Below are 55,134 nucleotides of genomic sequence, written 5' to 3' on the forward strand. Positions count from 1 at the left end.
TCTCGCCCTGGGCGTCCACGGTGATCTTCTGGCTCAGGTCGCCCTTGGCGACGGCGGTGGAGACCTGGGAGATGTTGCGGACCTGGCTGGTCAGGTTGCCCGCGAGCTGGTTGACGTTCTCGGTGAGGTCGCGCCAGGTGCCGGAGACCCCGCGCACCTGGGCCTGGCCGCCGAGCTTGCCCTCGATGCCCACCTCGCGGGCCACCCGGGTCACCTCGTCGGCGAACGACGAGAGCTGGTCCACCATCGTGTTGACGGTGTCCTTCAGCTCCAGAATCTCGCCCTGGGCGGCGACGGTGATCTTCTGCGACAGGTCGCCCCGGGCGACGGCCGTGGACACCTGGGCGATGTTGCGCACCTGGGCCGTCAGGTTCGAGGCCATCGAGTTGACGCTGTCGGTGAGGTCCTTCCAGGTGCCCGCGACGTTCGGCACCTCCGCCTGGCCGCCGAGCTTGCCCTCGGTGCCCACCTCCCGGGCGACCCGGGTCACCTGCTCGGCGAAGAGGCGCAGCGTGTCGGTGAGCGAGTTCATGGTGTCGGCCAGCTCGGCGACCTCGCCGCGCGCCCCGACCGTGATCTTCTGCGACAGGTCGCCCTTGGCCACCGCCGTCGCCACCTGGGAGATCGACCGCACCTGGCCGGTCAGGTTCGACGCCATGGTGTTCACCGAGTCGGTGAGGTCCTTCCAGGTGCCGGCGACCCCGCGCACGTCGGCCTGGCCGCCGAGCTTGCCCTCCGTGCCCACCTCGCGGGCCACCCGGGTCACCTCGTTGGAGAAGGACGAGAGCTGGTCGACCATCGTGTTGACCGTGCGGCCGATCCGCAGGTACTCGCCGCGCAGCGGCCGGCCGTCGATCTCCAGCGCCATGTGCTGGGAGAGGTCGCCGTCGGCCACGGCCACGATCACCCGGGCGATCTCGGTCGTCGGGCGGCCGAGGTCGTCGATCAGCGAGTTGACCGCCCGCTGCCCCTCCGCCCAGGAGCCCTCCAGCCCCTCCTCGTCGAGGCGCTCGGTGAGCCGGCCGTCCCGGCCGACGATCCGGCTGATCCGGCGCAGGTCCAGGTGCTGCCGCTCCTGGAGGGCCACCACGTCGTTGAACGCGTCCGCCACCTCGCCGGCCGGGCCCGCCCGCCGGGGCAGCCGGACCTTCAGGTCACCGCCGCGCACCCGGCGCAGCGCCTCCGCCAACTCGCTGAGCAGGGCGGCCTGGTCCGGCGCGGACGGGTCCGCGGCTACCGAGTGTTTCGCCGTGGTCATCATTCCTCGCTCAGTTCGGGGCCGCCGGGGCCTGCCGGCACACCGGCCATCCCATCATTGTGCCCGGCCGAGCGTCGATGCCGCGCCGCGCCGCCCGCCGGGTCGCCGCGCGTCCAAGCAGCTCACGGCCCGGCCCCCGGGCCGGCTTGGCTTACCGGCGGGCGGCGGTGGAGGATACGAAGGTGTCAGCGGAGGCGGGGCCGGCGACCTTCGACGCGCCGGACGAGCGCGTCCGGCGCGTACGGCTGCCCGCCGACCGGCGGACGCCGGCCGCCGCGCGCGCCCTGGTCCGGTCCGTGCTGTCCGTAGCGCGCCTCGACGACCTGCTCAGCGAGGCCCTGCTGCTGACCACCGAGCTGACCACGAACGCCGTCGAGCACGCCCGCACCGAACTGGACATCGAGGTCGTCGCCGACGACGTCGGGCTGACCGTCACCGTCTCCGACTTCGCCGCCGGCTCGGTCGACGAGCTGACCGTGGGCGTCCGCAACGACAGCTCCGAGATCAACGAGGTCTCCGAGCGGGGCCGGGGGCTGCTGCTGGTCGACCACTTCGCCAGCCGGTGGGGCACCACGTACCTGCCCACCGGCAAGGGGGTGTGGTTCCGGCTGGACCGGCGCGACGCCGGCGGGCAACCGGTCGCCGCCGGCCCGCCGCCCGCCGGCGGGTGGGGCCCGGCGACCACCCGCTCCGGCGGCGGCCCGGCCACCGAGCACCCGGGACCGAGCGCCGGGGCGATGAGCGAGCTGATGCAGACGGCTCCCGACCAGTACGCCGAGGACCCGCTGCCCGAGTTCGCCACCGACCTGCTCACCCGGCTGGCCGAGATGGTCGGCGCGGCCGGCGGCGTGGTCCGGCTGGACCGGGGCGACGGGCAGGGCACGCAGGTGCTGGCCCGCTACGGCCGCACCCCGCGCGCCGGCAACGAGCTGCTCCGGGTGCCGCTGGCGGTGCACCGGCCGTACGCCGGGGAACTGGAGCTGGACGCCGCCCCCTCGACGTACGCCCGGCCGCTGGCGGTGCTGACCGCCGAGCGGCTCTCGCTGCACCTGGAGAACGACCGGCTACGCCGGGCCGATGTCCGCCGGCAGGCGTGGCTGACCTTCCTGGCCGAGGCGAGCGAGCTGCTGGCCCAGTCCCTGGACGTCGAGCTGACCATGGCGCTGATCCCGCAACTGGTGGTCCCCCGCCTCGGCCAGTGGTGCGCGGTGCACACCGCCGACGAGTGGGGGCGGCTGCGGCTCGCGGCGGCCACCCACGCCGACGAGTCGGTGCTGCCGCAGTTGCACAAGGTGCTCCGGGAGACGGGGACGGACTCGGTGCAGGCCCGGCTGCGCGAGGCGTCCCGGACCGGGTCGCAGGTGCCGCTCGGCGGGCCGATGGAGGGCTTCGCCGTCCCCCTCGTGGCGCGCGGCCAGCGGCTGGGCACCCTGGCGGTCGGCCGCCACCAGCGCCACCGGCACGACCCGGACGAGGTCGCCGTGCTGGAGGACGTGGCCCGGCGGGCCGCGCTGGCCATCGAGAACGCCCGCATCCACGCCGAGCGGCGCCGGGTGGCGCAGACCCTCCAGCAGTCGCTGCTGCCGCCGGTCCTGCCGGTGGTCGAGGGCATCGGCTTCGCCGCCGAGTACGTGCCGACCGGGGACGAGGCGGAGGTCGGCGGCGACTTCTACGACGTGCTCCCGCTGCCAGACGGGCGCTGGCTGGTGGTGGTCGGCGACGTGTCCGGCAAGGGGGTCGAGGCGGCGGCCGTCACCGGGCTGGTCCGGGACGTCATCCGGGTGCTGGTCGGCGACGGCAAGCCGCTGCCGGAGGTCCTGGGCCGGCTCAACGAGACGCTGGTCGAGCGGGGCGGCGGGCGCTACTGCACGCTGGCGCTGGCGGCGGTCGGGCCGGGCGAGGGCGACCGGCTGGACGTGGCCCTGCACCTGGCCGGGCACGACCGGCCGGTGCTGTTGCGGGCGGGCGACGGGGCCGAGTTCGTCGGTGCCAGCGGTACCGCGCTCGGCCTGCTCGACGCGATCAGCTCGCCGACGGCACGCGTCGCGCTCGACCCCGGCGACTCGCTGATCTTCTACACCGACGGGGTGACCGAGCGCCGCCGGGGCCGGGAGCTGTTCGGCACCGATCGGCTGCGGGAGTCCGCCGCGCCGCTGGCCGGGTACTCGGCCGACGTGGTGGCCGCCCGGCTGCGCTCGGCCGCGATCGGGTTCTCGGTCGAGGCGCCCCGCGACGACATCGCCATCCTGGTACTGCGCAACGACCGGCTCTGAGCCCGCTCTGGTCAGGGAGTCTGGGGGTCCTGGCGTGGGCGCCGCTCCACAGCAGGTATGCCTCCCGGCGCCTATGGAGCTGAGTCGAATACGACATCACCCACGCCCACCGCGACCGGCGACCGGCGACCCGCGACCGGCGACCGGCGACCGGCGACCGGCGACCGGCGACCGGCGACCGGCGACCGGCGACCGGCGACCGGCGACCGCAAGCGAACGACCGGACGGGGCGGTGGGTAACGCGACGGCGGTGGCCCCCGCCCAGCGGTGATGACGTGGACGACTCAGCTCCATAGGCGGCGTCCCACGGCATCGAGCCGCCGCGCCCACAGCTCCGCCCGGGCCACGGTCCCCGGCCGACCGGGGACCACCGAGCGCCCCTCCTGACAGGCGGGCCGACGCGCAGGATGGGCACACCTGCTCCGCCGGTGCTAGGTTCCCCGCATGTCGACGACGGCGGCCACCGGCGCGCGGGCCCCGTCATCGGTCCGGCTGCTGACCACGATTCACCTGGCCTTCGCGGGTGCCTTCCTGCTGGTGACCGCCCTCTACCTCGGACGGATGGCCGCAACTGGGGCCGGTCCCGCTGACATGCTCACCGGCCACTACGACCCGAAGGATCTGGTCCCCTTCGGACCGTCTGGGATGAACCCGTTCACCTGGTTCTACGCCTTGGTCGCGCTGCTCTACCTGGTCGGCTTCCTGGTCAGCCCAGCGCTGGCCATGGTCTCGTTGCCGCTGCTCGCCCGGACCTGGCACGAGCTGTCCCGCCCGGCCCGGGCCCTGCTGCTGGCGGGGATCGTCAGCGCGGTTGCCCTACCCCTGCTTCGCCTCATCCCCGCCGTCGGCGACATGCACCGGTGGTGGCTGGACTGATCGCCTCCGCATGACCGGAACGGCTGCCACGTCCCCGGCGCGGAGGATGCGGCAGTCACAGGCCGCCCGGGAGGCGGCCGGGGGCCAGGCGCTGGTGGGGGTCGAGGTATTGCTTCGCCGCCCGCAGTCGGGGCAGCGAGGTCAGCTCGCCCCAGAGGTCGACCGCCTGTCGTACCGGCGGCGGCGCCGCGACCACGACGCACCGGCCGCGCCGGGCGAGCAGCACCCGGCGCACGCCGGTGACGATCGTCGCCACCCGCTCGGCGGGCAGGGAGCCGGGCAGGGCCGCGTGCACCACGCCCTGCCCGGCGGAGCCCCGGATCGGGACCGGGCCGCCGGCCGCGTCGCGCAGCGCGTAGACGGCCGCGTGGAGGTCGGTGGTCGGCACCTCGATGCGCAGCGCGGTCTCGCCCGGGCCGAACGGATAGCTCCGCCACCACGTCGGCGCCGAGTGGTCGACGGTCGCCTCGTCGCCGAGCAGGGCGAGCAGCCTCTCCACCCGTTCGGGGACGTCGGTGGGGCCGCCCTCCAGCAGCACCGCCAGGGTGCCCGCCCCGGCCGGCGGCGCCGCACGGCGGAACATCGAGGGGTGCCGGGCGCGGGCAGCCGCCGCCGGGTCGTCGGGATGCGGCACCGGGCGCGCCCGGTTCGCCCGGGCCGGCAGGTCCAGCTCGACGGCCGCCGGGTCGAGCCGGGCCGCGAGCACCGCCCGGACCAGGTCGGGCAGCTCCAGCGGGCTTCCCACGGGGCGGCTGACCCAGGCCCGGCTGGCCGGCACCGGCTGCACCCGCAGGGTGGCCGAGACCAGCACCCCGAGGCCGCCCTGCGAGCCGCAGAGCAGCCGGGCCAGCTCCAGGCCGGGCGCGCCGCCGCCCGCGCTGGTCAGCTCGCCGTCGGCGGCCAGGTACCGCACCCCGACCAGTTGGTCGCAGGGGCCGCCGTGGCGGTGCCGCAGCGGGCCGGACTCGTCGGCGGCCAGCACCCCGCCGACCGTCGCCCCGGGCGAGGGCGCGTCGAGGGCGAGGCGCCGCCCGGTGCGCTCCAGGACCGCCTGGGCCGCGCGCAGCGGGGTGCCCGCGCCGATCTCAGCCACCGGGGCGTCCGCCGGCTGGTGACCGATGCCGGCCAGCCGGCCGGTGTCGAGCATGATGTCGACCTGCTCCGGGGCGACCCCCCAGTCGATCTTCGTGCCGGCACCCCGGGGCACCACCGTCAGGTCGTGAGCGGCGGCCAGCCGGAGCACCTCGGCCGCGGCGGACGGGTCGCCGGGCACCGCCACCCACCGGGCCGGCCGCCCGGCGACCTCGTCGGCCGCTCCGCCGAAGCGGGCGAAGGGCGGACCGCAGATCTCGGTGAGTAGACGGGTGATGCTCATTGCCCCGGACCGGTCGGTCGACCGCGCTGCTGCCGCCATGGCGGCTATCGTACAGGTGTTCGAACAAAGCGGCGGGGCGCCACGTCCGGAGTCGGGGGACGCGGATGCCGGCCCCCCACAGCGCCCCGGCGACGACCCGGCCGGCCGGTAACCTGACCGGCGTGACCACCGAGATCCCGCCCGTCGCCAAGCAGGTACCCACCGAGCGCGCCCACCACGGCGACAAGGTCGTCGACGAGTACGCCTGGCTGGCCGCCAAGGACGACCCGGAGACGATCGCCCACCTGAGGGCGGAGAACGCGTACACCGAGGCGCGCACCGCCCACCTGGAGGAGCTGCGCGGCACCCTGTTCGAGGAGACCCGGCGCCGCACCCAGGAGACCGACCTGTCGGTGCCGACCCGCAAGGGCGGCCACTGGTACTACACCCGCACGGTCGAGGGCCAGCAGTACGGCGTGCACTGCCGCCGGGCCGTCCGCGACGGTGAGACCGAGCCGCCGGTGAGCGCCGACGGCGCCCCGCTCGACGGCGAGGAGGTGCTGCTCGACGGCAACCTGCTGGCGGAGGGGCACGACTTCTTCTCGCTCGGCGCGTTCGACGTCAGCCCGGACGGCCGGTGGCTGGCGTACTCGACGGACTTCTCGGGCGACGAGCGGTTCACCCTGCGGGTCAAGGACCTCAGTACCGGCGAGGTGCTGCCCGACGAGGTGCCCGACACCTCCTACGGCGCAGCCTGGTCGGCGGACGCCTCGGTGCTGTTCTACGTCACGGTGGACGACGCCTGGCGGCCCAACCGGGTCTGGCGGCACCTGATCGGCACCCGGGCCGCCGAGGACGTCGTCGTCCACCAGGAGGACGACGAGCGGTTCTGGGTCGGCGTCGAGCTGACCCGGTCGGAGAAGTTCATCCTGATCGACAGCCACAGCAAGATCACCAGCGAGGTGCGGGTGATCCCGGCCGGCAACCCCACCGGCGAGCCGGCCCTCGTCGCCCCCCGCCGGCAGGGCGTCGAATACAGCGTCGAGCACCACGGGCACCGCTTCCTGATCCTGCACAACCACGACGCCGAGGACTTCGCGCTGGCGTTCACCTCGGCGGACGCGCCGGGCGACTGGGTGCCGCTGATCCCGCACACCCCCGGCACCCGGCTGGAGGCGGTGGACGCCTTCGCCGACCACCTGGTCGTCTCGCTGCGCAGCAACGGGCTGACCGGGCTGCGGGTGCTGCCGATCGGCAGCGGCGACGGCCACGACATCGACTTCCCGGAGCCGATCTACAGCGTCGGGCTGGACAGCAACCCGGAGTACCACACCCGGCAGGTCCGGCTGCGCTACTCCTCGCTGGTCACCCCGGACTCGGTGTACGACTACGACCTGGTCACCCGAAAGCTGGTGCTGCGCCGGCGCAAGCCGGTCCGGCCCGGCCCGGACGGCCGGGAGTACGACCCCGCCGACTACGAGCAGCACCGGGACTGGGCGCTCGCCGACGACGGCACCCGCGTCCCGATCTCGCTGGTCCACCGGGCCGGCACCCCGCGCGACGGCTCCGCCCCCTGCGTGATCTACGGGTACGGCTCGTACGAGGCGAGCATGGACCCGTGGTTCTCGGTGGCCCGGCTGTCCCTGCTGGACCGGGGGGTGATCTTCGCGGTGGCGCACATCCGGGGCGGCGGCGAGCTGGGCCGCCGCTGGTACGACGAGGGCAAGCTGCTGGCCAAGAAGAACACCTTCACCGACTTCGTCGCCTGCGCCCGGCACCTGACCGGCTCGGGCTGGACGTCGACGGACCGGCTGGTGGCCCGGGGCGCCTCGGCCGGCGGCCTGCTGATGGGCGCGGTGGCCAACCTGGCCCCGGAGGCGTTCACCGGCATCGTCGCGCAGGTGCCCTTCGTGGACGCGCTCACCTCGATCCTCGACCCGTCGCTGCCGCTGACCGTGACCGAGTGGGAGGAGTGGGGCAACCCCCTCGACGACCCGGAGGTCTACGCGTACATGAAGTCGTACACCCCCTACGAGAACGTGACGGCGGTGGACTACCCGGCCATCCTCGCGGTGACCAGCCTCAACGACACGCGGGTGCTCTACCACGAGCCGGCGAAGTGGATCGCCCGGCTGCGGGCGGTCGCCCCCCGGGGCGACTACCTGCTCAAGACCGAGATGGGCGCCGGTCACGGCGGCCCCAGCGGCCGGTACGACTCCTGGCGCGAGGAGGCGTTCATCAACGCCTGGATCCTCGACCGTCTGAAGGCGGCGTAGGGGGAAGCCCTCTCCACCCGGCCTCCGCCACCCGGCGGAGGCCGGCCGCGGGCGCGGCGGTGGCCGGCGGCGGGGCGCGCCGTCAGGAGGCGGTGACCAGGTCGGCGAGCAGGGCCGGATCGACGTTTCCGCCGGTCACCACGGCGACGGTACGGCCCGCCGGCAGCTCGCCGGAGCGGAACAGCCGGGCGGCCGTCGCCACCGCGCCGCTCGGCTCGACCACCAGCCGGGCGTCCCTGATCAGGAGGCCGGCCGCCGCCCGGATCTCCTCCTCGGTCACCGTGACGATGCCGTCGAGGCGGTCCCGCAGGTGGGCCAGGGTCAGCTCGGACAGGTTGGTGCGCAGCCCGTCCGCGCAGGTGCGGTAGGTCAGCTCGACGTCCCAGGGCACCACCCGCCCGGCGGCGAGCGACTCCCGGGCGTCGGCGGCAAGCTCCGGCTCGACGCCGATCACGGCGGTCGACGGGCGCAGCGCCCGCAGCGCCGTGGCGACCCCGGACGCGAGGCCGCCCCCGCCGACCGGCACCAGCACCACGTCCACGTCGGGCAGGTCGTCGACGATCTCCGTGCCGACCGTGCCCTGGCCGGCGATGATCCGCCGGTCGTCGAAGGGCGGCACCAGCACCGCCCCGGCCTCGGCGACGATCCGCTGCGCCTCGGCCAGCCGCTGCACCGGCGGGACGAGCAGCACCGTCGCACCGAACGCCCGCATCCGCGCGATCTTCACCTCCGGGGCGCCCTCCGGCACCACCACCGTGCACGGCACCCCGGCCGCCCGGGCCGCGTACGCGAGGGCCTGCCCGTGGTTGCCGGACGAATGGGTGACCACGCCCCGGCCCCGCCCGGCCCCGTCGAGGCGGGCAACCGCGTGGGTGGCGCCGCGCAGCTTGAACGAGCCGACCGGTTGCAGGCTCTCCGGCTTCAGCCACAGCCCGCCGTCCCACGGGGCGCGCAACAGCGGCGTACGAAGCACGGTCGGGGCGATGTCGGCGGCGGCGACCCGGATGTCGTCGAGCGTCACGAGGTCCATCCCGCCATCCTCCCGCCGACGACGAGGCCACGCTCGACCCGGGCGCCGACCGCCCCGGCACCGGCACACCCGTCAGGTCGCCCGCAACTCCTCCACCCTCGTGCTGGCGCGCAGAAAGAGCAACCCGACCAGGACCGTGAGGGACACCGCAGCCAGCGCGCCGGCCCCGAACAAGGCCAGGTGCTCCAGCGGTACGTCGGGCATGAAGTACCGCTTCGGCGGGGCGATCGTACGCAGGTACCGCTCCCGGGTGGCCGGGTCGGCGCAGAGTTCGGCGGTCGCCTCGCAGACCTTGCCGCTGACGACGCCGGTGCGCACCGGGCCCGCGAAGCGCCGGCCGAGCAGCAGCCCCACGGTCAGGGCGAGCAGCACCGCCGGCACCGCCGGGGCGAGCGCCTGCCAGGTGATCGACCGGCCCAGCACACCCCGGGGGACGCCCTGGGCGACCAGCGCCGCGTACGCCCGACGGCGGGCCACGATCCCCTCGACCAGCGCGACCAGCAACCCGCCGGCCGCGATGGTCACGGCAATCGCGACGGCGAGGTCGACCAGGCTGATGGTCTGAAGGTAGAACGGGTTCGGGGCGTGTAGGTCCCCGATCAGTCGGTACTCGGCCCGCTCGATGTCGTACCTGGCCTGCGCGTTGGCCCGCATGCCAGCCGCGCCGCCGCCGAGCAGTACGGCGGCCAGCAGCGCGGCGAAGGTACGGCTGCCGGCCCACGGGTCGGCGGTGAGCCGGCGGGCGGCCAACAGCGCTGCCGGCCCCCGGGCGAGGTGGTGCAACAGCCGGCCGGCGGTGTGCGAGAACCAGGCGGAGGCGAGCACCGACCCGACCGTGGCGGCGATCCCGCCAGCGACGAGCAGCATCGGCAGGAGCAGCAGCGGCGGTTCCATGTCCCGGTGGCGGTACCAGGAGTTCACCGGATGGTAGGCGGCGAACACGGCCAGGCCGACCAGGATGAGCAACGCGAACCAGGGGCGTGGCGCACGGTCCCGGCCGGCTCGGCGGACCACTCCGAACGGCGTGGTGGCGACCCGGCGCAGCAGCAGCGCGGTGCCCGCCGCCGCGACGGCGGGCAGGCCGAGCACCACCGCCGCCAGCGCGACCGGCGACGGGAGCACGTCGGTGGGGAGGGCGAGCTGGCCGTGCGCGTCGGGCCGGTCGAGCAGCCCACGGGCGGACAGGAAGGCCACCAGGCCGGTGACGGTGCCGAACAGGCTGGCCACCCCGGTCTCCAGCACGGCGAGCCGGGTGACCTGGCCGGGGGTGGCCCCGGCCAGTCGCAGGGCGGCCAGCCGGCGGTCCCTGGCTGGTGCGCCGAGCCGGGCGCACTGCCCGGCCAACGCCAGCACCGGGACGGCGAGCAGCAGCAGCGCGAAGGCCGTCCCGCCGCGCAGCCCCGGCTCCCGCAGCAGCGTGTTGGCGTACTGGAGGGACCAGCGGGCCGGGTTGTCGTCGGTGCGCAGCGGCGTCGGGATGGCCAGCACGGTCAGCGCCGCCAGCCCGGCGAGGGTGGCCAGCGCGGCGCTGAGCGCGGTCAGCGCCACCCGCACCTTGTCGGTCCGGGTGCCGGCGAGGGCGAGCCGGACCAGGGTGCCGGGCCTCACCGCAGCCCGTCCTGCACCGAGCCGGCCCCTGCATCGCCGACCAGCAGGCCGAGCCCGCCCGTCGACCGGCCCGGGCCGCCCGACGACGGAACTTCGATCCCCAGACCCGTGCCGTCGACCACCCCGTCGCGGAGCATCACCTCGCGGTCGGCGTACCCGGCGACGCGTGGCTCGTGGGTGACCAGCACGACCGTGGTGCGCTGCTCCCGGGACAGCCGGACGAGGTGGCCGAGCACCTGCTCGCCGGCCAGCGTGTCCAGCGCGCCGGTCGGCTCGTCGGCGAAGAGCACCCGGGGCTCGGTGACCAACGCCCGGGCCAGCGCGCAGCGCTGCTGCTGCCCGCCGGACATCTCGCCGGGCCGGGTGTCGGCCAGGTCCGCCACGCCCAGCCGGTCCAGCCAGGCCAGCGCCGCCGTCCGCCCCGCTCGCCGCCCCGTGCCGGCGAGGAGGAGCGGGAGTGCGACGTTCTCCGCCGCGGTCAGCTCGGGCACGAGCTGGCCGAACTGGAAGAGCACCCCGAACTCGGTACGCCGCAGCCTTGACCGGGCCGCCTCGGACCAGGTGTCGATCCGCTCGCCCCGCCAGGTGACCTGGCCTGCGTCCGGACGGAGGATGCCGGCCAGGCAGTACAGCAGGGTGGACTTGCCGCAGCCGCTCGGGCCGGTGACCGCGACGATCTCCCCCTCGGCGACGTCGAGGGTGATCCCGCGCAGCGCTGGTGTCGGCCCGTACGCCTTCACCACGCCGCGAGCTTGGAGTTCCGTCACGAGTGCACCTCCCGGTGCCAGTCGGCGACCCGCTCCAGGGTGGTGTGCAACCACCTCAGGTCGGCGTCGAGGTGGGCGATGGCGAAGTCGGCCGCGACGACGTCGTCGAGGGTGGCCGAGGGGTCCGTCTTGACCGCGGTCAGCTCGCGGAGCCGGTCGGTGTGCGCCCGGCGCTGGGCGACCAGGTATTCCCTCGCCCGCTCGGCGTCGGCGACCAGCAACGCCACCAGCACCTTGGCGAAGAGCGTGCTGGTGACGTACGGCAGGGGCGGCTCGACCTCCGCGAGCCACAGGTCCAGCGCGTCGCGCCCGGCGCCGGTGAGCGCGTACGTCGTGCGGTCCGGCCCGCCGTCGCGGTCCTGGCCGGCGGGCGCCACCAGCCCGTCCCGCTGCAACCGGCCGAGCGTCGCGTAGACCTGCCCGAACGCCAGCGGCCGGGCCCGGGGCAGCCGTTGGTCATGGGCCCGTTTCAGCTCATAGCCGTGCCTGCTCCCCTGCGCCAGCAGGCCGAGCAACACGTGTGGGGTCGACACCCCAATCACTATTCACTGGGAGAATAGTCGAGTCAACTCGCCACGTCCGGCCACCCTGGCGGTTCGGCCCTCCGGACGGGGCAGCCCGGTGGGCCGCCGGCGCTGCCGGGTCAGCTCGCCGACCAGCCGGGGTGCCGGCCCATCCGGGCCAGGACGAGGTCGAGCGGGGAGGCGTCCGGCGGGGCGGCGACCGGGGCGGCGAAGGCACCCATCTGCTGGCCCGTCTCTCCCATCCGGTCCATGAAAGCGTGCAGGACGGCAATCGCGTCCGGCGCGGCGTCGAACGGCTGGCCGGTGGCCCGGGCCAGGTCCCAGGCGTGCACGGTGAGGTCGATCAGCCCCATCTCCCCGACCGTCTCCTGGGGCAGCCCCATCCCGGGCGAAACGCCCTCCAGCGCGGCCGGGTCCGCCCACGCCTCAATCAGCCGCTCGGTCTCGGCGGCGAACCGGTCCCGCCAGCCGTCGGTCAGGTAGTCGGTCTTGTCCCAGTTCGCCGGCCGCTTGGCGGCCAACTCCTGGAAGTTGACCACCACCTGGTACAGGTGGTTCACGAGGTCCCGAGCGGAGTAGTCCGCGCACGGGGTGGGTAGGTCGAGCTGGTCGTCACGGATCGCCCGGACCACCGCGACGGCGCGCGGCGCGGCTTCCGCCAGGAGTTCACTAGTCTTCGTGGCCATAAGGGCAGCGTACGAGGGTGGTCTTGAAGAAATGCGACACCAGCCGCGCGGGGACAGCAGGGGCATCCTCGACCCCCGTCGGCTGCTGCGCGAGGTCCGCTTCCGCCGTCGGCTGCCCGCCGCCGCGCTGCGCCCGTACGTCGAGCTCTACTGGCTGATCGACTGGGAGCTGGACGAGCCGTTCGAGCAGCGGGTGCTCCCGCACCCGGCGGTCAACGCGGTGTTCCAGCGCGACGGCGACGGTCGGGAGACCGCCGAGGTGGCCGGCGTCGGGCGGGAGCTGTTCCGGATCACCCTGACCGGCACCGGCGGGGTCAGCGGGGTGCAGTTCCGCCCGGGCGGCTTCCGGCCGTTCTGGCGGCGGCCGGTCGCCGAGCTGACCGGCGAGCGCCGCCCGCTCGCCGCCGGCCTCGTCGCGGGCCGACGGCTCTGCGCCGGTACGGACGACGAGCGGTGCGCCGCCCTGGACGACCTGCTGGCCGCCTGGGACCCGCGCCCCGACCCGTCGACGGCGGAGGCGATGGCGCTGGCCGAGGAGATCCGCGCCGACCGGGGCGTGCTGCGGGTCGACGACCTGGCCCGGCGGCACGGGACGACCACCCGGCGGCTGCAACGCCTCTTCCTCGACCAGGTGGGCGTCGGCCCGAAGTGGGTGATCCGGCGGTACCGGGTCCAGGAGGCGATCGAGCAGGCCGCCGGTGGGCCGGTGGACTGGGCGGCCCTCGCCGCCGACCTCGGCTACGCCGACCAGGCCCACCTGGTCCGCGAGTTCACCGCCGCCACCGGGATCTCCCCGACCGCGTACGCCCGGTCGCTCAGCCGGCCGGCCGCAGGCCGGTGAGGAAGGCCCGCCAGGCGGCCGGGGAACAGGCCAGCACCGGCCCGGAGCGGTCCTTCGAGTCGCGTACGGCCACCACGCCGGGCAGGTTGACGGCCACCTCGACGCAGTTGCCGCCGGTGCCGTTGCTGCGGCTGCTGGTGCGCCACCGGGCAGTGCTCAGGTCCATGGTTCCGCCTCCGTCGTCTCCGCGATCAGCTCGACCGACCGCTGGTGGGGCAGGGCCTCGCCCCGGATCGACTCCCAGACGTCGACCATCCGGCGCACGTCCTCCGGGCGGTCTGTGACCTGGCTGCCGAGCTGAGTCTCCACATAGACCATATCCTCGCCCACCGGCGGCGTGGCGATGACGAACGGGCCCTCCAGCCCGGCGTAGGCCCCCACGGCGAGCGGCACCACGTGGATCCGCACCCGGGGCAGCCCCTCGCCGACCTTGACCAGGTGGCGCAACTGCTCCCGCAGCACCTCCGGGCCGCCGACCGGGCGGCGCAGCACCGACTCGTCGACCACCACGGTCAGCGTCGGCGGCCGGTCCCGGGTCAGGATCTCCTGCCGGTCCAGCCGGGTGGCGACCTGCCGCTCGACCTCCTGCGCCGAGAGCAGTCCGCTTCCTGAGAGGACCGCGCGGGCGTACCGCTCGGTCTGGAGCAGGCCGGGGACGTAGAGCGGCTCGTACCCGCGCAGCGCCGTCGCCTCCTGCTCGATCCCCGCCCACTCGCGGAAGTACGGCACCACCGTCTCCCGGCTGATCCGGCGCTGGATGCGGGCGAACCGGCCGCCCGCGCCGAACACCGCGTCGCAGCGTCGGGCCAGGTCCCCGCTCGGCCGCCGGTCGCCGGTCTCGATTTTGGCGATCAGGGCGGCCGAGTAGCTGACCGCCTCGGCCAGGGCCGCCTGGGACAGCCCGGCGGCCGACCGGGCCAGCCGCAACTCCTCGGCGAAGTGGTCGAGCATCGGCGATCTCTCCACGGACAGCCTCCGTACACCCTCGGGACCTGCGGGACCACGGCCGCGACGCCCGGCTGGTCCGGGCGGCGAGCCTTCTCACGGTAACCGTCCGATCACCAGACTGTGAACCCAGCGGGACCGCCCGGCCGTCTCCCCCCGAGATCCCCGACCCGGGCGGAACCGCGCGGGGGCGGGCCGGGCACGGCGGCCCGCCCCCGCACCACCCGAGGCGCAACGGAGAGGCAGGCCCCATGCCGGAGAACCACCCGCCGGATCCGCCCCGGGCCGCGGCGCTGCCGGCCCGGCGGCCGGTGGTCCGGGAACACCTCCCGGTCAGGCCGATCTGGCTCTGCCGGGTCTGCGCGGGCCCGTGGCCCTGCTCGCCGGCCCGGCTTCGGCTGCGTCACGAGTACGCCGACTCCCCCGTCACGCTCGCCGTGTACCTCGCCGGCCTGATGCTGGAGGCGGGCGACCAGCTCACCCGGCTGCATCCGTACACCGCGCCGCCGGCCGGGGTTCTGTACCGCCGCTTCCTCGGCTGGCTGCGCGAGAGCGGGAGTTGAAGGGGGCCTGCTATGCCGGAGGCGCCGACGGTGCCGGGGGCGTCAACAAGATGCCTCTCCGTTCACCTTCGGCGGCGGAGGGCCACCACCGCGACGTCGTCGTTGATCTCGGTGGGGGCCAGCTCCACCAGCAGCCGCTGGCAGAACGCGTCCAGGTCGGCGTCCACCACGTCGGCGCAGCGGGCCAGGGCGGCCAGCCCCTCGTCGATCGTGGTGTCCCGCCGCTCGATCAGCCCGTCGGTGTAGAGCACCAGCGTCGCCCCGGCCGGCAGCACGAACTCCAGGTCGGCGGGGCGATCCGCGCGGACGCCGAGCAGCGGGGCCGAGTGCTGGACGTACTCCACCGTGCCGTCCAGGCTGATCAGCGCCGGCAGGTGGCCGGCGCTGGCCAGCCGGACGTGACCGGAGTTCGGCTCCAGCAGCAGCAGGCAGATGGTGGCCAGTTCGTTGGGCAGCAGCGTCCGCATCAGCTCGTTGACCCGGTGCAGGATCGCGCCCGGATGGTGCCCCTCGACGGCGTACGCGCGCACCGCGTGCCGCAGCTCCGCCATCACCGTGGCGGCGTGCAGGGAGTGCCCGGCGACGTCGCCGATCGCCATCAGCAGGTGGCCGTCCAGCATCACCAGCTCGTAGAAGTCGCCGCCCACCTCGGTCTGCGCGCTGGCCGGCTCGTACCGCACGGCGAGGTCGAGCCCGGCGATCTCCGGGATCCGGCGGGGCAGCAGGCTGCGTTGCAGGGTGACCGCGATGCGGTGCTCCTCGTCGAAGGAGCGCTGCGCCTCCACCGCCGCCGCCACGGCCTGGGCGACCTGCACCAGCACCGGCGACCCGGGGGTCTGGGTGCCCGTCGGCACCACCACGTAGAGCGGTGCCCGGTCCCCGCGCAGCTTCGCCGCGGCCACGGTCACCCGGTCGCCGGCCGGCCAGTCGACCAGTCCCCAGTTGCCGGGGTCGTCGATCCGCACGGTGGAGCCGGTCGGCACCCCCGTGTCGTCGACGACCCACGGCACGATCCGGGGCTCGCCCCCCGGACCGGCGCAGACCCCGGCGAGGCAGTCGCCGTCGAAGGTCTCCGCCACCACCACCGCCGGGCCCTTGAAGATCCGGGCGGCACCGGCCGCCGCCGCCTCCAGCAGCCGGGCGAAGTTCGGCGCGGCGTGCACCGCCACGGTCGTCTCGGCCAGCCCGGTGAGCCGCTCGGCGAGCAGTTCGGCGCGCTGCCGGGCCCGGTAGTAGCGCAGCACCGCGTGGGCGGTGGCGACCAGTTCCTCCGGCTCTATCGGCTCGGCCAGGTAGGCGTCCGCGCCCCGGGTCAGGCCCTGGGCCCGATCCGCCACGTCGATGGCGTGCGCCGACACGTGGATCACCGGTATCGCCGGCTGGGCCTTCTTGATCCGTTCGCAGACGTCGAAGCCCGTCAGGTCGGGCAGCCGGACGTCGAGTACGACCAGGTCGATCGGGTCCACCCCGATCCGGGCCAGCGCCTCTCCGCCGGTCTCCGCCTCCAGCGTCGCGAAGCCGGCTCGGCTGAGCCAACTCACCAGCAGGTACCGCTTCGTACGGCTGTCGTCGACCACCAGCACGGTCACCGGGCCGCCCTCCACGGTCATTCCCCGCCGATCGGCAGGGTGACGGTGAACGTGCTGCCCCGGCCCGGCTCGCTGGTCAGCTCCAGGGTGCCCCCGAGCAGGCGCACCACCCGGCGCGCGTACGGCAGGCCGAGGCCGGTGCCGCCGATTCGGGTGCTCCCCGGCACCTGGTAGAACTCCTCGAAGATCCGCTCGTGCAGCTCCGGGGCGATGCCGGCGCCGGTGTCGGTGACCGACAGATGCCACCGCTCGTCGCGGACCTCCGCCCGCATCCGGACCTCGCCCCGCTCGGTGAACTTGAGCCCGTTGTGCAGCAGGTTGCGCAGCACCTGGGCGAGCAGCACCTCGTCGGAGCGGACCGTCCCCGGCGGGGGCGGGTCCTCCACCACCAGCTCGACCTTTGGCCTGGTGGACAGCGCGCGCAGGGTGCCGCGCAACTGGCCGAAGACCGCCCGCAGGTCCACCTCGGCCCAGTTCGGCTCCAGCCGCCCGGACTCCGCCTTGGCCAGGTCGAGCAGCTCGTTGACCAGGCTGAGCAGGTCGGTGGCCGAGGACCGGATCAGCCCGACCTGCTGGGCCTGCTCCTCGGTCAGCGGGTCGGACGCGGAGTCGGCCAGCAGCCGGCTCAGCCCGATGATCGCGGTCACCGGGGCGCGCAGCTCGTGGCTGACGTTGGCCAGGAACCGGCTCTTGGACTCGCTGGCCGTACGGAGTTGGGCGGACTTCTCGTCCAGCTCGGCGTAGAGCGCGACCACCCCCCGATTGGTCTCCTCCAGCTCCTCGGTGAGCTGGTTGTACAGGGCCATCACACCCCGGTTGGTCTCCTGGAGCTCCTCGTTGAGCACGGCCAGCTCGTCGCGCTGGCTACGCACCTCGTCCAGGGCGGCGATGAGCTGCTCGTTCTGCGACGCGAGCTCGTCCAGGGCGCTGCCGGGAGCGCTGCTGGCGAGCTCGGCTCGCAGCTCGGCAAGTCGCTCCGGGGTCAGCGCCTGTGCGGTCGCCGGGACACGTCGGGACATCCTCACGACCGTATCGCCCTCCCGGTCCACCACGCCCAACATGTCCACCAGTCGCGCCACCGCGCCGGAGTGCGGCTCGTACCGGCCGTCGGGGAGCGGGCTCACCGGGGCCAGGTCCACCCGCACCTGCGGGGGGCCCTGCGCGTCGAGGTCGACGGCGAAGATGACGTCCGCACCGCCGACGGCGTGCAGCAGGTCCCGGGCCACCTCGCTGAGGGCCGTGGCGAGCCGGACCTGGTCCTGGTGTTCCAGGCCGACCGCCATGGCCACCTCCCGGCCCCGCTGCCGGACCACGAAGATGTCGTGCTCGACCCGCAGCGCCATCTGGAGCAGCGGCGGGCCGGCCGCCGGCCCGGTCACGACGGCGCCCGGGCGACCAGGACGCAGGCGTCGTCCCGACGCAGCCCAGCATCGCGCAGCAGGGTCGCGGCCATCACGAGCGGGCCGCTGGCGACCAGTCCGGGATAGTCGTCGAGCTGCCAACGGTCCACCACACCGTCGCTGTGCATCACCAGCGACGCCCCGGTCGGGAAGGGATATTCGTACTCCCGGACGACGGGTCGCTGGTGGCCGGCGATCCCGGGCAGGGAGACCAGCCCCCGCCGCCGTTCACCCTCGGCCACCACGGACGCGGAGATGTTGCCCAGCCCGGCGAACCGCAGCAGCCCCGCGTCCGGTGCCAGCTCGGCGACGGCCAGCGCCGCGCCCCGGGTGTGCGACATCGCCCGGTGCAGGTGCTGCACCACCGCCGCCGGCGACCCGGCCGGGGCGGCCCGGAACGCGGCCAGCGCCGCGTCGGTGGCCGCCGCCGCCAGCGGCCCGTGGCCGAGACCGTCACAGGTCAGCACCTGGTGCCGTCCCTCGGCGATCCGGACGGCGTACCCGTCGCCGCTGACCGACTCGCCGGTGAGCGGTCGGGTGAGCCCGCCGGCCCAGGACAGCGCCGGGAGGGGCCCCCGCGGCCAGACCTGCACGGCCAGGACGGTGCCCCTGCCGGGCCGGGAGTAGCCGTCGAACCAGTCGGTCTGCCGCAGGATGGCGCCGAGGCCGATGCCGAGCGTCCCGGCGGTGGAGTGCCCGTCCCGGGAGGACATGGTCAGGTCGGCCATGCCGGGCCCGGAGTCGATGGCGACCAGCTCGACACCGGCCTGTCCGCCCCGGCGCACCGGGCGCAGCAGCAGCACCCCGTCCTCGGCGTGCTTCACCAGGTTGCTGGTCAGCTCGGCGGCGACGATCGCCAGCTCGGCCGTGCGGACCGCACCGATTTCGAGCTGCTGGCCCAACCGCTCGGCGGCCCGCCGGACCGCGCTGGCCGCGCTGCCGCTCTCCACCCGGAACCACAGGCCGTGGTCGGACACGGCGTCGGCGGTCATCGGGACCACTTGATGACCGTGATCCGGGTCCCCTGGCCCGACCCGGTCACGATGTCGAACTCGTCGACCAGCCGTCGGGCGCCGCTGAGGCCGAGTCCGAGGCCGCCGCCGGTGGTGTAGCCGTCGGTGAGGGCGAGGTCCAGGTCGACGATGCCGGGGCCGTCGTCGGCGAAGACGATCCGGATGCCGCGCCGCCGGCCGTTGTCCACGGTGGTCACCTCGGCGACGCCGCCCCCGCCGTAGACCAGGGTGTTGCGCGCCAACTCGCTGGCCGCGGTGACCAGCTTGGTCTGGTCGACCAGGGAGAGCCGGGCCGCCACCGCCACCGTCCGTACCAGTTGGCGGACCCGCACCACGTCCTCGTCGCTCTGGATCGCCTGCGCCTGCGGGTGGCCCAGGTCGATGCCGGCGGTCATCTCGTGGCCGTCGTCTCGTCGTCCGGCTCGTCCTCGGCGGAGTAGTCGTAGTCGTCGGCCTGCGCTGCCGCGATCAGCTCCATGCCCCGCTCGACGTTCAGCGCGGTACGGATGCCGTTCAGCGACAGGCCCAGCTCGACCAGGGTGATGGCGACGGCGGGACGCATCCCGACCACCACCGTCTCGGCGTCGAGCACCCTGGAGATCGAGGCGATGGTGGACAGCATCCGGCCGACGAACGAGTCGACGATGTCCAGCGCCGTGATGTCGATGATCACGCCGTGGCAGCCGGTGGCGACGATCCGCTCGGCCAGGTCCTCCTGGAGCTGGACCGCCGTCTGGTCGGACATGTCGACCTGGATCGACACGAGCAGGATGTCGCCGATCTTCAGGACCGGCACCCGCTCCATCAGGACTCCCGGCGCGGCTGCCGGCGGGCGGTCTCCGCCCCGGTCAGCCGCAGCACGTGGCGCAGCGCGTCGGCCAGGCTGGCCTTGGTGGCGATGTCGCCGAACTCGATGCCGAGCGCGACGATGGTCTGGGCGATCTGCGGGCGGATGCCGGAGATGATGCAGTCGGCGCCCATCAGCCGGGCGGCCACCACCGTCTTGAGGATGTGCTGGGCGACCTGGGTGTCCACCGCCGGCACGCCGGTGATGTCGATGATCGCGTACGGCGAGCTGGTGTCGACCAGGGTCTGGAGCAGCCGCTCCATCACCACCTGGGCCCGGGCCGAGTCGAGCGTGCCGACCAGCGGCACGGCCACCACGCCCTCCCAGATCTTGACGACCGGGGTGGAGAGTTCGAGGAGCTGCTCGGCCTGGTCCGCGATCAGGCCCTCCCGGGTACGGACGAAGCTCTCGAAGGTGAACAGCCCCATCTGGTCGACCAGCGAGGAGAAGGCCACATAGTCGCGGAGGGCGGTGTCCGCGTCGGACTCCAGCAGCTCCAGCAGGACGTCCTTGAGGCCGTACACGCTGACCGCCGTCTCGGTGGCGGTGAAGCCCTGCCGGGCCCGGCCCCTGGACAGCTCGGCGAGCACGGCGCGCAGCTCGCCGGCCGACTCCGACTCAAGATCGAACGAGCCGCCCCGCCCCGCTTCCACCATGCTACGGTGCAGGTCCTGCACCTGGCGGCGCAGCTCGGCCTGGCTGAGTCGGCCGCGCAGCGACGCGGTGGCGACCTCCGTCCAGCGCTGTACGACCCGCTCGGCGTGCTCGCTCAGCAGACCGGTCAGCCGACCGTTTTCCTCCGCGCTCAACGCCACGGCATCCTCCCTCTGGCCTGGACCGGCCGGACTCTACCACCGGGTACACAGCAACTAGTTGTCACGGGACAAAGAAATGGTGGCGGACACGGCCGCCGCTCCCGTTCAGCGGAAAACCCCGAACGTGGGATACCGTTCCACCCGATAACAGGAGGTCCGAATGTCCCTGACGGTGCACACGGAACAGCGCGGCGACCTCGTCGTCGTCTCGGTCGCGGGCGAGCTGGACATGGCGACGGCACCGCAGCTCCAGGACCAGATCACGGACCTGCTCGACAAGGGTCGCAGCCGCCTCGTCTTCGACCTGGCCGACGTCTCGTTCTGCGACTCGACCGGGCTGTCCGTGTTCGTGCGCGCCAAGAACAGCTGCGACGAGGCCGGCGGCGTGGTCCGGCTGGCCGCCCCGCAACGCGGCGTACTGCGCATCCTTGAGGTCAGCGGGCTGGTCGAGGTGCTGCACACCTACCCGACGGTCGAGCAGGCCGTCGCGGGCGACCCCACGCCGGCCACCTCCTGACCGACCCTTCAGCGCTCGTCCTCGATGAACCGGGGACGAGCGATCGCCAGTCCCGCGACCGTCTGCACGGCCAGGGCGGCGAGCAGGAACCCGATCGGCGCGGTCCACCCCCCGGTCGCCTCGTAGAGGATGCCGACCAGCAGCGGGCCGAGCGCGGCGATCACGTACCCGGTGCTCTGCGCGAAGGCGGACAGCGCCACCGTCCCCTCGGCCGTGCGGGCGCGCAGCCCGATGGTGGTGAGGATCAGCGGGAAAGCGCCCTGACCGAGGGCGAGCAGGGCCACCCAGAGCAGCGCGGCGTCGTGCGGCGCGAACGCCAGCCCCAGGTAGGCCGCCGTGGAGAAGCCGGTCAGCCCGAGCACCAGCGGGCGCAGCGTCCGCAGCCGACCGGCCAGCGCCGGCATCAGCAGCGCCACCGGCACGCCGAGCGCGGTCACCCCGGCCAGCAGCAGCCCGGCCGCCTCCGGCGCGAAGTCGGCGTCCCGGAAGAGCTGGGCCAGCCAGCCCATGATCGCGTACCCGCTCAGCGACTGGGCACCGAAGTAGACCGCCATCGCCCAGCCGAGCCGGGTCCGCGCCGGCCGGACCCGGGCCGGCGCGGCGGCGGCCACCGCCGGGGTCCCGGCCCGGCGCGCGGCGCGGGCCCGCAGCGCCAGCGGCACCCACGGGAGTACGGCCACCGCGGCCAGCCCGGCCCAGACGCCGAGCCCGGCCCGCCAGGAGCCGAAGGCGTGCGCGACCGGCACGGCCGACGCGGCGGCCACCGTCGTGCCCGCCGTCAACGCCATCGTGTACGCCCCGGTGACCAGCCCGGTGCGGTGCGGGAAGTGCTGTTTGACCAGCATGGGCAGCAGGATGTTCGCCACCGCGATGCCGGCCAGCGCGAGCGCGCTGGTGACCACGAAGACCAGCGCCGAGTCGGTGACCACCCGCAGCACCTGCCCGACGGCCAGGGACGCCATGGCGACCACCAGCACCCGGGCCGGGGCGAACCGACGGACCAGCCACGGGGTCAGCGCGCCGAGCCCGGCGAACGCGATGGTCGGCAGGGTGGTGACGAACCCGGCGGTCGCCCCGGAGAGCCCGAGGCCGGTGCGGACCTCGTCGAGCAGGGCGCCGAGGCTGGTCACGGCGGCGCGCAGGTTGACCGCGACCAGCAGCATGCCGACCAGCACCAGCAGCCCGCCGGTGACCGGCCGCTGCTCCCTCCGGACCGGCGCGGGTGCGGCACCGGGGGCCGGACCCGAGGTGGCGTCGGCGGCCGGGCCGGGCCGGTCCGTCCCGGTGACGGGGTCCGCGATGGCGGTCGGTGGCGGGGTCATGGCCTTCAACCTACAATCATGGGATGAATTTTGGTCCGGTGATGTAACCAGTGACACCGTCGGTGGATTCCGTGCCCGTGCCACCCCGCGGCCACCGGGTCCGGCAGACGATCGAGCAGCTCCGGTCCCGCATCCTCGGCGGCGAGTGGCCGGTCGGCGGGCGCATCCCGACCGAGCCCCAACTCGTCGCCGCGCTCGGGGTGGGGCGCAACACCGTCCGCGAGTCGGTCCGTGCCCTGGTGCACGCCGGGGTGCTGGAGTGCCGTCAGGGCTCCGGCACGTACGTGGTGTCGACCGACGAGCTGGCCCCGGTGGTGGCCCGCCGGCTCACCGACGACCGGACGACCGAGGTGGTCGAGGTGCGCCGAGCCTTCGAGGTGGAGGCCGCCCGGCTCGCCGCGCTGCGGCGTACCCCGGAGGACCTGGCCGCCCTCGACGACGCGCTCGCCGTCCGCGAGGCCGCCTGGCGCGCGGGCCGGGTCGGCGAGTTCGTCGAGGCGGACGCCGCGCTGCACACGGCGGTGGTGGCCGCCGCGCACAACGCCATGCTCGCCGAGCTGTACGCGTCGGTCGGCGCGGCGCTGCGCAGCACCGTCGCCCAGGCGATGGGTGACGAGCTGAAGCCCGAGCGGTACGTCGACCACGACCGGCTGGTCGCCGCGATCCGGGACGGCGACCCGGGGTTGGCAGCCCGCGAGGCCGGTGCTTTTCTGGAGCCCTCGCCGGGGGGAACAGCTTGCCCCGGACGGTAACCGGACATCACGGGAGTACGGATGCTCAAAGGCTTCAAAGACTTCATCATGCGCGGGAACGTCGTCGACCTCGCGGTCGGCGTCGTCATCGGCGCCGCGTTCACGGGCGTGGTCACCCAGCTCACCAAATCGTTCCTGGAGCCCCTGGTCAGGGTCTTCATCGTGTTGATCACCGGCAACAAGGACGGCCTCACCGGCTCGACCCCCATGTTTCGCGGCATCCCGTTCGACTGGGTGGCGTTCGTCAACGCGGCGATCACCTTCGCGCTGACCGCGGCGGCGCTGTACTTCCTGGTCGTCTACCCGATGAACAAGCTGGCCGAGCGGCGTAAGCGCGGCGAGGAGCCGCCGCCGGCCGCCCCCAGCGAGGAGGTCAAGCTGCTCACCGAGATCCGGGACGCGCTGGTCGCCGCCGGCCACGCCACCCCGGGCCAGCAGCGGGGCGCCCTGGACGACGTGCTCGGTCGCAGGCCGGAGCCGCCAGCCCCGCGCTGACTCACCGGCCGGCACACCGGCCCCCACGGGTGTTCCGTGGGGGCCGACTCGTGTCGTACACATGTTCGATAGAGTCCCGCCATGGAGCAGCGGAAGCACTGGTGGAACGGCAAGTGGGGGCGGCTGGCGCGGCGGGACGTCTTCCTCCGGGTGAACGGTGACCAGTGGCACGTCGAGCAGCGGGCCGGCGGCGCGGAGGGCGTCTCCCAGTTCTACGAGTACCCGAGCGTCGAGGAGGCGGAGGAGACCGTGCGGGCGCTTCTCGCCGGTGCCGACGACTGGCGCGAGTTGTCCCCCCGCCCGCCGGGCTCGTGGCAGCCGGCACCCGACGCCCGACCCTGAACGGGGCGGCGGCCCTGAACGGGGCGGCGCTGAACGGGGCGGCCGGGCCGTTTACGGGGGCGGCTCTGGGCGGGGCCGGCCCGGGCCGCCACGGTGCGTGTGGGGCCGGTGCCGCCACCGGGCTGAGCGGGGGGACGGCGTTTAGCCGGCGGCCGGTCCGGGAACCGCGCCAGGATGGAGCAGCAGGGCACCGATCAGCAGGCGACCATCTCCCGCGTCACCACCGGGATGCCGGTGGTCGACGTGACCGGGGCGGAGGTCGGCACCGTCGACCTCGTCCAGCGGGGCGATCCGAACGCGGTGACCGTGCAGGCGCCGGACGCGGACCCCGGCGGCAGCCTGGACGAGTTGATCGAGTCGGCGGCGGTCGAGGAGCCGGACGTGCCAGCCGACCTGGCCGCCCGCCTGCTGCGTACCGGCTACCTGAAGGTCTCCACCGAACTCGCCCCGACCGGCGCCGTCTACGTGCTGGCCGACCAGATCGCCGGCATCGCCGACGGCCGGATACGCCTCGAAGTCCCCGCCACGAGCCTGCCCCCGCAGGAGTGACCCCGGCCCAGCCCACGGGCCCTATGGTGGGCCGATGTACATCCTGATCGGGGAGCAGCAGGCCGAGGCGGTCGACGCGGACGAGCAACGGGCCCGGTTCGCGCACATGGCGGACGTGGTGCGGCGCAGCCCGGGATTCGTGCGCGGCTGGTGGGGGCTGGACGACACCGACCGGGAGGCCGCCCACGTGCTGGTCGCCCTCGACACCCTCGACCACGCCCGCGCGCTGCGCCGCATGGTCGAGGAGAACGTGGCAGGGGTCCGGCTGCGGATCATGGAGGTCGGCGTGTCCGCCGAGGCGGACTGATCCGCTCCACGGCGAGGCTGCCCTCCCAGGGCGGGTTGATCCACTTCAGGTCAATGACATGGCGGTGACCCGACGCCGGGATGCCCCCGTGTCACCGACATGGAGTTGATCTATTCGCCTGCCTGCCCCGCCGTCGGGGCGAAGCCGGCCGGGGCGACCGGCGGGACTGGCCCGACCGGCGGGCCGGGCTGGACCGAGACGGGCGGAGCCGGAGTGGCCGAGGCGGGCGGAGCCGGAGCGGCCGAGACAGACGGAGCCGGAGTGGCCGAAGCGGGCGGAGCCGAGTGGCGGCGGAAGAGGAGCAGCATCAGCCAGCCGGCGAGCAGCCCCCAGAACGCGCCGCCGACGCCGAGCAGGCTCACCCCGGAGGCGGTGACCACGAAGGTCACCACGGCGGCCTCCCGCGCCTGCGGGTCGGCGACCGCCGCCGACACCGCACCGGCCAGCGCGGCGAGCAGCGCGAGCCCGGCCACCGCCTCGATCAGCACTGGCGGGGAGAGCAGCACCAGAGCGGTGGCGACGCCCGCGCCGAGGCCGAGCAGGGCCATCCCCACCCCGGCGGTGACCGAGGCGACCCAGCGGCGCTCCGGGTCCGGATGGGCGTCCGGGCCGGCGGCCAGCGCGGCGGTGATCGCGGCCAGGTTGACCGCGTGCCCGCCGACCGGGGCGCCGAGGGCGCTGGCCAGGCCGGTGACGCGTAGCGCAGCGCCGAGCGGCGGCCGGTAGCCGTAGCCGCGCAGCACCGCCATCCCGGGGACGTTCTGCGCGGCCATGGTGACCAGGAAGAGCGGGAGCGCCAGCCCGACCACCGCCGGGACCGTCCACTCGGGCGCGGTGAGGGTGAACACCGGCTTGAGGCCGTGTGCGCCGATCCCGCCTGGGGTGGTCAGCGCGATGGCGACTGCGGCCACCACCAGCGCGGCGGGCACCGCCCAGCGGCGGGCGAACCGGTGCAGGACCAGCCAGGTGACGACCACCGGCGCGGCCAGCGCCGGGACCTCGACCAGGGCGCGGACCGGCGCGGTGCACAGCGGCAGGAGCACCCCGGCCAGCATCGCGCTGGCGATCGGGCCGGGGATGGCGGCCACCGCCCGGCCCAGCGCCGGAAAGAGCCCGGCAGCGACGATCAACACCCCGCACACGACGAACGCGCCGACCGCCGCCGGCCAGCCGCCGGGGACCGGACCGGTGGCCGCCAGCAGCGCCGCGCCGGGGGTGGACCAGGCGATCGCCATCGGCAGCCGGTGCCGCAGCCCCAGCCACACCGCGCAGACACCGGACGCGACGCTGACCGCGAGCAGCCCCGAGGCGGCCTGGCTCTCGTCGGCGCCGACGGCGCGCAGCCCGGCGAGCACCACGGTGAACGAGCTGGCGAAGCCCACGAGCGCGGTCACCAGCCCGGCGAGCACCGGTTGCAGCAGGCCGGCCACGTCTTCCCCCCTCGCCCGTTCCGTTTACGGAACGGAAGCGTGTAGCACGATAGCCGGATGGAGCTGCCAGCATCAACCCGGGGACGGGCCGCCGATCCGGGCACCGGCACGGTCGGCTGCCGGGTACGCGCCCTGCGCGAGGAGCGGGGGATGTCGCTGTCCACCCTGGCCCGGTTGGCCGGGGTCGGGAAGGCCACCCTCTCCGGCCTGGAGAACGGCACCCGCAACCCCACACTGGAGACGCTCTACGCGATCACCGCCCAGCTCGGGGTACCGCTGACCGCCGTGCTCTCCGGGCCGGCCGCGACCCCGACGGTCCGCGGCGCGGCGGTGAGCGCCACCCTGCTGGAGGTCTTCACCGAGGCCGACGCGACGTACGAGCTGTACCGGATGCGCGTCGCCCCCGGGCCCGGCCAGCTCTCGCCCGCGCACCAGCCGGGGGTCACGGAGCACGTCACCGTCTTCGCCGGGGTGCTCCGCGCCGGGCCGGCGGACGCCCCGCTGACGGCGACGGCTGGCGGCCACCTGCGCTGGACCTCGGACGTGCCGCACAGCTACGCGGCGGTCGGCGACGAGGAGGTGTGGGCGAGCCTCCTACTGCGCTACCCCCGCCACTGACCGCCAACCCCGCCGCCCCGCGCCCCCCGCACCCCCGCCACTCCGCCGCCTCGCCGCGGCCGGGCCAGGGCAGCGGCCGGGCCGGGCAGCGGTCAGCCCGGTCGGGCCGGGAGCCGGTGCTGGACGGCCCAGAGCGCGGCCTCGGTACGCGACGCCGACCCGGTCTTGCGGAGCAGGTTGGACACATGCACGGTCACTGTCCGAACCGAGATGCCGAGCACCCGGGCGGCCTGCTTGTTGGACATGCCCGCGACCAGGCAGGCGAGCACCTCGACCTCCCGACCGGTCAGCTCGGCGTCGGGCGGAAGCAGGTCGGCCGGGAACAGGGCAGCAGTCGGGTACGCCGCGTCGGGCGGGGGCACGGCGCGCGGCGCGGGGGTGCGTGGGTGCTCCGGCAGCGGCCGGCGCAGCAGGGCGTCCGGCCCCTGGCCGGAGTGCGCGGCGAGCAGTTCGGTCAGCACGTACGGGTTGCCGCCGGTGCGCCGCCACACCGCGGTCGCCAGCCGGCGGGACGGGTGCGTCCCCTCGTACACCTGGGTCAGCACCTCGGCGACCTCGGCCGGGCCGAGCGGGCCGAGGTGCTGGCGGACTGCGCCGCGTACCCCGCAGAACCGGGACAGGGCGCGGGCGGCGAGGTCCGGCGCGACCGCGTCCGCCGCGGGCCGGCTCGCCACCAGCAGCAGCGCCGGCAGGTCGGGCGCGGTGGCCAGCTCGCCGACCAGGTTCAGGCTGGCCGGGTCGAGGGCGTGCAGGTCCTCCACCACCAGCACCGCCGGGCCGGCGCCGACCAGCAGCCGGACCGTGCGCACGGCCAGCCGCAACAGCGTGCCCGGCGCGTACCGTTCGCGTGGGGCGGTGGGCTGCTGGGCGAGCCAGGCGAGCGCGTCGGGCGGCAGGTCGAGCCGGCTGGTGTCCCGCCCGCTGAGGACCGCGGCGAGCCAGTCGTACGGCGCCGGGCTGTGCACCCGCGCGGCCCCGCTGAGCACCACCGCCGGACGCGGGGCGAAGCCGTCCAGGGCCGCCGCCACCAGCAGGCTCTTGCCGACGCCCGCCGCGCCGGTGAGCACCGCGACGGCGGGGCCGGGCCGGCCACGGAGCGCCAGCGTGGACCACGCCCGGTCGAGCTCGGCAAGCTCACCGGCGCGTCCGACCATGGAGACCGGCATCATTCTTTTCACCCTACGCAGTAGTGCGTAGAGACGACGGGAGGGTCTTCTTGGCAAGCTTGTCGTATGACGCTGATCCTCCGCTCGGCCATCCTCAACGACGTCGGCCTGGTCCGGACCAACAACGAGGATTCCGCCCTCGCCGGTGACCGTCTGGTCGCGGTCGCCGACGGCATGGGCGGCCTGCCCGCCGGTGAGGTGGCGAGCGAGATCGTCATCCGGATCCTCGACGAGCTGAACCCGCCGACCACCACCGAGGGGGCCGCCGACGCGCTGCGGTCCGTGGTGAGCACCGCCAACCGGCGCATCCGGGCCGCCATCTCCGTCGACCCGGCCCGCGAGGGCATGGGCACCACCCTCACGGCCGGCCTGCTCGCCGGGGACGTCCTGGTCCTCGCCCAGGTCGGGGACTCCCGCTGCTACCTGCTGCGGAACAACGAGCTGGCCCAGCTCACCCGGGACGACACCTTCGTCCAGTCGCTGGTCGACCAGGGTGCGCTCTCCCCGGAGCAGGCCCGGCACCACCCGCAGCGGTCGCTGGTGACCCGGGCCGTGCAGGGCGTGGACGCTCCCCCGGCGGTCGGCACGCTCACCGTCTTCGCCGGCGACCGGCTGCTGCTGTGCAGCGACGGCCTGTCGGACTACGTGGACGACACGTCGATCGCCGCCGCCCTGGCCATGTACGGCGACCGCCAGCAGTGCGGCGAGCAGCTCGTGAAGCTCGCCCACCAGGCGGGCGCCCCGGACAACGTCACCGTCGTCGTCTCCGACGTCACCGCGGCCTGACCGGCTGACCCTGCGCGCGGGAGCGGGGCGGCCAGCCAGCCCGGCGAATGTGGTTGCGCCGGGCCGGCGGGGCGGGTTGGGATGGGGGATGAGCATCCGGCGGGTGACCAACTCCGAGCGCCTGACCACCTCGTTCCCGCTCCAGGCGTATGCCTTCGAGGCGTCACCGAAGCGACCCGAGCGGGCCGAGGCGTTCGGCCGCTATCTGCCGTACGGCGAGGCCAACCGCACCCTGGTCGTCGAGGAGGGCGGCGAGACCCTCGCCGTGGTCTCCGCCATCCCGATGCGACAGAACCTGCGCGGGGCGGTGCTGCCGATGGCCGGCGTCGCCGGGGTGGCCACCCATCCGCTGGCCCGCCGGCGCGGGCACGTCCGGGCCCTGCTGCACCAACTGCTCGACGAGATGCGCGACGAGGGGCACCTGGTGAGCGCGTTGTACCCGTTCCGCGCCTCGTTCTACGAGCGGTTCGGCTACGTCGGGCTGCCCCGGGCCCGCACGGTCACCTTCACGCCGGCCGACCTCGCCCCGCTGCTCCGCGCCGACCTGCCCGGCGAGCTGAGCTGGGAGCGGACCGGCACCGGATACGCCGGTCACCGCGCCTTCACCGAGCGCTTGCTGGCCGAGCGGCACGGCTTCGCGCTCTTCCCCGACACCCGGGCGGCGTGGCTGCGCGACGACGACGACCGCTGGCTGGTCACCGCCCGGGTCGACGGCGCGACGGTCGGCGTGCTGACGTACCGGATCGACGACCACGGCGGCGAGCTGACCGGCGACGACCTGCTGGTCGCCGACCCGTACGCCCGGGCGCTGATCCTGGCGTTCCTGGCCCGGCACGTCGACCAGGTCGGCCGGGTGCGGCTGCGGGTGGCCGCCGACGAACTGCCCGAGCTGTGGCTCACCGACCTGGCGGTGCACGTCGAGGCCCGGGTCGCCCGGCCCGGGTCGGCGGCGCCGATGGCCCGGCTGCTCTCGCTGGACGCGCTGGCCGGCCTCCCCGCCGGGCCCGGCCGGGCCCGGGTCGCGCTGACCGGGGACCGCTGGCTGGGCGGCAGCCACCTGCTGGACGGGACCACCGGCCGGCTTGAGTTGGTGTCCGACGCCGCCACCGGCACCACGCCGACCGCGACGCTCACCGCGGCCGGGCTCTCCGCCCTGGTGTACGGGGTGCTGGACCCGGCGGAGGTGGACGTCCGCGGCCTCGGCCAGGTGCCGGCCGACGCCGCCGCCGAGCTGCGTCGCCTCTTCCCCCGCCGGCTGCCCTACCTGTACGCGGACTTCTGACCCTGTTTTCGCCGCCCGGTGGCCGGGTACCGTCCCACGGATGCCGGAGTGGTTGCAGGCGGGCGGCTGGGGTCTGCTGGCCGGGTCGGCCCTGCTGGTCGGGGCGGCGCTGGGCTGGTTCCTGCCGGTCCCGCGACGGGTCATCGCGTCCGTCATGGCCTTCGGGGCGGGGGTGCTGCTCTCCGCGGTCTCCTTCGAGCTGGTCGCCGAGGCGCACGAGCAGGGCGGGCTGCTGCCGACGGCGTTCGGGGCGGCGGTCGGTGCGCTGGCGTACACCGGGGCGAACGTCCTGCTGGCCCGGCGCGGCGCGCGGCACCGCAAGCGCTCCGGCGACCGGCAGCCCTCGGAGGGGGAGCAGCCGGGGTCCGGCTCGGCGATCGCGGTGGGGGCGCTGCTCGACGGCATCCCCGAGTCGGTGGTGATCGGCGCGAGTCTGCTCACCGGCGGCGCGGTCAGCGTGGTCACGGTGATCGCGGTGTTCCTCAGCAACGTCCCGGAGGGGCTGTCCAGCGCGGCGGGGATGCGTCGGGCCGGCCGCACCCGCCGGTACGTCTTCCTCCTGTGGGCCGGGATCGCCCTGGTGAGCGGCCTCGCGGCGCTGGCCGGGCACACCCTGCTGGGTGGTGCGCCGCCGGAGGTGCTCGCCTCGATCACCGCGCTGGCGGCCGGCGCGATCCTCGCCATGATCACCGACACCATGGTTCCCGAGGCGTTCGAGGACGCCCACCTGCTGGTCGGCATGATCACGGTGCTGGGCTTCCTGGTGGCCTTCGCCCTGTCCCACGCCTGATCCGGGTGCCGGACCCGGCGGATTCGCCCCGGGCCCGCTTGATCAACTCCGGGTACGGCACACTGCGGCCTCCCTGTCTTGGGATGCCCCGATGTACCGCATCTGGAGTCGATCACGGTGCGGACCCCGGCCAGCACGGAAGCCGGAATACACTGCCGGCTCCACCGGATCCGGGGGCACATCATCACCCCGAGCTACCGGGGCAACCTCACGTCCCTTGAGGTTGTCCGTAACGAGGTCTGGGGGCAGCCGGGTACTGCTCGTCGGCCCGGCTTCCTAGCGTCTACCGCATGCGGCTGTTACTCGACTCGGAGCGCCGGCTCCTTCTTCCCCTCCGGCTCGTTGTCTACGTGGTGACGGTCCTCGCCGCTGCGGCGGTGGTGACCTTCGGGATCGTCGGTTCCGGCGCCGCGACGTCGATTGTGGTCCTGGCGACGCTTGCCGTGTTCGTCACCACGATGCTCGTCACGTATCTCTTCCGCCGGTATCTCGATCGGCGTCCGTGGCACGACATTGGGATCGCGCGGCCCGGACGAGGTGAGCTGATCGGTCTTGCCGCCGGGTTCGTCGTCGGGGTCGCGGCCATCGCTGTCTGGTTCGGCATCGAGGTGGCCGCCGGCTGGGCGGAGGTCACCGGCTGGTCAGTGACCGCTCGGGGCGCATCCTCCGCCGCCCTCACCGTCGTCGTCGGAGTTGTGCTGGTGCTGAGGTCCTGAGCTCCTTCGAAGGCTTGAGTCCAGTGCAGGAACGGACTCGGCAAGATCCGCTACAACCACCACATGTGGTCGCCCGCTGGAGCCCGGCCGCATCCGACGCACCGTCACTGGAGCAACCAACACGAATGCGTCAAAACATAGATGGAACGCTATATTTTCTGGTCAGGAGCTAGAAGCTGTGGGCCGCCTGGGACTCGAACCCAGAACCTAAGGATTAAAAGTCCTCAGCTCTGCCATTGAGCTAACGGCCCGCCGTACCAGGCTACCGGAACCCTGCACCTGGGAGAGGGCGGGAGTGTTTCCGCTGTCGGGTCAGGCCGGTGCGGATGGCGGAGGCCACGGTGTGGCAGCGGCTGGGCAGGCGCAGGCGGATGGTCACGCCGTGCCGGAGACGATCCGGACAGAAGCGACTGAACGAACGGCCGGCTGAGAACGACGAGCATCCGTCACCCCACGACAACCGGCCGGTCACCGGGATGCACGATAGTTCGGGCCATGGCCCGCAAAGCGCAAGACTCGGCATCCGCACTCGCCGCACTGCTCGCGACCGATCGGGTGGAGCTCGCTACAGAGTTTCTCGCATACTCGTTCACGGCCATCCTCGACGACGCCTTCCCGCGGCGCGCCGAGAGCGAACTGGGCGGCATGTTCGCCGAGTTCGCCCAGGTGCGCCTGAACAAGTGGCTCTGGCGTCCGACCCAGGAGCCGGACGCCACCGTGTTCCGGCTACTGCTGGAGGTCGTCCTGCTGTGGGAACGCGCCGATCTGGCCGCACGTGCGCGCTCGGAGCCGGTGGAAGTGGCCTTGCTGATGCCGGGGGAAGCCCTGCTGCGCACGGAGGATCCGCGGGCGGCGGTGCGGAGCGCGCTTCGATCGGTGCGCCGCTGACCGTCGGGTTGCACGACGCGCGCGCCAGCTTGGGCGGCCTCTGCGGTGCGGCAGCCTCAGGCGATCCTGGCCGCAGCGCGCGACCTTGTCGCCGAGCTCGGGTATCCCCGAACGTCGATCGAGGCGATCGCGCGCCGGGCCGGCGTCGGCAAGCAGACGACCTACCGCTGGTGGCCGTCGAAGGGCGCGGTGGTGCCCGACGCGGTACGCGCGCTGAGCGAGGACGAGGCCGGCGCCATCATCCTGCCCGACACCGGCGACCTGGAGGCCGACCTGACGACGGTGTTGCGGGCCACCGCCGTCGAGTTTCTGCGACCCGGCGCTGTCGGCCCTGCTCCACGCCCTGTACGCCGCGATCGCCGTCGACCCGGGCCGGCCACGTTCTACCAGGAGAAGGTCGACCGCCCGCTCACCGAGGCCAAGCTCGCCCGGCTGGCGGCCCGCCGTCCGGGATCAGCTCACGCCGGCACGTCGAGCTGGGCCAGGATCGCCGGATCAGTGATCTTCTCGTCCTCGTTGAGGAGCAGCACCTTGCTGAGGATGACGCTGGTCATCCGGTCCTCGTCGGCGAACGGCAGGAACAGGCTGCGATGGGCGGTGTCGCCGAACGAGGCCGGCACCACGCACAGGTAGCCCCCGGGCTCGACGTGGATGCTGCCGCTGTTGAGGTGCACCCGGTAGGTCGCCCGGGAGCCACGGACCACAGCCGACGCGCCGTCGACGGTCACCCGGGCCAGGCCGAGATCGTCGATCAGGGCGGCCAGGAGCTGAGCCCGGCTCGCCGCGTGCGGCGGCGAGGCATACCCGTGCGGTTCGGTGCCGGCCACCGACACGACGAGGTCCAGGTCGCGCATGACCTCGGAGAACGCCACCGGTGGCACCTCCGCCAGGGGGACCACCGAGCCGGCCGCGAGAAAGCGTAGTTCGCCGACGACCACGTCGCCGCCGCCGAAGTACCCGTGCAGTTCGCAGGCCAGCGCGGCGGTGAGCTCGGCGGTCACCGGCCGGGTCGCCTGGTGCTCGTCGTACCCGCCGTGGGTCGACCAGCCGCGTCCGGACAGCAACTGACCGGCCACCCTGCCGTCGACGGGGTGCCCGGCGAACCGTCGCGACACGTCGACGGCGTCGCGCTCGGCCGGGGTCAACAGGTACAACTCGCGGAACGCCTGCTTCACGGGCTGCCGGATCCGCCGCCGGACCAGCTCCGCCTGCCAGTGGGCCAGCAGGCGTCGCTCGTACAACAGGAAGGGATGCGCCGCGGTGACCGGGCCGTCGAGGGCGATCTGGTCGAGCAGGCCGATCGTGCCCGCCCGGTCCTGCCAGATCAGCGCGGGCAACATCGCCCGTCCGGCCGGCAGCCGCCGCAGGCGGAGCAGCTCGTCGGGGGTGAGGGTGCCACCGGTGGCGACCAGCCGTTCGATCATCCCGGTACGCATCCGGCGGGCCTGCTCACGCAGCCGTTCCTGGTGTTCGCGCACGTCGGCGTAGCGCGGGTCGGCGCGGACCGTGGCCGGCACCGACTTCAGCGTCCTGCCGGCCCTGCTGACCGTGAGAACCGGATCGGCGTCGGAGAGCCGTACCCCGACGGTGTAGTCGGCGATGCGCCAGTCGCCCGGGGCCTCGGTGGCGATGCGGGCCTCGCAGTCCCACTCCAGGCGGTCCGCGTCGGGCAGGCCCGCCACCTGGGCCAGGTGGTCGAGCGCGACCGCGACCGCGGCGGCGTGGCTGTGCCGGCGGTTGGGGCCGAGCCTCGGGCCCCGCTTCGCCACCTCGCGCAGGGCCAGATACCGATCGAGTACGGTCTCGCCGCCAGCGAGCGGCAGCAGGCCGAACGCGGCGATGCCGGACAGCGCGTTGCGCTTGACCCGTTTCTCGACGGCCGCCCGGTTCCAGCCCAGCGCGGCGGCGACCACCTCGCTCGGGCAGAGTTCCAGCAGCCGGCGGGCACCGTCGTCACCGGCCTGCCGTACGGCGGCCAGGATGGCGGCCCGGTCCTGCCGCACCGCCTCCGTCGCGGCGGTCGCCAGCACCAGTCGCAGCAACGGCACCGCGCCCGGCAACCCGAGCACCGGCAGCAGCACCTCCGCGTCACCGGCCGGCAGCCGCAGCTCGAAGGCGTACCGCCGCTCCTCGGCGGTGCGGTCACGCAGGTGTTCCACCAGGGCGGACCGCTCGTCGTCGGTCAGCTCGGCGGGGCCGAAACGCTCGGCCATCCGGCGATCGTGCGGCCGGTCCAGGGCCCGGAGCGCGAACCGCAGGCCACGCGGCACCAGCACCTCGGGCAGCTCGTCCCAGTCGGGCTCGGGCGGCGAGGTCAGCCGCCAGGCCAGCGCGTCGAAGTGGTCGCGGACGACCGGGGCGCAGCCGGCGGGCGTCGACGCCCCGGCACCGCCCGCCCGGGGCTCCCCGCCGATGGCCCTGCCCAGGTACGCGTCGTCGGCGAAGGCCTTCTCGATGACCTCGACGTCGAGCGCGCCCGCCGCGTGCAGGGCGTCCATGATCCGTACCACGGTCTCCCGGCCCGCGCGGCCCAGCGGGGTGAGCACCAGCAGCCGCAGCAGGCGCACGTCGTTGGCGGCGATCGCCCGCTCGGCCAACGGTTCGAGCGGCGGCGTCGGCCAGCCCACCCGGTCCACGGCGGACGCCAGCATCGCCGCACGGCGGACGGTGGGCCACGGCGCGTCCAGCACCTCGGCCGGGTCGTCCGGGTCTCGGACCGGGAACGCCCCGTCGTACACGTCGTCGAGCGCGGCGCTGATGTCCGCCATGTTCGCGCCGAGATGCCCGCCGGTCCGGTCGAGACTGTCGCCGGTCGCCAGCCGACGCCGGACCTCCCCGGCGAGATCCCGCAGTCCCGCCAGGTCACCGGCCTTCGCCAGGACCCTGGCCTGGTCGACCAGCCGCCACAGCGCGTCCCGCTCGTCGCGGACCGCGTCGGCGTACATGCCGGGCACGTCAACCATGGCTCACCCGCCGGCCAGGGCGGTCAGCCGCAGGAAGACGACGGTCTCGCCGGGGCGCAGCACGATCTCCTCATCGAGCCGGTCGAGCTGGCGTCCGCCGGCGAAGACGACAAAGGCGTTCCGCTCGAACGCCTGGTGTGCCCTGGCAACCGCGTCGGCGACGTCCGGCGGGGCGGGCGGAGCGGCCGGCAGCCGGATCGCCCCGGTGGCCGCCTGCGCCCGTATCTCCGCTGCCAGCAGGTACCGGCGATCGCGCATGTCGCGGCGCCGCGCGGCATCGTCGCCCAACAAGCGGACCTGCTCCTCGACGGCCCTGCGGATCAGCTCCCGCGTCGTCGTGCGCTCCTCCGCCAGCTCGACCAGCACGTCGTGTCCGCCGTGCCGGGCCGAGCCGGGTGCCGTCTCCCGTACCTTCACCCGCAACATCGACACGCGCCCGTCCCGCCCACCGCAAGCCGATCACCGACGGGTCGACCATACCTACCCGTTGCCCGCCTGCTGGCTGTAGCCACCGGGCAGCCCGTTCCGGCCGGGGTCCGCCGGGCAGCCGCGTCAACTTCCGCCGGTGGGGTCGAAGAGGGGGTCCGGTGGGCCGGCGGTGACCGGCGCGGCGCGGTGCTCCGGCGGCGGGAGCTGCCGCGCCGGCTGGCGGGAGTGCAGCCGCACGCCCGCCTCGCTGCGCCGCGCGGTGACCGTGACGGTGACCATCCGGACCGGTTCCGGTGGGGTGACGAAGCCACGGGTCCCCCATCGGACCCAGATCGGTACCCGCCCGGCGGCGGCCTCGGCGAGGAGCTTCTCGACCGTACGGCGTCGGTCGGTGTGGTCGACCTCGATCACCACGGGCGGCGCGGCGGGCCGGGCGCAGGCGATGTCGATGACGGATCGCTGCCCGGACATCGGCGGCGGCAGCGGCAGTACGCTGGCCGCCCGCCGGTAGACCCGCCAGCCCTGCGCCGCGCCCCAGTCGGCGATCGTGTCGATGAGCAGCTCGGTGAGCTGCTCGGTGGTGAGGTCCACGAAGGTCAGGGAGGCGAGTCGGCCGGACAGTGACGCGGCCAGCCGTGTCCCGTCGTCTGGATCGGTCATGCCAGCCGGTTCACCCTGCCTGTCCGTGGCCCGGGGCGGCAGCCCGGTCACGCCATCCGTGTCCCGGTGCGCCAGCGCCATCCGCCCAGTCTGCCGGGTCGGCGAGTTCCCGGGGGACCGGGGCGGGGCCGGCGTCCATCCCCTGGGCCGGAGATCGATGAACGACTATCATTCACGCATCCAGATCGCCCGATCGAGAGGTGCCTGAGTTGAAGAAGTTCGTACGGAACGCCGTCGTGGCCACCCTGCTGACGGTCGCCGGCAGCACGGCGGTCGTGGCCAGCCCGGCCATGGCCCTGCCGTACCCCAACGACAACGAGAGCATCACCTTCATCTACTACTCGGACGCCAGCAGGACCGTGCAGGTCGGAATGCTCGTGTACGGCCACTGCCTGGAGAACTTCGAGTACGGCGACCGTACCGCCTACTCCACCTGGCACCGGACGGTCTGCCCACGGGACCTGCCGTAGCGGTCGGGTGGGGCCCGGCGTCGACCGGGCCCCACCGGCTACCCGCCCTGTGGTGCACGGCACGGTCCGTCGATCGGTGACCGGACCGTAGCGGACGACGATCCTGGCATACCCCTCGGTCATAATTGACCTCCATGGTCCACACAGAGCAGTCGGCGCCCCACCGCCCCGGGGAGGTCGCGGGAGCCCCGGGGCTCGACCTCGGCGTGGCCGGCTGCACGGACGCGGTGGAGATCGGCCGCGGCGGCTTCGGCGTGGTCTACCGCGCCTGGCAGCCCGACTTCTCCCGCTGGGTGGCGGTCAAGGTGCTGGCCGCCGACTGGCACGGCCCGTCCCGGGCCCGCTTCGAGCGCGAGCTCAGGGTGCTGGGGCGGCTCTCCGACCACCCGCACATCGTGACCCTGCACCAGGCGGGGCGGACGGCGGCCGGCAACCCGTACCTGCTGATGGCGTACGAGGAGGGTGGCTCGCTGGCCGACCGGCTGGCCGCCGGCCGCGCGGGCGACGGGCCCGGCGCGGAGTCCGCGGCGCAGCGGTGGCCGGCGGCGGTGTCCGGCGGGATCACGGTGGCGGGGGCGCTGGAGACCGCGCACCGGGCCGGCGTGCTGCACCGCGACGTGAAGCCGGAGAACATCCTGATCTCCCGGTACGGCGAGCCGAAGCTGGCCGACTTCGGGCTGGCCCGGCCCCGGGCGGCGGAGCCCGCCCCCGGGCGGCGCCGGGTGACCGCGAGCGTGTTGCACGCCGCGCCGGAGATCCTGCGCGGCGAGCCGGCCTCGGTCGCCTCGGACGTGTACGCGCTGGCGTCGTCGGTGCTGCACTGGATTCGGGGCACCCCCGCCTTCGCCGAGGGGCCGCCGGGCGGGGAACCGCCCGACGCCGAACCGCTGGCGCGGCTGCTCCGGCGGGTCGCCGCCGACCCGGTGCCCGACCTGCGGCCGGCCGGCGTACCCGACGCGGTCTGCGTGGTGCTGGAGCGGGCGATGGCGAAGGACCCGGCGCTGCGTCATCCGACGGCGGTGACCTTCGCCGAGGATCTCCAGCAGGCGCAGCGCGGCACCGGCCAGCCGGTCACCCCGCTCGTGCCCGGCGGCGGGCACGAGCGGGCCGCTGGTCCGTGGCCGGACGACGCCCCGGCCGCCGACGGCGACCAGGCTGCGCCCCGGCCCCGGTTCTCGCTCAGCGCGCGCCGCCGGGCGGCCCTCGACCTGGACCTCACCGCCACCGTGCAGGGCCGGCAGCCGACCGGGGTACGCCGGCGCACGCCGGCCCGTGCCGTCGGGTCGCTGGTCGCGTTGGTGTCGGTGCTGGCCACCGGCTGGTCGGCGGCCCTGCCGGCCCCGGACCCGGTCGAGGTCCCGGTGGAGCTGGCCTTCGGTGACCAGGAGGTCAACGTGGACTCCGCCGAGCAGCCGGTGACCGTGCGCAACCCGGGCGACCGGGCGGTGCGGGTGAACCGGGTGGCGGCGACCGGCATCGACGGCGGCGACCTCCGGGTCTCCGCCGAGAGTTGTACGGCCCAGCCGCTGGCCCCCGGCCGGTCGTGCGAGGTGCGGCTGGTCTTCGCCCCCCGTGAGCCGGGGCCGCGCCGGCCGGTGCTGGCGCTGAGCGTGACCGGGCGGGCGGACCCGGTGACCGTCCGGGTGGTCGGCACCGGCCACCCGCGCCGGGCGAGCCGGGACGACGCGCCCCCGGGCCGCTGCTACGACGACGCCTACCAGGTGGGCACGTCGGCGTACGGGTACGCCGGCGGCCTGCGCGCGATCTCGGTGAAGCAGTACTGGTCGCCGGCCTGCCGGGCCACGATGGCGTACATCTGGGTGTGGAAGCAGTACCGGGACAACGCGGCGACCGACGGCGGCACCTGGGACGTCGACCTGGCGGTCCGCCCCGGGAGGAAGGGCGCGCTCGGGCCGGCCGGGGCGCGGCAGCGGGCGACGGGGCAGCCGTTCGAGCTGTGGACCGAGCCGCTCCCGGTGACCGGCGGCTGCACCACGGCGACCGCCACCGTGACGAGCGTACGGACCGCGGTGCCGACCAGCGCGACGACCGAGCCGTACTGCGGCGACTGACCGTTCGGAGGCGCGGGTGGCGGAGGGGTACTTCGAGGTGTACGGCCCGGGCGGCGTCCGGCTGGTGCCGCTGACCGCCGACGCGCTGACCATCGGGCGGGCGAAGACCAACGAGCTGCCCATCGACAGCAAGCTCGTCTCCCGCCTGCACGCCCTGGTCGAGCGCTACCCGTCCGGCTGGTCGATCCGGGACCTGGGCAGCACCAACGGCACCACGGTCAACGGCAGCCCGGTGCGTCAGGCGCAGATCCTGCGGGACGGCGACCGGGTGGAGATCGGCCCGGCCCGGCTGCTCTTCCACGCCCCGCCGGAGCACCCCGGCACCCGGACCCTGCACGTCGAGCCGCCGCCCGCGCCGCCCGCCCTGACCCCGCGCGAGCAGGAGGTGGTCACGGTGCTCTGCCGCCCGTACGTCTCCGGTGGCCAGCCGTTCCCCGAGCCGCCCTCGGTACGCGCGATCGCGACCGCCCTGCACATCACGGAGAGCGCCGTGAAGAAGCACCTGTCCCGGCTGTACGACAAGTTCGCCCTGACGTCCAACGAGGACCGGCGGCGGTCGCGGCTGGCCAGCGAGGCGGTGCGCCGCGGCGGGGCCGGCCAGCAGTCACCCTGATCAGCGGCGGACGCCCACCCCGCCGAAGCCGTGCGACACCCCGTCCCGCGGCTCGCCGTCGGGCCGCCAGTCGGCCAGCCAGGCCAGGCCCGGCTCGACCAGCTCGTACCCGTCGAAGAAGCGGAGGATTTCGGGGCGGGTGCGGGGCACCAGCTGGGCGGTGCTCTGCTGGTAGACCTCCCGGCCCCGCTGGGCGGGCAGGGGCGGCGCGCCGTCGAGCGTCAGGTGGGACAGCAGCAGGTGGCTGCCCGGGGCGGTGGCGTCGCGCAGGCGGGCGACCGCCGCATACGGGTCATCGGCGTCCGGCACGAAGTGCAGCACCGCCACCAGCAGCACGGCGACCGGGCGGGTCAGGTCGATCGCCGCGGTCACGTCGGGATCGGCCAGCAGCTCGTCCGGCCGGCGCAGGTCGCCCCGGACCACGACCGTGCGGGCCGCGTCGCCGAGCAGCCGCCGGGCGTACGCGACGGCGACCTCGTCGTAGTCGACGTAGACGACCCGCGAGTCGGGGGCCACGGACTGCACGACCTCGTGCACGTTGCCCTGGGTGGGCAGCCCCGCGCCGATGTCGAGGAACTGCCGCACGCCCTGCTCGACGGCGTACCGGACGGCGCGGCGCAGGAACGCGCGATTGGTCTGGGCGGCGACGCCGGTGTCCGGGAAGATGTCCAGCACCTGCCGGGCGGCGGCCCGGTCGACGGCGAAGTTGTGGCAGCCGCCCAGGTAGTAGTCGTACATCCGGGCGACGTTCGGCCGGTTCTCGGCGCCCGTCCCGGCTGCTCCGGGCGCCCCGGCGCCGGTGGCGTCGCTCGTCCCCACGTCGGGTGCGGTCGGTGCCGGCTCGCTGGTCACGGTGTCCTCCACTGGGGTGGCTCTGGTCGCGCCCTGAATGTCTAGCACCCCGCACGACCGCCAGCGAGCCCGCGTGTCGTTGATCCGGTTGTGTCCGTCGTCCGTCCGCGACGACGGTGGGGCTGCGGCGCCGGCCAGGTCGGCGTCGCCAGGTCGAGGAGGTACGCGATGACCCGTCAGCGAGAGACCGTCGAGGTCGACCCCGTGCTGTTCCGCGCCGTGTACGACTCACCGGCCTCGCTGCCCGGCCGGCATCGCTGGGTGACCCCGGAGCACGACGTCCGCCGGGTCGAGAAGCTGCTCGGGATGCCGGCGCGCAGCATCGGGGCGCCGCTGTGGGTCAGCGGTGACGAGCCGGACTGCCCGAAGTGCGGTCGGCGGATCACCTGGCTCGACATCGTCTCGTCGGCGCTGCACGGCGTGCACGACCCGGCGATGATCGCCCGGGTGATCCTCGGCGACCGCAGGTACGTCAACACGGAGGTGCCGGACGCGATCGCCGGGGTGCACTGCGCCGACTGCCGGACGCCCATCGATGGGCTGCGCAGCTTCAAGTGCCACAACTGGGCGTACGCCTTCGAGGCGCTGGAGGAGGTCGTCGAGCGGATGTCGGGCGGCGTGCCCCGGCCGGCACCCGGCCAGGGGTGAGCTGCCCCGGGTCGGCTCCGACCCTGGTCGCAGCGGCCACCTGACGTTCGTCCGCTGCGGGGATCCGGCTCGGTCTCCTACCGTGTGATCAGGTGAACGGAACATGAACACTTGGTAGGTTGAGACATGGTTAATGGGGTTTTGTCGGATGTCCCGCAGTTCAGCGTCGACTGGTACCGCGACATCGTCGACTTCGCGGACGGCACGCCCGCCGCGGTGCAGTGGTTCGCCGCGCACTTCACCGAGTGGTCGATCATCCTGCTCGGGCTCCTGTTCGTGGTGGCGGCCCTGCCGAGGCTGGGCGCCGGGCCGCGCAGCCTCGCGCTCGCCGTGGCCGCGCCGGTCGCGGTCGTCCTCGCGTACGGCGGCAGCGAGCTGCTCAAGACGCTGGTGGACGAGGAGCGCCCCTGCCGCACCCCGGCCGATCTGGTGATCGTCGCCGGGCACTGCCCACCCGTGGGTGACTGGTCCTTCCCGAGCAACCACTCGACGATCGCCGGCGCGCTGGCCGCCGCCATCCTGCTGCTCTCCCCCCGACTCGCCTGGTACGCGGTCCCGCTGGCCGTGCTCGCCGCGTTCTCCCGGACCTTCGTCGGGGTGCACTACCCGCACGACGTGGTCGCCGGCCTGCTCCTCGGCGCGCTCGTGGTCACCGTCGGCACCCCGCTGCTGGCCCGACCGGTCGCGGGGGTGCTGCGCCACCGGGAGCGCCGGGCCGACCGCCCGGTGGCCGACGCCGCCCGGGGCCGCTGACGGAAGAGTCTGGTCAGCGGACGAGGAGCAGGGTGGCGACCGTGCCGAGCACCAGGAACGGGCCGAACGGCAGGTGGCTGGACCAGCGGACCCGGCGGGCCAGCAGCAGCGCCAGGCTGGTCAGCGCGGAGAGCGTGAACGTCACCAGCACCCCGAGCACCAGGACGGGCCAGCCGTACCAGCCGAGCAGCGCGCCCGCCCCGAGGGCCAGCTTGGCGTCGCCGAGGCCGAAGCCGCGCCGCCCGAGCACCAGGGTGGTGGCGGCGAAGCAGAGCGCCAGGCCGGCCCCGGCCGCCGCCGCCCGCAGCCAGGGGGCGGGCCCCACGGCCAGCGCGGCCAACCCGAGCAGCGCCTGGCCGCCGACGGCCGCCGGCCAGGTGAGCCGGTCGGGCAGCCGGTGCACGGCCGCGTCGACGAAGACCAACGGCACCGCCCAGCCGAGCCACCACGCCAGGGCCGCCCGCTCGCCAGGCGACCCGCCCACCGACACGAGCACCGCCAGCGCCGCGAGCACGGCGACCTCGACCGTGCCGGGTGGCGCGCCGACCCGGGACCGACAGGCCGGGCAGCGGGCCGCCGGGCCGAGCGCCGGCCAGGGCCGGTCGAGCGTGAGCGGCGTGCCGCAGGTCGGGCAGCCCGTCCGGTCCGGCTCCCCGGGCGGTACGGCGTACCGGGCGACGGCGAGGCGGAGCACCGGGGCGACGGCCAGGGCCGCCACCAGGCGCACCCACGGCCGCCCGCGCGGCACGGCGGCAGTCTTCGGCTCTGCCGTGCTCAGCGGCTCGACCGGCACGGGCGCGGCCGGCTCGACGGGTGCCGCCGGAGGCCGGGGTGGGCGGTCAGCGGGCATGCCCGGCTCCCGGGGCGGCCGAGCGGCCGGGTCGGGGTCGACACGTTGAGTCACCATCGGTTCGCCCTGGTGTAGCGGATGACGCCGAATCCGGCACCGCCGCGCCCCGCTGCGGCCCAGCCCCGCCGGCTGGCCGGCGGGGCCGTCCGGCGGGTGTGGGCAACGCCCCGACCGGCGGACATTTCGGACTGACCCTCCCGGAGCGGGCCGGCTGACCGGCCGAAAGGACGACACACCCCACACTCGCAACCGATGTGACGGCCATCACGGCGCAACCCGGGGACGGCCCCGACCCGCGACGCCCGGCATCTGCCCGCACCATTCCGGCCACCACCCACCCATCACTGAGAGTATTCATATGAATTGCCTCTGTTGCATCGGCAGGCGTCAGCTTATGCTCGCCCCTTGAGGACGACGCAACCCCGCAAGCAGCGTCGGAGGCAACGCGAGGACATCGGTTCACGGCTTTTCAAAGATCAGCACAGGCAAATACCGCGGTGACGAAACCGGGTCCGGATGACATCATCCGGCCGCGTTGCCGCACGCCCGGTGGCGGTCGGCGCGCCGTCCGCCCGGGTCGCCAGCTAGGAGGCGCGGCGTTGCGAGCACGGCACCCCGGCCGATGGACGATCTTCCTGGTCGCGGTCCTGGCGACCGGCCCGGTCGCTGCCTGCGGCACGGAACCCGAGGCTACGGCGCAGCCCCTGGCGGCACCACCGAGGGCGACCCCGACCCGTTCGGCGGCGGAGGAACAGGCGGCCCGACAAGCGGCACTCACCGCCTATTCCGGATATCTCGCGGCGTCCCGGACGGCGAACCGGCGCAGCGATCCGTTCCACCCGGAACTGACCAGGTTCCTGGCGGATCCATTGCTGACCCGGGTCCGAATAGCAATTCGCGACGCGAAGGAGCACGGTGCCATGCGTACCGGAACGCTCGTTTCCGATCCCACCGTCACCGCCGTGAGCCTGGACGGCGTCCCGGCCACCGTGGAGATCCAGGACTGCGTGGACGCCACCGGCTACCGGCTGGTCTACACGAAGACGAAGAAGGTGGTGCCCGGCTCGGGCGGCGGCCGGCACCTGGCCACCGCCACGGCCACCCGGTACCCGGACGGCCGGTGGCTGATCAGCTCCGGCGCGGCTTTCGAGGACCAGCCGTGCTGACCCGGGACGAACGGGCGGTCGCGGCCCCCGGTCGGCGCGGCGCGGCGCGTCCGCGGCCCGCCCGCCGCCGGCTCCCCGGCCCGCGTCCCGGGCGGCTGCTCGCCGGGACCGGCCTTGCCCTCCTGCTCGCGATCGCGGTCGCCCCGCCCACCGCCACCGTCGCGGCGGCGGCCCGGGGTGGCGGGGTGGAGTGCCCCATCGGCCAGAACGACTGCAACATCTGGGACGACGACCCGGGCACCCCGGGCGGCGGCGGAAACCCCGGCGGCGGCGGGGGCGGCAACGACGGGCCGGCCGGCAAGTGCCAGTGGAACGGCAGGACCCTGCCCTGCTACGACGACGTCCTCGGCTGGTTCAACAACGGCGACGGCTGCTACTACAAGCTGAAGCAGCCGCAGCTACCCGCCCCCGAGGGCAAGCAGTGGTACGAGCTCACCTGCAACGGCGGGGACATCGGCAGTATCCGCGACGAACTGCTGGACGCCCCGCCGCCCGGCTTCGGCACCCCGCCCGACCCGGAGGAGCTGGCCCGCCGCGCGCTCGCCTCGATCTCGCTGCTCCCGCCCCGGGCGGCGGTCGCCCCGCGCAAGGACAAGGGCCCCGGCCTGGTCGGCCTGCCGGTGTGGATGTGGGCCAGCCCGGGTGCCGGCTACTTCGGCCCGCTGACCGCCTCGGCGTCGGACCGAGGGCTGACGGTGACCATCACCGCCACCGTGGACCGGATCGTCTGGGACCTGGGCAACGGCGAGCAGAAGACCTGCGACGGCCCCGGCACCCCGTACTCGGCGGACGGCCCGCAGGCCGGCCAGCCCTCTCCCGACTGCGGCTACGACAGCGGCTACCCCAGGGCCGGCACGTACCGGGTCAGCGCCACCACCTTCTGGAACGTGCACTGGGTCGGCGGTGACCAGAGCGGCGACATCCCCCAGACCCGGACCAGCGGGACGGTCCAGATCGAGATCGACGAGCTTCAGGTGGTGACCCGGTGAGTCTGGCGACGCGCAACGGCACGGGGCCGGTGGACGCCCCCATCGCCCCGCCCAAGGTGCTCCGGCAGCGCCGGGTCCGCCCCGGCCTGCTCGGCCTCGCGGTGCTGCTGATCGCCCTCGGCGGCCTCGGCGCGGCGTTCGCGGTCACCTCCGTCCGGGCCACCGGCAGCTACCTCGCGGTGGCCCGGCCGGTCGAGGTGGGCCGGACGCTCAGCGCCGACGACCTGGTCACCGTGCAGGTGGCCGGCGGGCAGGGGCTGCGGCCGGTGCCGGCGGGACAGCTCAACGAGGTGGTCGGCAAGCGGGCGGCCGTCGCGCTGGCCCCGGGCACCCTGCTCACCCCCGCCCAGCTCACCGACGACCCGCTGCTCGGCCCCGGCCAGCAGCAGATCTCCCTCGACCTCTCCCCGGGCCAGGTGCCGGCGAAGCGGCTGCACCCCGGCGACCGGGTGCTGCTGGTCAGCACCCCGAACCGCAACGCCAACGGGCAGAGCGCCGGCAGCACCCGGTTCGAGGCCACCGTGATCGACACGGCCACGCCGAGCAGCAGCAGCGTCGTGGTCTACGTGGCGCTCACCGCCCGGGACGTGCCGGCCATCGTGGCGCTGGCCGCCCAGGACCGGATCGCGGTCGTGTTGACCGGGTCGGCCTGACCATGGCCATCATCGCGCTGGTCTCGGCCAAGGGCTCGCCCGGCGTCACCACCACCGCGCTGGCCTGCGCCCTGACCTGGCACCGGCGGCTGGTGCTCGCCGAGTGCGACCCGTCCGGCGGGTCGGTCCTCGCCGGTTACCTCGGCGGGGTGCTGGACGGCCCCCGGGGCATCGGCGAGCTGGCCGTCGGGGAGCTGCGCGACGGGAGCCTGGAGTCCGCGTTCTGGTCCCAGCTCGTCGACCTCGACGCGCCCCGCCGGGAGCGGCTGCTGCTGCCCGGCGTCGTCGACCCGGCACAGGCCGGCAGCGTCACCCCGCTCTGGCACCGGTTCGCCGACTTCTTCCTCGACCTGGAACGCGGCCAGCCCCCGTACGACGTGCTCGTCGACTGCGGACGGCTCCAGGTGGCCGGCCCGCCGTGGCCGATCCTGCGCGCCGCCGCGGTGGTCCTCCTGGTCACCCGGGCGAAGCTGCCCGACCTCTCCGCCGCCCGGTCCATGATCCGGGCGATCGAGCGGGACTTCACCGAGCACCGGGTGCCGCCCGGCACGCTGCGGCTGCTGCCGATCGGCGACGGACACGGCCCGGGCGAGATCAGCAAGGCGTTGCGGCTGCCGGTGATCGCGCGGCTGCCGGAGGACCCACGTACCGCAGAGGTGCTCACCCTCGGCGGCACCGTGCGGGCCGGACGGCCCCTGACGCGCGCGGCCGGCGCCCTGGAGGTGCCGATCCGGGCGCTGCTGGACCGCCGGCGGGCCCGCCTGGCCTGGCCGGCTGCCCGAGGGGTGCCGGATGCGGTTTGAGCCGGTGTCACACGACCCCCGGGTCCCGCAGCAGCCGGGCGCGACCTCCATCGCGCCGCCGCTGCCGCCGGCCCCGAACGGGCGGCACCAACAGACCCAGCCGCCGGCCGGCGTCGCCCCGCCGCCCGTAGCCCCGCCGCCGCCCCGGCCCCGGGTCGACTTCGCCGTGGTCCGGGAGCTGCGCCGGGAGCTGAGCGAACGGCTCACACTGTGGCAGCGCGGCCGGGAGTTCGACGCCGACGCCGAGGACGTCGAGCGGGCCCGGCTCGCCGTCGCGGTGGTCGCCGACTACGCCGACGCGGTCCGCCGGGCCGGCACCCCGATGCCCGCCGGTGAGGAGCGGCTGCTGCTCGACCAGGTGACCGCCGAGCTGGTCGGCCTCGGGCGGCTCCAGACGCTGCTGGTCGACGACACCATCGAGGAGGTGCACATCCTCGGCTGCGACCAGGTGCGCATCACCCGGCACGGTGGCGGCGTCGACTGGGCCGACCCGATCGCCGACAGCGACGACGAACTGGTGGAGATCCTTCAGGCGGCGGCCCGCCGGGCCGGGGCGACCGAGCGGTCGCTGTCCACCTCGAAGCCCACCCTGGACCTGCAACTGCCCGACGGCAGCCGGCTGGCCGCCGTGTTCCTGGTCAGCCACCGCCCGTACGCGGTGATCCGCAAGCACAACACCCTTGAGGTGAGCCTCGACGACATCGCCGGCGGCCGGGGCGATCTGGACGAGATGATCGACCCGCTGCTGCGCGACTTCCTGCGGGCGTCCATGCGGGCCGGGCTGAACATCATGGTCGCCGGGCTGGCCGGGGCGGGGAAGACCACCGTCATCCGGGCGCTGATGGACGAGATCCCGGCCGACGAGCCGTACGTGCTGCTGGAGGAGAGCCGGGAGTTGCTGCCCGCCCGCCGGGGGCACAAGCACCGGGCGGTGATGAGCTTCGAGGCCCGGGAGGGGCACGGCGAGCGCGGGCTGGACGGCCGCCCGGCCGGCGAGGTGAGCATCGCCGACCTGATCCCGGTCTCGCTGCGGATGGGCGTGCTGCGGATCATCGTCGGCGAGGTGCGGTCCCGGGAGATCGTGCCGATGCTCCAGGCGATGACCACCAGCCGCGGGTCGATGTGCACCATCCACGCCCGTACCCCCGCCGGGGTGGGCGAGCGGATCGTCGAGCTGGCGCTCGCGCACGGCCGGGAGATGACCGTCGACCAGGCCCGCCGGATGGCCGGCAACGCCCTCGACCTGATCGTCTACGTCACCGTCGAGGACGAGACCGCGATCGGCGGCCGCAAGTACCGCTTCGTCTCCCACGTGGAGGAGGTGATCGGGGTCGGCGAGGGCAGCCGGATCACCACCACCAGCGTCTTCGGTCCGGGACCGGACGGCCGGGCCATCCCCCGGCACCTGCCCGAACGCGTCCGGGACCAACTCCTGCGGGTGGGCTACGACGCCCGGCTGCTGGGCCGGTGGATCGAGGCCGGGGCCGGGGCGTGGCAGCGTCCCCGGCACAGCCGGCTCGGCGCGCGGCCGGTGGCCCGGTGACCGCGAACATCGAGCTGATCGCCGTGGTGTCCGGCGCGGCGTGCGTGGCCGGCCTGGTGTTGGCGGTGGTGGCGCTGGTCGGCACCACCCGGCCCGCCGGCCCGGCTCCGGGGGCGGGCCCGGGCGGCGGGCTGCGCCGGCTCTGGCTCGGCTCCGGCAGCACCGCCCGGGAGCAGCGCAACCACCAGGCGCTGCTCGGCGGGGCGGTGCTCGCCGGTGCGCTGGCGTTCCTGCTCACCGGGCTGCCGGTGGTCGGCCTGCTGGTCGCCGTCGCGGTGCCCGGCGCGCCGTGGCTGTTCGCGGTCGGCCGCGCCGAGCAGCGGGCCATTGCCCGGATCGAGGCGGTCGGCGAGTGGACCCGCCGGCTCAAGGACGTCTCGTCCACGGGCCAGGGCCTCCAGCAGGCCATCCTCGGCACCATCGCCACCGCGCCCGAGGAGATCGCGGAGGAGGTACGGACGCTCGCCGCCCGGCTCCAGGCGGGCTGGCAGGCCCGGACGGCCCTGCTCGCGTTCGCCCACGAGATCGGCGACCCGGTCGCCGACCAGGTGGTGGCGGCACTGATCCTGCACCTGACCGACCGGGGCGAGCGGCTCGGCGACGTGCTGGGCTCCATCGCGAGCGCGGCCGGCGCCGAGGTGGCCACCCGCCGCGAGATCGAGGCCAAACGCACCCAGCCCCGGTTCGCGGTCCGCTTCCTCACCGGGATGACCCTGCTGACCCTGGCGTACGGCCTGGTCAACGCCGACTACGTCCGCCCGTACGGCACGCCGGTGGGTCAGCTCGTGATGGCCGTGCTGGGCGGGGCGTTCATCGGGCTGCTGGCCTGGGTGCGGGCGATGAGCCAGCCGCCCCGGCCGGCGCGGTTCCTGCCCGCCCCCGACCCGACGGAGGCGATTGCGTGAGTGAGCCTGCGAGCCCCGCAGTCGTGAACGAAAGGCGGCACCCTTGATCCTCAACTGGCAGCTCACCGTCGCCGTCTGCGGCGGCGCGGCGGTGGGGCTCGGGGTGTTCCTGGTGGTCCGGGAGGCGCTGCCGGCCGCCCCGGCGCTCGGCCCCGCCCTGCGCCGGCTGCACCAGCCGCCGGGCACCGGCCGGACCGCCGCGAGCGGTGCGCAGCACCTCGACTGGGTCGGCGGGCTGGCCCGCTGGCTGCGTCCGCCGCACCGGCAGCTCGCCCTGATCGACCGCACCCCGGAGCAGTACGCCCTGTCCCTGCTGCTCTCCGCACTGATCGGCCTGGTCACCCCGACCCTGGCCGGTGCGGTGCTCTTCCTCGGCGGGGTGTCCGTGCCGGTGGTCGTACCGCTGCTGGGAAGCCTGGGGATGGCGCTGGTCGCCGCCCTGGTGGCGCACCGCAGCGTGCTGACTCGCGCGGACGCCGCCCGGGACGAGTTCCGCCAGGCGGTCTGCACCTATTTGGACCTGGTGGCGTTGCAGCTCTCCGCCGCGCACGGCCCGGTGCAGGCCCTGGAGCGGGCCGCGGCGGTCTGCGACGGCTGGGTCTTCGACCGGATCCGGGAGTCGCTGCGGATCGCCCAGATGCAGATGCACTCGCCCTGGGACGAGCTGCGCGAACTTGCCGACAAGATCGGCATCCCGGAGCTGGGCGACGTCGGGGCGATCATGCGCTCCTCGGGCACCGAGGGGGCGCAGGTACACGAGACGCTGCGCAGCCGGGCCGACTCGCTGCGCGACCAGATCCGCACCGACAACCTGGCCCGGGCCGAGGCGGTCACCAGCCGGCTGGACATCCCCGGCTCGCTGCTGGTCTTCGTGCTGCTCGGCTTCGCCGTCTACCCGTTCCTCGCCCGGTTGTGAAACCCCTCCCCAGTTCGAAGGAGCACGTCATGCACCTCATCGCCTATCTGCACATCGCGTTGACGACGCGACTGACCGAGCTGCGCCGCGACGGCGAGCGCGGCGACAGCCCGGTGCCGACCGCCGTGATCATCTTCGGCCTGGTCGCGGTCGCCATGGCGGTCACCGGCCTCGCCCTGGCCAAGGCCAACGATTGGATGAACGCCATCCCGAGCAACACCGCCCCGCAGGCCCCGAAACCGTGACGGGCCGCCCCGCCCGCGTGGACCGGAGCCGGTCGGCACCCGCCGACCGGCCCACCGGCCTGCGCGCACCGGGGCGGGCGGGCGACGGCGTACGGCGGCGACCGGGCGGGTGGGCGCGCGACGGCGTACGGCGGCCAACCGGGGAGGCGCCCCGAGGGCTGCTGGCCGGGGCCCGACGGAGACTCGCCGACGGCCCGGCCGAGCGGGGCGCCAACCCGGTGGAGTTGGCCGTCGTGATGCCGGCGATCCTGGTGCTGCTCTTCGCCTCGATCCAGGCCGCCGCCTGGTTCGTCGCCCGGGCCACCGCGCTGAACGCCGCGCAGAGCGCGGTCAACGCCCAGCGCGTCCACCAGGCCCCGGAGGGGGCCGGGGCGCAGCGGGCGACCGACTTCCTCAGCTCTGCCGGCGACTGGCTGGTCGGCTGGGACGCGCCGGGGCCCGACTGCCAGACGGCCGCCACAGAGGTGACCTGCACGGTGACCGGCACTTCCCTGTCGGTCATCCCGTGGGTCGAGTTCCCGGTGCGGCAGACCGCCCACGGCACGGTCGAACGGTGGACGACGGGATGAGCGATGTGCGGGTACCTGCCGTGCCGGCCGGCGAGCGGCGCCGATTCCGGGGCGCCCGGCTCCTGCGGTACGCGCGGGCCGCGGTCCGCGGCCGGCGCCGCCCCGACGGCGACCCGGACGCCGCCCACCGCCCGGGACGGGACCGGGGTGGTCCGTTGGCCACCGGCTCCCAACGGCACGAACACGCTCCGGTCGCCGCCCGCCACCCACGGCGGGACGATCGCGGCTCGGTCGCCGTCGAGGTGGCCGTGCTCGCCCCGGCGTTCCTCGCGCTGCTCGTGCTGGCCGGCGTGGCCGGGCGTACGGCGATCGCCCAGGAGGCGATCCAGTCGGCGGCGCACGACGCCGCCCGGGCCGCCTCCATCTCCCGGGACGCCACCACCGCCCGACAGCAGGCCCTGGCCGCCGCGAACAACCAGCTCGACTGGCAGCGGGCGAACTGCGCCGGCCAGCCGGCGCTCACCTTCAGCGGCTCGGTCGACGGCGTGGCGGTCAGCTTCGACGAGGCATTCGCCAGCGACCCCGGCGACCCCGCCGCCGTCACCGTGCAGGTGGCCTGCACGGTCTCCTTCACCGACATCGAGCTGTCGCTGCTGCCGGCGATGCCGACCAGCCGGACGATCTCGGCCGCCTTCACCTCCCCACTGGACCGCTACCGGAGCCGGTCGTGACCGCCCGCCGGCTCCGCGGCGACGACGGCCGGGTCAGCCTGTTCCTCGCGGCAGGGATGATCGGCGTCCTCGCGATCATCGGGCTGGCCTTCGACGGCGCCGGGCAACTGCGGTCCATGCAGCGGGCCGACAACCTGGCCGCGGAGGCGGCCCGGACCGGTGGCCAGTCCATCGACCGGGCGAAGGCTATCGAGGGCGGGCCCAAGGTGATCGACCAGGTGGCCGCCAGGGCCGCAGTGGACAGCTACCTCGACGCGGCCGGGGTGACGGCCTCGTCCGTCGAGTTCCCGGTCGTCGGCGGGGAGACCCTCGTCCGGGTGCACGTCACGGTCACCTACGACCGGTACATGCTCGGCTTCTTCGGCTTCGGCAACACCGTCACCGTCTCCGGTGAGGCCACCGCGCGGGCCCTCACCGAGGGCCCGTAGGAAGGAAGGCACGCCATGGCCGCACCGGGTCGCTCCGCCGCACGGCGGACCGGACAGGTTCTCACCGGGTTCGGCGCGCTGGTCGTGCTGATCGCGGTGCTGGTCGGGGGGCCGGTGGCGCTGATCGCGTTCGCCGGCAACCCGCTGCCCGACCACGTACCCACGCTCGCCGAGATCGGCACCACGCTGACCAGCCGGGACGACGGTCAACTCTTCCTGCGGGCGCTGGCCCTGGTCGGCTGGTTCGGCTGGGCCACCTTCGCCTTCTCGGTGCTCGTGGAGTTGGGCGCGCAGTCGCTGCGCCGGCCGGCGCCCCGGCTGCCCGGGATGGGCCGGCAGCAGCGGGCCGCGGCGGCGCTGGTCGGGTCGGTGGCCCTGATCATCGCGGCGAGCCCGGCCGCCGCCAGCGCGGCGACGGTGCTGGCCGGCCCGCACCCGACCGCGGCACAGCCGGCCGTCGTCGCGGCGGCCGAGGCGCGCGCGGTCACCACGACGCCCCCGGTCGGCGCGCGGCCGGCGTCGCCGGTCGTGGTCGCCACGGCGGCCCAGCTCCCCGACCCGGCGCAGCCGGCGGTGTACCGGGTGGCGAAGGGCGACTACCTGGGCGAGGTCGCCGAGCGCTACCTCGACGACTTCGACCGGTACCGGGACGTGGCGAAGCTGAACCGGCTGCACGACCCCGACCGGATCCGCCCGGGGCAGCTCATCAGGCTCCCCGAGGGCGCGGCCGACGCCGGGGCCCGTACGCACGCCACCGGCCGGCTGGTGGTCCGGCCCACGGCCCCCGCCCCCGGCGGCGCGGTCACTCCCCCGCCGGCAGCCGAGGCACCCGCGAACCCGCCAGCCGCCGGGACACCCACGACCCCGCCGGGAGCCGAGGCACCCACGACCCCGGCGGCGACGCCGCCCGTGACGCCGCGGGCCACCCGGCCGGCACCCGCGCCGTCGGCCGCCCATCCGTCGGCCGGGTCGACCCGCGGCACCCAGCAGGTGGCCCAGCCGCCCACCGGGCCGCAGCCGGCGATGGCCGCCGGAGCCTCCCGGGCGGGCGATGAGGACCAGGTGAACCGGCCGCTCGCGGTCTCGGCGGTGCTCGCAGTGGCCAGCATCGTCGGGGCGCAGATCGGCGCGGTCCTCGGGTTGCGCCGCCGGCCGGCCGTCGCCCGGGCCGCCGCCGGCGCACGGTCCCTGGTCTCCGGCCGGCACCGCCGCGGCTGACCCCGACCACCCCGCCCACGCACCCGGCCCCCTCCCCCTGCGCGCACTTTCACGGAATGTGTGGCCATGGCGCGCGCCGATGCCACACATTCCGTGAAAGTGCGGGGCGACGGGCCCGGCGGGGCGACGGGGCGGCGCGGTGGCGGTGGCGGTGGCGGTGGCGTGGGCGGGGCGGGAACGCTCAGGGCAGGCGGGTCTGTAGCACCCCGTCGACCACCCGGGTCGGCAGGATCTGCTGGTCGTTCCCGGACGGCCCGTGCACGACCTCGCCGCCGTTGAGCCGGAACGCGCTGCCGTGCCACGGGCAGACCACGCAGGCGTGCCCGTCGATCTCGGTGACCTCGCCCTCGCCGAGCGGGCCGCTCTGGTGCGGGCAGCGCTCCAGCATCACCGTGACCTCGTCGCCGTGCCGGTAGAGGATCACCGAGACGTCGTCCACCTCACGGGTGACCAGCTTCCGCTGCGGCAGCCCGGCCAGGTCCGCCAGCGGGTGCCAGCCGTCGCTGATCCGGTGCAGCTCGGACACGCTCTGGTTGACCTGTGCCCCCTGCTTGTACGCCAGGTGCCCCCCGACGTACGCCCCCGCGCTCGCCGCCGTCAGCCCGAGGTACGCCAGCGCCCGCCCGGTCCCGTGCCGACCACGCAGCCGGGCCGCCAGCGAGCCCGCGTACAGGGCCAGGCCGACGGTGTTGGCGGCGGCGTGCACCAGGCCGATCCGGCGCTGGTCCCGGGCGAGGGCCGCCCAGTCGTTCAGCCCGGCGACCGCCGCCGGGAGGGCGCTGACCGTGCCCAGCCCGACCAGTGTGGTGGCCGCCCGGCGCTGGCCGGGCATGAGGTCCAGCACGGCAGCGCTGATCCAGGAGCCCACCGGCACCTGCACCAGCGCCGGATGCAGCGGATGCCCGAGGAACACGCCGTGCAGCAGGTCGCGTACCCGCTGCGGACGGATGGTGGCCTGAACGGCACGCTGCAACCGGTCCCCGACCCGGTCCAGCGCCGAATTCTGTTCGATTCTCGTCAAGAGTGCCCGCATTCCGTCCGACTTCCCGGCAGGAGCGGTCGCAAACCGGGCGGCGGTGACGAGCCCGTCGCCGTACGCGTCGACCGGTCGTCCGGGGACGCGGCCGGCACCGCCGTACCTCACCCGTCCGGGTGCCGGCGGAGGGTCCCGCGCGGCCGAACCTTCCGGCGGCGCGGGACCCCGCCGCTACTGCCAGGGGCCGCTGCGGCAGGTGAACCTGCCGGTGTCGCTGTACTGGGTCACGCTGCCGTCGAAGTAGCTGTAGCTGACCCGCACCGGCAGGCCGATGTTGGAGGCCGGGCAGCCGGCGAAGAGGGTCGAGCCGGCGGTCGTGAAGGTGCCGACGCTGCCGGAGTACCAGGTGACGGTCCAGGTCGTCGTGCCGGTGCTGGTGGCGTCGCAGTAGAACTGCGACGCGCCGGACTCGCAGAAGGGCGCGGGGGCGCTGGCCAGGGCCGGGGTGGCGACGGCAGCGGTCAGGCCGAGGGTGGTGAGGACGGAGGCGAGCAGGACCCTGACGGTGGCACGCATGAAGATCCTCCCGTACGTAGCCGGCCGGTAGCCGAGGGTTGTCGTCACGCTATCCCAGTAATCGAGATTCATGAATCAACCGTTCGCCGGCCAGTTGTCGCCCAACGGTCCCGGCACGCCGCCTCGGCGGGGGCCGCTTCCGCGCCGCCCGGTGGCGGCCCGGCCCGGATCCGTCGGGACCGGTGCGCGCCCGCCGTGCTCCGTCGGGACGGGCGGGACCGCTACGGTCGACATCGGGGTGGGCACACCACCGCATGGGCTGCGGCCGAGGGGCGAGCCGCCGGACCGGGAGGGCCACCGATGGGGGTACGGGTCGAACGCGCCGGGGCCGTGACCACGGTGATCCTGGACCGACCGGCGGCCCGCAACGCCGTCGACGGGCCGACCGCCCGGGCCCTGGCCGACGCGTTCCGCGCCTTCGAGGCCGACCCGGAGGCGGCGGTGGCCGTGCTCTGGGGAGCGGGCGGGACGTTCTGCGCCGGGGCGGACCTGAAGGCGATCGGCACCCCCAGCGGCAACCGGGTCGAGCCGGACGGCGACG

60 protein-coding genes, 1 tRNA gene and 1 pseudogene (1 of these 62 only partly in view) are annotated in these 55,134 nt (G+C 74.7%); 36 read left to right on the top strand and 26 right to left on the bottom strand.

Annotated features, from left to right (window positions below; genetic code table 11):
- Positions 1-1,258 (bottom strand): HAMP domain-containing protein (locus C5N14_RS10385; protein ID WP_117667878.1); only part of this gene is annotated, 1,258 nt, incomplete at its 3' end.
- A 182-nt stretch (positions 1,259-1,440) separates the two neighbouring features.
- Here C5N14_RS10385 and C5N14_RS10390 point away from each other — a divergent pair.
- Complete coding sequence (locus C5N14_RS10390) at positions 1,441-3,531, top strand: SpoIIE family protein phosphatase (RefSeq protein ID WP_117667879.1); 2,091 nt, start codon at positions 1,441-1,443, stop codon at positions 3,529-3,531.
- 444 nt (positions 3,532-3,975) lie between these two features.
- Positions 3,976-4,407, top strand: a complete 432-nt coding sequence (locus tag C5N14_RS10395) for a hypothetical protein (RefSeq protein ID WP_117667880.1) — start codon at positions 3,976-3,978, stop codon at positions 4,405-4,407.
- Between the two features lie 55 nt (positions 4,408-4,462).
- Here the strand turns inward: C5N14_RS10395 and C5N14_RS10400 are convergent, their stop codons facing one another.
- Entirely contained in the window at positions 4,463-5,821 is a 1,359-nt protein-coding gene (locus C5N14_RS10400; RefSeq protein WP_117667881.1) for an FAD-binding oxidoreductase, read from the bottom strand.
- 122 nt (positions 5,822-5,943) lie between these two features.
- Here C5N14_RS10400 and C5N14_RS10405 point away from each other — a divergent pair, with 122 nt between their 5' ends.
- Entirely contained in the window at positions 5,944-8,037 is a 2,094-nt protein-coding gene (locus C5N14_RS10405; RefSeq protein WP_117668003.1) for a S9 family peptidase, read from the top strand.
- A gap of 82 nt (positions 8,038-8,119) precedes the next feature.
- Here C5N14_RS10405 and C5N14_RS10410 read toward each other — a convergent pair whose 3' ends face one another.
- The 5 genes from C5N14_RS10410 to C5N14_RS10430 all read right to left on the bottom strand — a co-directional run bounded on the left by C5N14_RS10410 (position 8,120) and on the right by C5N14_RS10430 (position 12,652).
- A complete protein-coding gene (locus tag C5N14_RS10410; RefSeq protein WP_117667882.1) occupies positions 8,120-9,067 on the bottom strand; it encodes a threonine/serine dehydratase in 948 nt (315 codons plus the stop codon).
- Between the two features lie 72 nt (positions 9,068-9,139).
- The gene (locus tag C5N14_RS10415; RefSeq protein WP_117667883.1) at positions 9,140-10,675 is read right to left on the bottom strand and encodes an FtsX-like permease family protein; all 1,536 of its coding nucleotides are present in this window, start codon (positions 10,673-10,675) and stop codon (positions 9,140-9,142) included.
- Positions 10,672-11,442: an ABC transporter ATP-binding protein gene (locus C5N14_RS10420; RefSeq protein WP_117667884.1), complete on the bottom strand. Its 771-nt coding sequence runs from the start codon at positions 11,440-11,442 to the stop codon at positions 10,672-10,674. The genes C5N14_RS10415 and C5N14_RS10420 overlap by 4 nt, the downstream gene beginning before the upstream one ends.
- Positions 11,439-11,975, bottom strand: a complete 537-nt coding sequence (locus tag C5N14_RS10425; RefSeq protein ID WP_117667885.1) for a PadR family transcriptional regulator — start codon at positions 11,973-11,975, stop codon at positions 11,439-11,441. The genes C5N14_RS10420 and C5N14_RS10425 overlap by 4 nt, the downstream gene beginning before the upstream one ends.
- A gap of 110 nt (positions 11,976-12,085) precedes the next feature.
- On the bottom strand, positions 12,086-12,652 hold the full coding sequence (locus C5N14_RS10430) for a TIGR03086 family metal-binding protein (RefSeq protein WP_117667886.1): 567 nt from the start codon (positions 12,650-12,652) through the stop codon (positions 12,086-12,088).
- 31 nt (positions 12,653-12,683) lie between these two features.
- Between C5N14_RS10430 and C5N14_RS10435 the strand changes: the two genes are divergently transcribed.
- Positions 12,684-13,493, top strand: coding sequence for an AraC family transcriptional regulator (locus C5N14_RS10435; RefSeq protein ID WP_117667887.1), 810 nt, complete (start codon positions 12,684-12,686; stop codon positions 13,491-13,493).
- Here the strand turns inward: C5N14_RS10435 and C5N14_RS10440 are convergent.
- Both C5N14_RS10440 and C5N14_RS10445 read right to left on the bottom strand, forming a co-directional pair.
- Complete coding sequence (locus C5N14_RS10440) at positions 13,468-13,659, bottom strand: DUF397 domain-containing protein (RefSeq protein ID WP_117667888.1); 192 nt, start codon at positions 13,657-13,659, stop codon at positions 13,468-13,470. The two genes, C5N14_RS10435 and C5N14_RS10440, sit on opposite strands and share 26 nt — an antisense overlap.
- Positions 13,650-14,459, bottom strand: coding sequence for a helix-turn-helix transcriptional regulator (locus C5N14_RS10445; protein ID WP_117667889.1), 810 nt, complete (start codon positions 14,457-14,459; stop codon positions 13,650-13,652). The genes C5N14_RS10440 and C5N14_RS10445 overlap by 10 nt, the downstream gene beginning before the upstream one ends.
- Positions 14,460-14,689: 230 nt before the next feature.
- Here C5N14_RS10445 and C5N14_RS10450 point away from each other — a divergent pair, with 230 nt between their 5' ends.
- Entirely contained in the window at positions 14,690-15,001 is a 312-nt protein-coding gene (locus tag C5N14_RS10450; RefSeq protein ID WP_243639406.1) for a hypothetical protein, read from the top strand.
- A gap of 62 nt (positions 15,002-15,063) precedes the next feature.
- Here the strand turns inward: C5N14_RS10450 and C5N14_RS10455 are convergent, their stop codons facing one another.
- Genes C5N14_RS10455 through C5N14_RS10480 form a run of 6 tightly spaced genes read right to left on the bottom strand, consistent with a single transcriptional unit; the run spans position 15,064 to position 20,665 of the window.
- Positions 15,064-16,611, bottom strand: coding sequence for a SpoIIE family protein phosphatase (locus C5N14_RS10455; RefSeq protein WP_207892695.1), 1,548 nt, complete (start codon positions 16,609-16,611; stop codon positions 15,064-15,066).
- Complete coding sequence (locus C5N14_RS10460) at positions 16,608-17,933, bottom strand: sensor histidine kinase (RefSeq protein ID WP_117668006.1); 1,326 nt, start codon at positions 17,931-17,933, stop codon at positions 16,608-16,610. The genes C5N14_RS10455 and C5N14_RS10460 overlap by 4 nt, the downstream gene beginning before the upstream one ends.
- Before the next feature lie 32 nt (positions 17,934-17,965).
- Positions 17,966-18,982 (bottom strand): SpoIIE family protein phosphatase, encoded by a 1,017-nt coding sequence (locus C5N14_RS10465; RefSeq protein ID WP_117668007.1) that lies wholly within the window; start codon positions 18,980-18,982, stop codon positions 17,966-17,968.
- Positions 18,979-19,398, bottom strand: a complete 420-nt coding sequence (locus tag C5N14_RS10470) for an ATP-binding protein (protein ID WP_117667890.1) — start codon at positions 19,396-19,398, stop codon at positions 18,979-18,981. Before C5N14_RS10470 ends, C5N14_RS10465 begins: the two co-directional genes overlap by 4 nt.
- Complete coding sequence (locus tag C5N14_RS10475) at positions 19,395-19,808, bottom strand: STAS domain-containing protein (RefSeq protein ID WP_117667891.1); 414 nt, start codon at positions 19,806-19,808, stop codon at positions 19,395-19,397. Before C5N14_RS10475 ends, C5N14_RS10470 begins: the two co-directional genes overlap by 4 nt.
- A complete protein-coding gene (locus C5N14_RS10480) occupies positions 19,808-20,665 on the bottom strand; it encodes an STAS domain-containing protein (protein ID WP_117667892.1) in 858 nt (285 codons plus the stop codon). The genes C5N14_RS10475 and C5N14_RS10480 overlap by 1 nt, the downstream gene beginning before the upstream one ends.
- A gap of 160 nt (positions 20,666-20,825) precedes the next feature.
- Here C5N14_RS10480 and C5N14_RS10485 point away from each other — a divergent pair, with 160 nt between their 5' ends.
- Positions 20,826-21,182 carry an STAS domain-containing protein gene (locus tag C5N14_RS10485; RefSeq protein WP_117667893.1) on the top strand — a complete coding sequence of 119 codons (357 nt, stop codon included), beginning with the start codon at positions 20,826-20,828 and terminating at the stop codon, positions 21,180-21,182.
- A gap of 8 nt (positions 21,183-21,190) precedes the next feature.
- On the opposite strand, the gene C5N14_RS10490 is transcribed toward C5N14_RS10485, so the two are convergent.
- A complete protein-coding gene (locus C5N14_RS10490) occupies positions 21,191-22,504 on the bottom strand; it encodes an MFS transporter (RefSeq protein ID WP_117667894.1) in 1,314 nt (437 codons plus the stop codon).
- Positions 22,505-22,554: 50 nt separating this feature from the next.
- Between C5N14_RS10490 and C5N14_RS10495 the strand changes: the two genes are divergently transcribed.
- The 5 genes from C5N14_RS10495 (at position 22,555) to C5N14_RS10515 (ending at position 24,949) form a co-directional block, all read left to right on the top strand.
- Entirely contained in the window at positions 22,555-23,256 is a 702-nt protein-coding gene (locus C5N14_RS10495) for a FadR/GntR family transcriptional regulator (protein ID WP_117667895.1), read from the top strand.
- A gap of 21 nt (positions 23,257-23,277) precedes the next feature.
- A complete protein-coding gene (mscL, locus tag C5N14_RS10500) occupies positions 23,278-23,751 on the top strand; it encodes a large conductance mechanosensitive channel protein MscL (protein WP_117667896.1) in 474 nt (157 codons plus the stop codon).
- Between the two features lie 81 nt (positions 23,752-23,832).
- Positions 23,833-24,093 carry a hypothetical protein gene (locus tag C5N14_RS10505; RefSeq protein ID WP_117667897.1) on the top strand — a complete coding sequence of 87 codons (261 nt, stop codon included), beginning with the start codon at positions 23,833-23,835 and terminating at the stop codon, positions 24,091-24,093.
- Positions 24,094-24,267: 174 nt separating this feature from the next.
- A complete protein-coding gene (locus tag C5N14_RS10510; protein WP_117667898.1) occupies positions 24,268-24,642 on the top strand; it encodes a hypothetical protein in 375 nt (124 codons plus the stop codon).
- Positions 24,643-24,676: 34 nt separating this feature from the next.
- On the top strand, positions 24,677-24,949 hold the full coding sequence (locus C5N14_RS10515) for a hypothetical protein (protein WP_117667899.1): 273 nt from the start codon (positions 24,677-24,679) through the stop codon (positions 24,947-24,949).
- Between the two features lie 110 nt (positions 24,950-25,059).
- Here C5N14_RS10515 and C5N14_RS10520 read toward each other — a convergent pair whose 3' ends face one another.
- Positions 25,060-26,379, bottom strand: coding sequence for a benzoate/H(+) symporter BenE family transporter (locus tag C5N14_RS10520; RefSeq protein WP_117667900.1), 1,320 nt, complete (start codon positions 26,377-26,379; stop codon positions 25,060-25,062).
- Between the two features lie 57 nt (positions 26,380-26,436).
- Between C5N14_RS10520 and C5N14_RS10525 the strand changes: the two genes are divergently transcribed.
- Entirely contained in the window at positions 26,437-26,997 is a 561-nt protein-coding gene (locus C5N14_RS10525) for a helix-turn-helix domain-containing protein (protein ID WP_117667901.1), read from the top strand.
- 92 nt (positions 26,998-27,089) lie between these two features.
- Here the strand turns inward: C5N14_RS10525 and C5N14_RS10530 are convergent, their stop codons facing one another.
- A complete protein-coding gene (locus tag C5N14_RS10530) occupies positions 27,090-28,163 on the bottom strand; it encodes a LuxR C-terminal-related transcriptional regulator (protein ID WP_371685828.1) in 1,074 nt (357 codons plus the stop codon).
- 66 nt (positions 28,164-28,229) lie between these two features.
- Between C5N14_RS10530 and C5N14_RS10535 the strand changes: the two genes are divergently transcribed.
- The 4 genes from C5N14_RS10535 to C5N14_RS10550 all read left to right on the top strand — a co-directional run bounded on the left by C5N14_RS10535 (position 28,230) and on the right by C5N14_RS10550 (position 31,737).
- The gene (locus tag C5N14_RS10535; RefSeq protein WP_117667903.1) at positions 28,230-28,949 is read left to right on the top strand and encodes a PP2C family serine/threonine-protein phosphatase; all 720 of its coding nucleotides are present in this window, start codon (positions 28,230-28,232) and stop codon (positions 28,947-28,949) included.
- 88 nt (positions 28,950-29,037) lie between these two features.
- A complete protein-coding gene (gene eis, locus C5N14_RS10540) occupies positions 29,038-30,231 on the top strand; it encodes an enhanced intracellular survival protein Eis (protein WP_117667904.1) in 1,194 nt (397 codons plus the stop codon).
- A gap of 40 nt (positions 30,232-30,271) precedes the next feature.
- On the top strand, positions 30,272-31,021 hold the full coding sequence (locus tag C5N14_RS10545; RefSeq protein WP_117667905.1) for a ZIP family metal transporter: 750 nt from the start codon (positions 30,272-30,274) through the stop codon (positions 31,019-31,021).
- A 290-nt stretch (positions 31,022-31,311) separates the two neighbouring features.
- Positions 31,312-31,737, top strand: coding sequence for a hypothetical protein (locus C5N14_RS10550; protein ID WP_117667906.1), 426 nt, complete (start codon positions 31,312-31,314; stop codon positions 31,735-31,737).
- 179 nt (positions 31,738-31,916) lie between these two features.
- Here the strand turns inward: C5N14_RS10550 and C5N14_RS10555 are convergent.
- Positions 31,917-31,988, bottom strand: a tRNA-Lys gene (locus C5N14_RS10555).
- Between the two features lie 244 nt (positions 31,989-32,232).
- On the opposite strand from C5N14_RS10555, the gene C5N14_RS10560 reads away from it, so the two are divergent.
- Positions 32,233-32,625, top strand: a complete 393-nt coding sequence (locus C5N14_RS10560) for a hypothetical protein (protein ID WP_117667907.1) — start codon at positions 32,233-32,235, stop codon at positions 32,623-32,625.
- A 45-nt stretch (positions 32,626-32,670) separates the two neighbouring features.
- A pseudogene (locus C5N14_RS33005) lies at positions 32,671-32,808 on the top strand (helix-turn-helix domain-containing protein); the annotation flags it as partial.
- Between the two features lie 275 nt (positions 32,809-33,083).
- Here C5N14_RS33005 and C5N14_RS10570 read toward each other — a convergent pair.
- The 3 genes from C5N14_RS10570 to C5N14_RS10580 form a co-directional block, all read right to left on the bottom strand.
- Entirely contained in the window at positions 33,084-35,588 is a 2,505-nt protein-coding gene (locus C5N14_RS10570) for a DUF4132 domain-containing protein (protein WP_128763552.1), read from the bottom strand.
- Positions 35,589-35,591: 3 nt separating this feature from the next.
- Positions 35,592-36,020 (bottom strand): hypothetical protein, encoded by a 429-nt coding sequence (locus C5N14_RS32075; protein ID WP_165878075.1) that lies wholly within the window; start codon positions 36,018-36,020, stop codon positions 35,592-35,594.
- Between the two features lie 120 nt (positions 36,021-36,140).
- A complete protein-coding gene (locus tag C5N14_RS10580; protein ID WP_117668008.1) occupies positions 36,141-36,677 on the bottom strand; it encodes a hypothetical protein in 537 nt (178 codons plus the stop codon).
- Positions 36,678-36,886: 209 nt separating this feature from the next.
- Here C5N14_RS10580 and C5N14_RS10585 point away from each other — a divergent pair, with 209 nt between their 5' ends.
- The 3 genes from C5N14_RS10585 to C5N14_RS10595 all read left to right on the top strand — a co-directional run bounded on the left by C5N14_RS10585 (position 36,887) and on the right by C5N14_RS10595 (position 39,832).
- Positions 36,887-37,147, top strand: coding sequence for a hypothetical protein (locus C5N14_RS10585; protein WP_117667910.1), 261 nt, complete (start codon positions 36,887-36,889; stop codon positions 37,145-37,147).
- 134 nt (positions 37,148-37,281) lie between these two features.
- Positions 37,282-39,219, top strand: a complete 1,938-nt coding sequence (locus C5N14_RS10590; protein ID WP_117667911.1) for a protein kinase — start codon at positions 37,282-37,284, stop codon at positions 39,217-39,219.
- A gap of 16 nt (positions 39,220-39,235) precedes the next feature.
- The gene (locus C5N14_RS10595) at positions 39,236-39,832 is read left to right on the top strand and encodes an FHA domain-containing protein (RefSeq protein ID WP_117667912.1); all 597 of its coding nucleotides are present in this window, start codon (positions 39,236-39,238) and stop codon (positions 39,830-39,832) included.
- On the opposite strand, the gene C5N14_RS10600 is transcribed toward C5N14_RS10595, so the two are convergent.
- Entirely contained in the window at positions 39,833-40,684 is an 852-nt protein-coding gene (locus tag C5N14_RS10600; RefSeq protein ID WP_243639414.1) for an SAM-dependent methyltransferase, read from the bottom strand.
- 168 nt (positions 40,685-40,852) lie between these two features.
- Between C5N14_RS10600 and C5N14_RS10605 the strand changes: the two genes are divergently transcribed.
- Together C5N14_RS10605 and C5N14_RS10610 are read left to right on the top strand one after the other, a co-directional pair.
- The gene (locus C5N14_RS10605) at positions 40,853-41,332 is read left to right on the top strand and encodes a hypothetical protein (protein ID WP_117667913.1); all 480 of its coding nucleotides are present in this window, start codon (positions 40,853-40,855) and stop codon (positions 41,330-41,332) included.
- Positions 41,333-41,458: 126 nt separating this feature from the next.
- On the top strand, positions 41,459-42,085 hold the full coding sequence (locus tag C5N14_RS10610; RefSeq protein ID WP_117667914.1) for a phosphatase PAP2 family protein: 627 nt from the start codon (positions 41,459-41,461) through the stop codon (positions 42,083-42,085).
- 13 nt (positions 42,086-42,098) lie between these two features.
- Here the strand turns inward: C5N14_RS10610 and C5N14_RS10615 are convergent, their stop codons facing one another.
- Positions 42,099-42,935 (bottom strand): A24 family peptidase, encoded by an 837-nt coding sequence (locus C5N14_RS10615; protein ID WP_243639416.1) that lies wholly within the window; start codon positions 42,933-42,935, stop codon positions 42,099-42,101.
- Positions 42,936-43,534: 599 nt separating this feature from the next.
- Between C5N14_RS10615 and C5N14_RS10620 the strand changes: the two genes are divergently transcribed.
- The 12 genes from C5N14_RS10620 to C5N14_RS10675 all read left to right on the top strand — a co-directional run bounded on the left by C5N14_RS10620 (position 43,535) and on the right by C5N14_RS10675 (position 53,041).
- Positions 43,535-44,101 (top strand): hypothetical protein, encoded by a 567-nt coding sequence (locus C5N14_RS10620; protein WP_117667916.1) that lies wholly within the window; start codon positions 43,535-43,537, stop codon positions 44,099-44,101.
- Positions 44,102-44,196: 95 nt separating this feature from the next.
- Positions 44,197-45,090, top strand: coding sequence for a hypothetical protein (locus C5N14_RS10625; protein WP_371685832.1), 894 nt, complete (start codon positions 44,197-44,199; stop codon positions 45,088-45,090).
- Entirely contained in the window at positions 45,087-45,743 is a 657-nt protein-coding gene (locus tag C5N14_RS10630; RefSeq protein ID WP_117667918.1) for an SAF domain-containing protein, read from the top strand. The genes C5N14_RS10625 and C5N14_RS10630 overlap by 4 nt, the downstream gene beginning before the upstream one ends.
- Before the next feature lie 2 nt (positions 45,744-45,745).
- Positions 45,746-46,546, top strand: coding sequence for a ParA family protein (locus C5N14_RS10635; RefSeq protein WP_117667919.1), 801 nt, complete (start codon positions 45,746-45,748; stop codon positions 46,544-46,546).
- Complete coding sequence (locus C5N14_RS10640) at positions 46,536-48,089, top strand: CpaF family protein (protein ID WP_117667920.1); 1,554 nt, start codon at positions 46,536-46,538, stop codon at positions 48,087-48,089. Before C5N14_RS10635 ends, C5N14_RS10640 begins: the two co-directional genes overlap by 11 nt.
- Positions 48,038-48,994, top strand: coding sequence for a type II secretion system F family protein (locus tag C5N14_RS10645; protein ID WP_371685829.1), 957 nt, complete (start codon positions 48,038-48,040; stop codon positions 48,992-48,994). The genes C5N14_RS10640 and C5N14_RS10645 overlap by 52 nt, the downstream gene beginning before the upstream one ends.
- A 46-nt stretch (positions 48,995-49,040) precedes the next feature.
- The gene (locus tag C5N14_RS10650) at positions 49,041-49,910 is read left to right on the top strand and encodes a type II secretion system F family protein (protein WP_117668010.1); all 870 of its coding nucleotides are present in this window, start codon (positions 49,041-49,043) and stop codon (positions 49,908-49,910) included.
- Between the two features lie 29 nt (positions 49,911-49,939).
- Positions 49,940-50,155: a hypothetical protein gene (locus C5N14_RS10655; protein WP_117667922.1), complete on the top strand. Its 216-nt coding sequence runs from the start codon at positions 49,940-49,942 to the stop codon at positions 50,153-50,155.
- 158 nt (positions 50,156-50,313) lie between these two features.
- Positions 50,314-50,724 (top strand): TadE/TadG family type IV pilus assembly protein, encoded by a 411-nt coding sequence (locus C5N14_RS10660; protein ID WP_117668011.1) that lies wholly within the window; start codon positions 50,314-50,316, stop codon positions 50,722-50,724.
- Positions 50,725-50,879: 155 nt separating this feature from the next.
- The gene (locus C5N14_RS10665; RefSeq protein ID WP_117668012.1) at positions 50,880-51,395 is read left to right on the top strand and encodes a TadE/TadG family type IV pilus assembly protein; all 516 of its coding nucleotides are present in this window, start codon (positions 50,880-50,882) and stop codon (positions 51,393-51,395) included.
- Positions 51,392-51,823: a pilus assembly protein TadG-related protein gene (locus tag C5N14_RS10670; RefSeq protein ID WP_117667923.1), complete on the top strand. Its 432-nt coding sequence runs from the start codon at positions 51,392-51,394 to the stop codon at positions 51,821-51,823. The genes C5N14_RS10665 and C5N14_RS10670 overlap by 4 nt, the downstream gene beginning before the upstream one ends.
- Before the next feature lie 15 nt (positions 51,824-51,838).
- Positions 51,839-53,041: a LysM peptidoglycan-binding domain-containing protein gene (locus C5N14_RS10675; protein WP_117667924.1), complete on the top strand. Its 1,203-nt coding sequence runs from the start codon at positions 51,839-51,841 to the stop codon at positions 53,039-53,041.
- 181 nt (positions 53,042-53,222) lie between these two features.
- On the opposite strand, the gene C5N14_RS10680 is transcribed toward C5N14_RS10675, so the two are convergent.
- Positions 53,223-54,074 carry a Rieske 2Fe-2S domain-containing protein gene (locus C5N14_RS10680; RefSeq protein ID WP_117668013.1) on the bottom strand — a complete coding sequence of 284 codons (852 nt, stop codon included), beginning with the start codon at positions 54,072-54,074 and terminating at the stop codon, positions 53,223-53,225.
- A 174-nt stretch (positions 54,075-54,248) separates the two neighbouring features.
- Complete coding sequence (locus tag C5N14_RS10685; protein WP_128763553.1) at positions 54,249-54,641, bottom strand: hypothetical protein; 393 nt, start codon at positions 54,639-54,641, stop codon at positions 54,249-54,251.
- A gap of 252 nt (positions 54,642-54,893) precedes the next feature.
- Here C5N14_RS10685 and C5N14_RS10690 point away from each other — a divergent pair, with 252 nt between their 5' ends.
- A protein-coding gene (locus C5N14_RS10690) for a crotonase/enoyl-CoA hydratase family protein (RefSeq protein ID WP_117667926.1) crosses the window boundary here: on the top strand, positions 54,894-55,134 show its 5' end (the start). The gene runs 527 nt beyond the window's last position; the window shows 241 of its 768 coding nt (coding positions 1-241); it begins with the start codon at positions 54,894-54,896; its stop codon lies beyond the right edge, outside the window.

This window comes from Micromonospora sp. MW-13 (assembly GCF_003434305.1).
In the GTDB taxonomy this organism is placed as follows: Bacteria; Actinomycetota; Actinomycetes; order Mycobacteriales; family Micromonosporaceae; genus Micromonospora.

Coding starts and splice junctions, on each gene's coding strand:
- C5N14_RS10545 (WP_117667905.1), top strand. CDS start 30,272: ATGCCGGAGTGGTTGCAGGCGGGCGGCTGGGGTCTGCTGGCCGGGTCG.
- C5N14_RS10490 (WP_117667894.1), bottom strand. CDS start 22,504: ATGACCCCGCCACCGACCGCCATCGCGGACCCCGTCACCGGGACGGAC.
- C5N14_RS10515 (WP_117667899.1), top strand. CDS start 24,677: ATGTACATCCTGATCGGGGAGCAGCAGGCCGAGGCGGTCGACGCGGAC.
- C5N14_RS10535 (WP_117667903.1), top strand. CDS start 28,230: ATGACGCTGATCCTCCGCTCGGCCATCCTCAACGACGTCGGCCTGGTC.
- C5N14_RS10655 (WP_117667922.1), top strand. CDS start 49,940: ATGCACCTCATCGCCTATCTGCACATCGCGTTGACGACGCGACTGACC.
- C5N14_RS10395 (WP_117667880.1), top strand. CDS start 3,976: ATGTCGACGACGGCGGCCACCGGCGCGCGGGCCCCGTCATCGGTCCGG.
- C5N14_RS10560 (WP_117667907.1), top strand. CDS start 32,233: ATGGCCCGCAAAGCGCAAGACTCGGCATCCGCACTCGCCGCACTGCTC.
- C5N14_RS10470 (WP_117667890.1), bottom strand. CDS start 19,398: ATGACCGCCGGCATCGACCTGGGCCACCCGCAGGCGCAGGCGATCCAG.
- C5N14_RS10610 (WP_117667914.1), top strand. CDS start 41,459: ATGGTTAATGGGGTTTTGTCGGATGTCCCGCAGTTCAGCGTCGACTGG.
- C5N14_RS10450 (WP_243639406.1), top strand. CDS start 14,690: ATGCCGGAGAACCACCCGCCGGATCCGCCCCGGGCCGCGGCGCTGCCG.
- C5N14_RS10640 (WP_117667920.1), top strand. CDS start 46,536: ATGCGGTTTGAGCCGGTGTCACACGACCCCCGGGTCCCGCAGCAGCCG.
- C5N14_RS10615 (WP_243639416.1), bottom strand. CDS start 42,935: ATGCCCGCTGACCGCCCACCCCGGCCTCCGGCGGCACCCGTCGAGCCG.
- C5N14_RS10530 (WP_371685828.1), bottom strand. CDS start 28,163: ATGCCGGTCTCCATGGTCGGACGCGCCGGTGAGCTTGCCGAGCTCGAC.
- C5N14_RS10590 (WP_117667911.1), top strand. CDS start 37,282: ATGGTCCACACAGAGCAGTCGGCGCCCCACCGCCCCGGGGAGGTCGCG.
- C5N14_RS10525 (WP_117667901.1), top strand. CDS start 26,437: ATGGAGCTGCCAGCATCAACCCGGGGACGGGCCGCCGATCCGGGCACC.
- C5N14_RS10550 (WP_117667906.1), top strand. CDS start 31,312: ATGCGGCTGTTACTCGACTCGGAGCGCCGGCTCCTTCTTCCCCTCCGG.
- mscL (WP_117667896.1), top strand. CDS start 23,278: ATGCTCAAAGGCTTCAAAGACTTCATCATGCGCGGGAACGTCGTCGAC.
- C5N14_RS10400 (WP_117667881.1), bottom strand. CDS start 5,821: ATGGCGGCAGCAGCGCGGTCGACCGACCGGTCCGGGGCAATGAGCATC.
- C5N14_RS10435 (WP_117667887.1), top strand. CDS start 12,684: ATGCGACACCAGCCGCGCGGGGACAGCAGGGGCATCCTCGACCCCCGT.
- C5N14_RS10460 (WP_117668006.1), bottom strand. CDS start 17,933: ATGGCGCTGCGGGTCGAGCACGACATCTTCGTGGTCCGGCAGCGGGGC.
- C5N14_RS10675 (WP_117667924.1), top strand. CDS start 51,839: ATGGCCGCACCGGGTCGCTCCGCCGCACGGCGGACCGGACAGGTTCTC.
- C5N14_RS10635 (WP_117667919.1), top strand. CDS start 45,746: ATGGCCATCATCGCGCTGGTCTCGGCCAAGGGCTCGCCCGGCGTCACC.
- C5N14_RS10465 (WP_117668007.1), bottom strand. CDS start 18,982: ATGACCGCCGACGCCGTGTCCGACCACGGCCTGTGGTTCCGGGTGGAG.
- C5N14_RS10570 (WP_128763552.1), bottom strand. CDS start 35,588: ATGGTTGACGTGCCCGGCATGTACGCCGACGCGGTCCGCGACGAGCGG.
- C5N14_RS10485 (WP_117667893.1), top strand. CDS start 20,826: ATGTCCCTGACGGTGCACACGGAACAGCGCGGCGACCTCGTCGTCGTC.
- C5N14_RS10505 (WP_117667897.1), top strand. CDS start 23,833: ATGGAGCAGCGGAAGCACTGGTGGAACGGCAAGTGGGGGCGGCTGGCG.
- C5N14_RS10475 (WP_117667891.1), bottom strand. CDS start 19,808: ATGGAGCGGGTGCCGGTCCTGAAGATCGGCGACATCCTGCTCGTGTCG.
- C5N14_RS10510 (WP_117667898.1), top strand. CDS start 24,268: ATGGAGCAGCAGGGCACCGATCAGCAGGCGACCATCTCCCGCGTCACC.
- C5N14_RS10680 (WP_117668013.1), bottom strand. CDS start 54,074: ATGCGGGCACTCTTGACGAGAATCGAACAGAATTCGGCGCTGGACCGG.
- C5N14_RS10455 (WP_207892695.1), bottom strand. CDS start 16,611: ATGACCGTGGAGGGCGGCCCGGTGACCGTGCTGGTGGTCGACGACAGC.
- eis (WP_117667904.1), top strand. CDS start 29,038: ATGAGCATCCGGCGGGTGACCAACTCCGAGCGCCTGACCACCTCGTTC.
- C5N14_RS10580 (WP_117668008.1), bottom strand. CDS start 36,677: ATGACCGATCCAGACGACGGGACACGGCTGGCCGCGTCACTGTCCGGC.
- C5N14_RS10605 (WP_117667913.1), top strand. CDS start 40,853: ATGACCCGTCAGCGAGAGACCGTCGAGGTCGACCCCGTGCTGTTCCGC.
- C5N14_RS10410 (WP_117667882.1), bottom strand. CDS start 9,067: ATGGACCTCGTGACGCTCGACGACATCCGGGTCGCCGCCGCCGACATC.
- C5N14_RS10430 (WP_117667886.1), bottom strand. CDS start 12,652: ATGGCCACGAAGACTAGTGAACTCCTGGCGGAAGCCGCGCCGCGCGCC.
- C5N14_RS10440 (WP_117667888.1), bottom strand. CDS start 13,659: ATGGACCTGAGCACTGCCCGGTGGCGCACCAGCAGCCGCAGCAACGGC.